This window comes from Marinobacterium rhizophilum DSM 18822, assembly GCF_000378045.1.
Taxonomy (GTDB): Bacteria; Pseudomonadota; Gammaproteobacteria; order Pseudomonadales; family Balneatricaceae; genus Marinobacterium_A; species Marinobacterium_A rhizophilum.
The window spans coordinates 1-57,671 of sequence record NZ_KB899114.1 but is presented as its reverse complement, the minus strand read 5'-3'; the positions used below and the strand labels follow the sequence as shown (position 1 = coordinate 57,671).

51 protein-coding genes, 1 tRNA gene and 1 pseudogene (1 of these 53 running past the window's edge) are annotated in these 57,671 nt (G+C 59.5%); 27 read left to right on the top strand and 26 right to left on the bottom strand.

The genetic code is table 11. From position 1 onward, the window contains the following. The 4 genes in view from purM to F451_RS0121475 are tightly spaced (at most 58 nt apart) and all read left to right on the top strand, a layout consistent with a single transcriptional unit that may run on beyond the window. On the top strand, positions 1-733 hold the 3' portion of the coding sequence (gene purM, locus F451_RS0121490; RefSeq protein WP_020683482.1) for a phosphoribosylformylglycinamidine cyclo-ligase. Its footprint begins 326 nt before the window's first position; only the last 733 of its 1,059 coding nucleotides appear in the window; its start codon lies beyond the left edge, outside the window; the stop codon is at positions 731-733. Between the two features lie 2 nt (positions 734-735). Further along, positions 736-1,377 carry a phosphoribosylglycinamide formyltransferase gene (gene purN / locus F451_RS0121485; RefSeq protein WP_020683481.1) on the top strand — a complete coding sequence of 214 codons (642 nt, stop codon included), beginning with the start codon at positions 736-738 and terminating at the stop codon, positions 1,375-1,377. A 58-nt stretch (positions 1,378-1,435) separates the two neighbouring features. Continuing rightward, entirely contained in the window at positions 1,436-2,203 is a 768-nt protein-coding gene (locus F451_RS0121480; protein ID WP_156826587.1) for a DUF3108 domain-containing protein, read from the top strand. Continuing rightward, the gene (locus tag F451_RS0121475; RefSeq protein ID WP_020683479.1) at positions 2,200-2,466 is read left to right on the top strand and encodes a YfcL family protein; all 267 of its coding nucleotides are present in this window, start codon (positions 2,200-2,202) and stop codon (positions 2,464-2,466) included. Before F451_RS0121480 ends, F451_RS0121475 begins: the two co-directional genes overlap by 4 nt. A 273-nt stretch (positions 2,467-2,739) precedes the next feature. Here the strand turns inward: F451_RS0121475 and F451_RS0121470 are convergent, their stop codons facing one another. Then, complete coding sequence (locus F451_RS0121470) at positions 2,740-3,090, bottom strand: hypothetical protein (protein ID WP_020683477.1); 351 nt, start codon at positions 3,088-3,090, stop codon at positions 2,740-2,742. Between the two features lie 28 nt (positions 3,091-3,118). Between F451_RS0121470 and F451_RS28130 the strand changes: the two genes are divergently transcribed. Then, the gene (locus F451_RS28130) at positions 3,119-3,298 is read left to right on the top strand and encodes a hypothetical protein (RefSeq protein WP_020683476.1); all 180 of its coding nucleotides are present in this window, start codon (positions 3,119-3,121) and stop codon (positions 3,296-3,298) included. Positions 3,299-3,314: 16 nt separating this feature from the next. Here F451_RS28130 and F451_RS0121460 read toward each other — a convergent pair whose 3' ends face one another. The 5 genes and pseudogenes from F451_RS0121460 to F451_RS0121435 all read right to left on the bottom strand — a co-directional run bounded on the left by F451_RS0121460 (position 3,315) and on the right by F451_RS0121435 (position 6,193). After that, positions 3,315-3,719 (bottom strand): hypothetical protein, encoded by a 405-nt coding sequence (locus tag F451_RS0121460; RefSeq protein WP_020683475.1) that lies wholly within the window; start codon positions 3,717-3,719, stop codon positions 3,315-3,317. 77 nt (positions 3,720-3,796) lie between these two features. Beyond that, positions 3,797-4,039: an LEPR-XLL domain-containing protein gene (locus tag F451_RS28875; RefSeq protein ID WP_083928513.1), complete on the bottom strand. Its 243-nt coding sequence runs from the start codon at positions 4,037-4,039 to the stop codon at positions 3,797-3,799. Between the two features lie 276 nt (positions 4,040-4,315). Beyond that, positions 4,316-4,968 (bottom strand): annotated as a pseudogene (locus F451_RS28525) (SapC family protein). A gap of 96 nt (positions 4,969-5,064) precedes the next feature. Further along, entirely contained in the window at positions 5,065-5,856 is a 792-nt protein-coding gene (locus tag F451_RS0121440) for a M90 family metallopeptidase (protein WP_020683472.1), read from the bottom strand. Between the two features lie 82 nt (positions 5,857-5,938). Next, complete coding sequence (locus F451_RS0121435; protein WP_020683471.1) at positions 5,939-6,193, bottom strand: DUF2164 domain-containing protein; 255 nt, start codon at positions 6,191-6,193, stop codon at positions 5,939-5,941. 161 nt (positions 6,194-6,354) lie between these two features. Between F451_RS0121435 and hmuQ the strand changes: the two genes are divergently transcribed. Then, entirely contained in the window at positions 6,355-6,657 is a 303-nt protein-coding gene (hmuQ, locus tag F451_RS0121430) for a heme-degrading protein HmuQ (protein WP_020683470.1), read from the top strand. 201 nt (positions 6,658-6,858) lie between these two features. Here hmuQ and F451_RS0121425 read toward each other — a convergent pair. From F451_RS0121425 to gltX, 3 genes are all read right to left on the bottom strand, one after another. Further along, positions 6,859-6,934 (bottom strand) — tRNA-Ala (locus F451_RS0121425). Positions 6,935-7,216: 282 nt separating this feature from the next. Then, the gene (locus F451_RS0121420) at positions 7,217-8,152 is read right to left on the bottom strand and encodes a carbon-nitrogen hydrolase family protein (RefSeq protein ID WP_020683469.1); all 936 of its coding nucleotides are present in this window, start codon (positions 8,150-8,152) and stop codon (positions 7,217-7,219) included. Positions 8,153-8,310: 158 nt separating this feature from the next. Then, entirely contained in the window at positions 8,311-9,804 is a 1,494-nt protein-coding gene (gene gltX, locus F451_RS0121415) for a glutamate--tRNA ligase (protein ID WP_020683468.1), read from the bottom strand. A gap of 200 nt (positions 9,805-10,004) precedes the next feature. On the opposite strand from gltX, the gene F451_RS0121410 reads away from it, so the two are divergent. The 11 genes from F451_RS0121410 to F451_RS0121360 all read left to right on the top strand — a co-directional run bounded on the left by F451_RS0121410 (position 10,005) and on the right by F451_RS0121360 (position 26,533). Beyond that, the gene (locus tag F451_RS0121410; protein WP_020683467.1) at positions 10,005-10,592 is read left to right on the top strand and encodes an ANTAR domain-containing response regulator; all 588 of its coding nucleotides are present in this window, start codon (positions 10,005-10,007) and stop codon (positions 10,590-10,592) included. Positions 10,593-10,659: 67 nt separating this feature from the next. Beyond that, positions 10,660-11,835: a CmpA/NrtA family ABC transporter substrate-binding protein gene (locus F451_RS26230; RefSeq protein WP_020683466.1), complete on the top strand. Its 1,176-nt coding sequence runs from the start codon at positions 10,660-10,662 to the stop codon at positions 11,833-11,835. 332 nt (positions 11,836-12,167) lie between these two features. Next, positions 12,168-13,484 (top strand): CmpA/NrtA family ABC transporter substrate-binding protein, encoded by a 1,317-nt coding sequence (locus F451_RS0121400; protein ID WP_240476531.1) that lies wholly within the window; start codon positions 12,168-12,170, stop codon positions 13,482-13,484. Positions 13,485-13,595: 111 nt separating this feature from the next. Further along, positions 13,596-14,558, top strand: coding sequence for an ABC transporter permease (locus tag F451_RS0121395; protein WP_026291955.1), 963 nt, complete (start codon positions 13,596-13,598; stop codon positions 14,556-14,558). Between the two features lie 15 nt (positions 14,559-14,573). After that, entirely contained in the window at positions 14,574-15,488 is a 915-nt protein-coding gene (locus F451_RS0121390; RefSeq protein ID WP_020683463.1) for an ABC transporter ATP-binding protein, read from the top strand. A 184-nt stretch (positions 15,489-15,672) separates the two neighbouring features. Further along, positions 15,673-17,142 carry a NarK family nitrate/nitrite MFS transporter gene (locus tag F451_RS0121385; protein ID WP_020683462.1) on the top strand — a complete coding sequence of 490 codons (1,470 nt, stop codon included), beginning with the start codon at positions 15,673-15,675 and terminating at the stop codon, positions 17,140-17,142. A gap of 74 nt (positions 17,143-17,216) precedes the next feature. Next, positions 17,217-18,950: a bifunctional protein-serine/threonine kinase/phosphatase gene (locus tag F451_RS0121380; RefSeq protein WP_020683461.1), complete on the top strand. Its 1,734-nt coding sequence runs from the start codon at positions 17,217-17,219 to the stop codon at positions 18,948-18,950. 356 nt (positions 18,951-19,306) lie between these two features. After that, positions 19,307-20,566: an NAD(P)/FAD-dependent oxidoreductase gene (locus F451_RS0121375; protein ID WP_020683460.1), complete on the top strand. Its 1,260-nt coding sequence runs from the start codon at positions 19,307-19,309 to the stop codon at positions 20,564-20,566. A gap of 79 nt (positions 20,567-20,645) precedes the next feature. Next, on the top strand, positions 20,646-23,201 hold the full coding sequence (nirB, locus tag F451_RS0121370) for a nitrite reductase large subunit NirB (protein WP_020683459.1): 2,556 nt from the start codon (positions 20,646-20,648) through the stop codon (positions 23,199-23,201). 10 nt (positions 23,202-23,211) lie between these two features. Then, positions 23,212-23,556 (top strand): nitrite reductase small subunit NirD, encoded by a 345-nt coding sequence (nirD, locus tag F451_RS0121365; protein ID WP_020683458.1) that lies wholly within the window; start codon positions 23,212-23,214, stop codon positions 23,554-23,556. 328 nt (positions 23,557-23,884) lie between these two features. Then, on the top strand, positions 23,885-26,533 hold the full coding sequence (locus F451_RS0121360; protein WP_020683457.1) for a nitrate reductase: 2,649 nt from the start codon (positions 23,885-23,887) through the stop codon (positions 26,531-26,533). Between the two features lie 12 nt (positions 26,534-26,545). On the opposite strand, the gene F451_RS0121355 is transcribed toward F451_RS0121360, so the two are convergent. Further along, complete coding sequence (locus F451_RS0121355) at positions 26,546-29,194, bottom strand: bifunctional diguanylate cyclase/phosphodiesterase (protein ID WP_169434550.1); 2,649 nt, start codon at positions 29,192-29,194, stop codon at positions 26,546-26,548. Between the two features lie 247 nt (positions 29,195-29,441). Here F451_RS0121355 and F451_RS0121350 point away from each other — a divergent pair, with 247 nt between their 5' ends. The 5 genes from F451_RS0121350 to F451_RS26935 all read left to right on the top strand — a co-directional run bounded on the left by F451_RS0121350 (position 29,442) and on the right by F451_RS26935 (position 33,415). After that, the gene (locus F451_RS0121350; RefSeq protein ID WP_020683455.1) at positions 29,442-30,323 is read left to right on the top strand and encodes a DMT family transporter; all 882 of its coding nucleotides are present in this window, start codon (positions 29,442-29,444) and stop codon (positions 30,321-30,323) included. 60 nt (positions 30,324-30,383) lie between these two features. Then, complete coding sequence (locus F451_RS0121345; RefSeq protein WP_020683454.1) at positions 30,384-31,388, top strand: CobW family GTP-binding protein; 1,005 nt, start codon at positions 30,384-30,386, stop codon at positions 31,386-31,388. A gap of 322 nt (positions 31,389-31,710) precedes the next feature. Continuing rightward, positions 31,711-32,184 (top strand): hypothetical protein, encoded by a 474-nt coding sequence (locus F451_RS0121340; protein WP_020683453.1) that lies wholly within the window; start codon positions 31,711-31,713, stop codon positions 32,182-32,184. Continuing rightward, positions 32,181-32,777, top strand: a complete 597-nt coding sequence (locus F451_RS0121335; protein ID WP_020683452.1) for an SCO family protein — start codon at positions 32,181-32,183, stop codon at positions 32,775-32,777. Before F451_RS0121340 ends, F451_RS0121335 begins: the two co-directional genes overlap by 4 nt. A 20-nt stretch (positions 32,778-32,797) precedes the next feature. Beyond that, positions 32,798-33,415, top strand: coding sequence for a copper chaperone PCu(A)C (locus F451_RS26935; RefSeq protein ID WP_020683451.1), 618 nt, complete (start codon positions 32,798-32,800; stop codon positions 33,413-33,415). A 26-nt stretch (positions 33,416-33,441) separates the two neighbouring features. On the opposite strand, the gene F451_RS26220 is transcribed toward F451_RS26935, so the two are convergent. The 6 genes from F451_RS26220 to recQ all read right to left on the bottom strand — a co-directional run bounded on the left by F451_RS26220 (position 33,442) and on the right by recQ (position 40,055). Next, positions 33,442-34,038 carry an elongation factor P hydroxylase gene (locus F451_RS26220; protein ID WP_240476529.1) on the bottom strand — a complete coding sequence of 199 codons (597 nt, stop codon included), beginning with the start codon at positions 34,036-34,038 and terminating at the stop codon, positions 33,442-33,444. Further along, entirely contained in the window at positions 34,020-34,811 is a 792-nt protein-coding gene (locus tag F451_RS0121320) for a hypothetical protein (RefSeq protein WP_020683449.1), read from the bottom strand. The genes F451_RS26220 and F451_RS0121320 overlap by 19 nt, the downstream gene beginning before the upstream one ends. 141 nt (positions 34,812-34,952) lie before the next feature. Then, positions 34,953-35,705, bottom strand: coding sequence for a hypothetical protein (locus tag F451_RS0121315; RefSeq protein WP_020683448.1), 753 nt, complete (start codon positions 35,703-35,705; stop codon positions 34,953-34,955). Between the two features lie 257 nt (positions 35,706-35,962). Continuing rightward, the gene (ttcA, locus tag F451_RS0121310; RefSeq protein WP_020683447.1) at positions 35,963-36,964 is read right to left on the bottom strand and encodes a tRNA 2-thiocytidine(32) synthetase TtcA; all 1,002 of its coding nucleotides are present in this window, start codon (positions 36,962-36,964) and stop codon (positions 35,963-35,965) included. A 125-nt stretch (positions 36,965-37,089) separates the two neighbouring features. Further along, complete coding sequence (locus F451_RS0121305) at positions 37,090-37,869, bottom strand: hypothetical protein (RefSeq protein ID WP_020683446.1); 780 nt, start codon at positions 37,867-37,869, stop codon at positions 37,090-37,092. 62 nt (positions 37,870-37,931) lie between these two features. After that, positions 37,932-40,055, bottom strand: coding sequence for a DNA helicase RecQ (gene recQ, locus F451_RS0121300; protein WP_020683445.1), 2,124 nt, complete (start codon positions 40,053-40,055; stop codon positions 37,932-37,934). A 158-nt stretch (positions 40,056-40,213) separates the two neighbouring features. Between recQ and F451_RS0121295 the strand changes: the two genes are divergently transcribed. Then, positions 40,214-40,810 (top strand): YecA/YgfB family protein, encoded by a 597-nt coding sequence (locus F451_RS0121295; RefSeq protein ID WP_156826585.1) that lies wholly within the window; start codon positions 40,214-40,216, stop codon positions 40,808-40,810. An 18-nt stretch (positions 40,811-40,828) separates the two neighbouring features. Then, complete coding sequence (locus F451_RS0121290) at positions 40,829-41,014, top strand: hypothetical protein (protein ID WP_020683443.1); 186 nt, start codon at positions 40,829-40,831, stop codon at positions 41,012-41,014. Between the two features lie 275 nt (positions 41,015-41,289). On the opposite strand, the gene F451_RS0121285 is transcribed toward F451_RS0121290, so the two are convergent. The 3 genes from F451_RS0121285 to F451_RS0121275 are packed head-to-tail and all read right to left on the bottom strand — an operon-like array spanning position 41,290 to position 44,697. Further along, positions 41,290-41,757 carry an outer membrane lipoprotein gene (locus tag F451_RS0121285; RefSeq protein ID WP_026291952.1) on the bottom strand — a complete coding sequence of 156 codons (468 nt, stop codon included), beginning with the start codon at positions 41,755-41,757 and terminating at the stop codon, positions 41,290-41,292. Positions 41,758-41,770: 13 nt separating this feature from the next. Further along, positions 41,771-42,892, bottom strand: coding sequence for a phospholipase D-like domain-containing protein (locus tag F451_RS0121280; protein WP_020683441.1), 1,122 nt, complete (start codon positions 42,890-42,892; stop codon positions 41,771-41,773). A gap of 23 nt (positions 42,893-42,915) precedes the next feature. Further along, entirely contained in the window at positions 42,916-44,697 is a 1,782-nt protein-coding gene (locus F451_RS0121275; RefSeq protein WP_020683440.1) for an ABC transporter ATP-binding protein, read from the bottom strand. A gap of 217 nt (positions 44,698-44,914) precedes the next feature. Between F451_RS0121275 and aroA the strand changes: the two genes are divergently transcribed. Continuing rightward, positions 44,915-46,195, top strand: a complete 1,281-nt coding sequence (gene aroA / locus F451_RS0121270) for a 3-phosphoshikimate 1-carboxyvinyltransferase (RefSeq protein WP_020683439.1) — start codon at positions 44,915-44,917, stop codon at positions 46,193-46,195. Positions 46,196-46,339: 144 nt separating this feature from the next. Continuing rightward, positions 46,340-46,687, top strand: coding sequence for a hypothetical protein (locus tag F451_RS0121265; RefSeq protein WP_020683438.1), 348 nt, complete (start codon positions 46,340-46,342; stop codon positions 46,685-46,687). 146 nt (positions 46,688-46,833) lie between these two features. On the opposite strand, the gene F451_RS0121260 is transcribed toward F451_RS0121265, so the two are convergent. The 3 genes from F451_RS0121260 to F451_RS0121250 form a co-directional block, all read right to left on the bottom strand. After that, positions 46,834-47,142: a BolA family protein gene (locus F451_RS0121260; protein WP_020683437.1), complete on the bottom strand. Its 309-nt coding sequence runs from the start codon at positions 47,140-47,142 to the stop codon at positions 46,834-46,836. After that, on the bottom strand, positions 47,142-48,515 hold the full coding sequence (locus tag F451_RS0121255; protein WP_020683436.1) for a DUF3422 family protein: 1,374 nt from the start codon (positions 48,513-48,515) through the stop codon (positions 47,142-47,144). Before F451_RS0121255 ends, F451_RS0121260 begins: the two co-directional genes overlap by 1 nt. 142 nt (positions 48,516-48,657) lie before the next feature. Then, a complete protein-coding gene (locus F451_RS0121250) occupies positions 48,658-49,023 on the bottom strand; it encodes a hypothetical protein (RefSeq protein WP_020683435.1) in 366 nt (121 codons plus the stop codon). A gap of 57 nt (positions 49,024-49,080) precedes the next feature. On the opposite strand from F451_RS0121250, the gene F451_RS26215 reads away from it, so the two are divergent. After that, on the top strand, positions 49,081-49,752 hold the full coding sequence (locus F451_RS26215; RefSeq protein ID WP_020683434.1) for a hypothetical protein: 672 nt from the start codon (positions 49,081-49,083) through the stop codon (positions 49,750-49,752). Positions 49,753-49,786: 34 nt separating this feature from the next. Here F451_RS26215 and F451_RS0121240 read toward each other — a convergent pair whose 3' ends face one another. The 4 genes from F451_RS0121240 to F451_RS0121225 all read right to left on the bottom strand — a co-directional run. Further along, the gene (locus F451_RS0121240) at positions 49,787-53,221 is read right to left on the bottom strand and encodes an SbcC/MukB-like Walker B domain-containing protein (protein ID WP_020683433.1); all 3,435 of its coding nucleotides are present in this window, start codon (positions 53,219-53,221) and stop codon (positions 49,787-49,789) included. Then, positions 53,205-53,840, bottom strand: a complete 636-nt coding sequence (locus F451_RS0121235) for a DUF4194 domain-containing protein (protein WP_020683432.1) — start codon at positions 53,838-53,840, stop codon at positions 53,205-53,207. Before F451_RS0121235 ends, F451_RS0121240 begins: the two co-directional genes overlap by 17 nt. Then, positions 53,841-55,244, bottom strand: a complete 1,404-nt coding sequence (locus F451_RS0121230) for a Wadjet anti-phage system protein JetA family protein (RefSeq protein ID WP_020683431.1) — start codon at positions 55,242-55,244, stop codon at positions 53,841-53,843. Positions 55,245-55,466: 222 nt separating this feature from the next. Further along, positions 55,467-57,671: type I secretion C-terminal target domain-containing protein (locus F451_RS0121225; RefSeq protein WP_020683430.1), on the bottom strand; the 2,205-nt coding region annotated here is incomplete at its 5' end.

Genomic DNA, 57,671 nt, shown 5'->3' with positions numbered 1-57,671 from the left:
CGACTACTACGCCACCGGCAAGCTGAACGTTGAGACTGCCGCCGACGTTGTCACCGGCATTGGCCGTGGCTGTGAACTGGCCGGCGCCGCACTGGTGGGTGGCGAAACCGCCGAAATGCCCGGCATGTACGAAGGCGAAGACTACGACCTGGCCGGTTTCTGCGTGGGTGTGGTCGAAAAGGCCGACATTATCGACGGCAGCCGCGTGCAGGCCGGCGACAGCCTGATTGCACTGGGTGCCTCAGGCCCCCACTCCAACGGTTACTCCCTGATCCGCAAGATCCTCGAAGTCAGCGACGCCGACCTCAACCAGCCCATGGGCGATGTAACTCTGGCCGACGCCCTGATGGCGCCGACCCGCATCTACGTCAAGTCCGTACTGCAGCTGATCAAGGACAGCCAGGTCAACGCCCTGTCCCACATCACCGGCGGCGGCCTGCTTGAAAACATTCCCCGTGTACTGCCCAAATCCAGCAAGGCCGTGATCAACACTGCCTCCTGGGAACTGCCGCCCGTGTTCCAGTGGCTGCAGGCCAATGGCAACGTCGATGCGCGTGAAATGTACCGCACCTTCAACTGCGGCGTCGGTATGGTCATTGCCGTGCCCGCAGCCGAAACCGACAACGCCCTGGCGCTCATGAGTGCTGCCGGCGAGCAGGCCTGGGTCATTGGTCAGATCGAAGCGGCCCAGGATGGCGAGGAGCAGGTCGAACTGCGCAACGCGGAGGCCTGAGCGTGACAAAGAAGCGGATTGTAGTACTGCTTTCAGGCAGCGGCAGTAATCTGCAAGCGCTCATTGATGCGACCCAGGCGGGTCGCATCAAGGGTCGTATCGTCGCCGTGATCAGCAACAAGCCCGGTGTCAAGGGCCTGGAGCGCGCGCGCGACGCCGGTATCGATGCACTGCTGCTCGACCATACCCGGTATGCCTCCCGTGAAGCGTTTGACATCGCACTGCAGGAACTTATCGACCAGCAGGAGCCTGATCTGATCGTGCTGGCGGGGTTCATGCGGATTCTCACCGCAGATTTCGTGCGCCACTACCTGGGCCGGATGTTCAACATCCACCCATCCCTGCTGCCCAAGTACAAGGGGCTGCACACCCATCAGCGGGCAATTGAGGCGGGTGACAGCGAACATGGCTGCACCGTGCACTTCGTGACACCCGAACTCGACGGCGGGCCCCTGATCGTTCAGGCGGTGGTGCCCATCGACCCGGGCACCAGTGAAGAACAGTTGCAGCAGCAGGTGCAAATACGCGAACACCACATCTACCCGTTGGCGGTCGAGTGGTTCTGCGAAGGGCGCCTTGCACTGGGGGAAACCGGCGTGACGCTGGATGGCGTTCAGTTGCCGGCAAGCGGACAGAGGGTATAAATTCAGCGCTTAAGCAACGACCCGGTGCACGATCCCGATCAGGCGCCGGGAGAATGCGATGCCCCGACCCAAGGCCTCTGCACTGCGCAATCCATACGGAGTTTCAATGATGTACCGCCGGATAAAACAGATCCTGTGCTGCACCCTGCTGCTGGCAAGCAGTATCAGCGCCCAGGCCCTGAGCCCTCCCACTGAGCTGAAACCCTTTCGCGCTCTGTATGAGTCCCAACTCGATGTAGGGGTTGAGCTTGCACTCGACGCCGTGCGCGAGCTACGCAAGGACGCCAACGGCCACTGGATACTGACCAGCACCGCCGAAGCGGTTATTGCAGGCATCGAGGAAAGCAGTCGCTTTACCCTGAATGACCTGCAGGTGATCCCGCAGCAATACCAGTACCACCGCCAGGTATTCGGCAAGCGTCGCGACGCCGTTCTCGATTTCGACTGGCCCAATTCCCGCGTGACCAACAATGTCGAAGACAAGCCCTGGCACATGGACATTCCCGCCGGCACTCTGGACAAGCTGGGCTACCAGATGCAGATTCGCCTCGACCTTCCCGGCGGACAGACAAAACTCAGCTACCCGGTCGCCGATGGCGGCAGCCTCAAGCAGTATGATTTTGAAGTACTGGGCACCGAATCCGTTGAAACCCCGGCGGGCACCTTCAAGGCCATCAAGGTACAGCGTGACCGCGGCGACGATGCCAAACGGGAAACCTACATCTGGTTTGCACCGGAACTGGATTACATGATCGTCAAGCTTTACCAGATCGAAAGCGACGGCAAGAAAGCACAATTGCTACTGAAGAAGGTAGAGTCTCCATGACCCCCAACGACTACAGCGACAGCCTCCACGACTACCTGCTGGCACAGGAGCAGACCACCGACGACAACGACCGTCTGTTTTACTGCAGTTACCTGCTGGGCCATCTGAGCCTGGCCGCAGCCGCCGAGCCCGAATCTGCACAGCAGCTGCAAAGCCACGTCAGTGACAGTCTGGACAGCGCCTTTGCCGTCGACCGGCTGACCGATACGGACAAGACCGGCATCCAGGCACTTTGGCAGGAAACACTGAGCGTCGCTGCCTGATCGCCTCCCCTCGCGGCATCTAACAGACGCCGCACGTGCAGGAATTCGCCACGGGGCACCGATAGCGCCCCGGCTACAGCGCCCCGACTTCATAATAGAAGGTGAAAAAGCAGCGCCCCCGGCGGTCGCTACCGCCAGAAATATGCCCCAGGGGGGCATCGGCATAACGCTGCAACACCTCGCGCAATGCGTCTGGATCGCAGTTCAACCGTTCGGCGATCAGCGCCAGTTGTGAGGCCGCATCGGCCAGGCGCCGGTTACAGGGGTAAAGCTTTATATCATACGAGTGACGCCCCCCCCTGTCGCGTCATCGACCTCCAGATACACCAACGAACCATCCGCGACCGTTTCACTCGCCCACTCCACCAGCGCGACCACCTGTTCACTCAGTTGCCCCTGACAGGCACTGAGGCGTTCGATGATGCTGCGGTGTCGCAACTTCGGGTGGCAGATATAGCGCTCCTGCACCATCTCCCGGGGTCGCCCGGCGGGCCACTTGAACCCCAGGTTGAGCAGCGCAGGACCGGTCTCGCCACGGCCGAGCCGCTCAACTAGTCGATCCCAGTACTCGAGATAGACCTTGCACAGAGTCCGGTCGCCGTCCTGCTCCAGCGCAAACTGCACCTCGCTGCCCCCCCCCCCCCCCCGGAAAATGCTGTCGAAAAAGCGCAAGGCCCGTCGCATCCATGCCAAATTCGGCCAGCAGCTCAAGAAAGGCCGCCAAGGGCAGCTCCGAGACAGGAATACCGAGCAGAAAGCGCTCGGTGAGCAGCTCACCGTCGCGCATCTTGCACGAGCGCTCGCCCACGGGATTCAAGCCACGCCCACGTAACGCGGCCAGGAGCCGATCACCGGCGCCAGCACGGCCGCGCTGCTGCAGGCTTCGACAACCAGGTCGCCGTCGCTTTCATCGACCGTAACCCGCAGCTGTCCAGATAGGCCTCGGTCAGGCCCAGAATCTCGCTGTAGACGAAAGCGCCGACCGCGGTGATATTGCTGCTGCCGAACAGCAGCGAACTCGCATTGCCGAAGACACCGCCACTACTGCCGCCCCGGCTCAGCGCCCGTACCTTGACGAGCCCGGTATCGCCGCCCCTCAGCCCGCCCAGCCAGCCACTGAACCATGCGCCGTCGACAAGGATGAACCTGTCATCGCCCTCGCCGCCCTGTAGATGCTCGATACCAGAGAAATCAATGCCCTGGACAGAACCTGCATCCAGAGCACTGAGGGCCCAGTCGACCTGAGGCCCCACAACACTCAGGCCGTCCTTGTCCTTGCTGGATTCGTCGAGGATGGTGACAGAGAGTTCGGCAGTTTCGTCCAGCCCCGTCAGGTCAACGGTAAAATGATCGGACTGTCTGAGCCTGTGATGGTGCAGCTGCTGGTCTGGGCCAGTTCCTGGCTGCTGATGATCGTCTCGCCGCCCTGTGCTGCCGTATCGGCCAACACTATCTGTACATGCTGTACCTGGTCGACAACCTGTAACCTGAGCGTTAAGTCACTCGCGGTCAACGCGGTAAAGGACAGGTCTGCAGACAGCAGCAATCGAGGCTCAAGTGGCTCGAACAGCACTCGGCGGGGCTGTGGTGCAGGTCTGGGCTTTCGCCTGGGCCTGTATGCGCTTGCAGCCCTGAAGCCCTGAAGCCCTGAAGCCCTGGTACATTTTGCGCATTAGTGCGCCGATCTGTGGGAAAGCCTTTTCCGCTGCAGGGCTGTGCTCCCTGCCATGGAACGGGAAAGCCATGATATTCCCCCTGTTGCATTCGTCTGCGCCGAATCGCCTTGCGCAAATTACTGCCGGCCCAATGTATGGGTTACTGCCTTCGCAATTGATCGATGCGGACCGCACTAGGCGTTACCGCGGGGCTCCACGTCCGCCAGCGATACGTTTTGCTCCCTGGCCATGGACTTCGCCACGCGCTCCATCATGTCGGCAAAATGGGTCATCGAAAACAGGTGCATGTAAATCAGCTCCAGGGCCCCGGTTCGCGCCAACTCAGACAAGGTGTCAGGGGGCAGCGCGTTGAGTTTTTCCCGGCTGACCGATTGAAATCCAGTGAGCGAGAGCTGCTTGCCGGACTTCAGTTTTATCTGCGCCTGCATCGGTTCCAGCAACTCAAGCTCCACCAGCTTGTCGCACAACAACCGCGTGCGGTTGTACTCGGCCTGGTACTCCTTGAGAAAATTCAGCACCCCGTTAAGGTATTCGCTGCGCTCGCCATCCTCGGCAAAAGTCGATTGCCGCGCGCTTCCTGATTCACACCCGCGCAGTCCTCGTCGATACAGAGCGCAAAGGTCTTTCCACTGTGTGCGCTGGAGGACACACACGGATAACGCCTGACAAAGGCCGGAATGTAACGGGACGTCCAGCGGCCCTCCTCATCGACGTACAGGTTGGAGTCGTTCTGGATACCCAGGACAGCGGCCGGCATTACCCTCTTGTCGTCACCGGCGAAAATGACCGCGTACTCCCCGGCTGCCTTGGCAAATTCCACCGCCATCAGAGGCACAGCCGGGAAATACCTGCCTGCGCATAAGCCAAACTGCGCACGCTGTTTACGCCATTCGACAAGACACGGGTTGTAACGGCGTCCCGATCAGGTGTCAGATGGTACACAGGGAATACCCTGGAACCTTTGGCCCGGATCCTGGCGGTAAAACAGCACGAGCTGTGCATAGACGTCCGGGTATGCGGCGTTGAGCACCTGTGGAATCTCGTAGAATGCCTCGCTCATAACCGCGAAGCATTCGGCAGGGTTTTCGGTCGCGTACGCGTCAATCGGCAGCGTTTCGCCGCGCGCGGCACGTGTGCACAAATCCTCGAACGCAGCCTCGAACGCAGCCGCCCAGGCAGCGACCGACATTCCCGAATGCAACGGCGGCAAGCCATTTGCCGACCCGTTCAGCATATCCAGCTTGTGGGCGAATTCATGAATAACCAGATTGGTGCCATCGTTGGCGTTTTCCGCCAGCACATCATCCGCCGACAGGATAACGGGGCCGCGCTCCCAGGCCTCGCCGGACAGCCCCGCCACCACTGAGTGCACGACCCCCGCTTCGTCCGCGAATTCATGGCGCACAATGAAGCCGGACGGATAGACCAGCACCGTCTGGACGTCGCGGTAGCTGTCGAGCCCCAACTCCAGTATCGGCAGGCAGGCCTGGGCCGCGATGCGCAGGCGCATCTCGTCGCTCACGATTACGCCCTGAACACTATGGATCGCCTTCTCGTACAGGAAAAGCCACGCCAGCTCGCCCAGCCGGCGCCGCTCAGCCCGGTTCAGACCCGACATCACCGGCAGCGCCGCCAGCGTGTTGCGCCACTGCGCCCCGGGCAGCCCGCCCGTTCTCAGCAGCCGCCTGCGCCACCAGTCCCTCAGACTCCACATCGATTGCGCCACCTTTTGTTCACAGGGCACCTGCACTGTACGAATTTCCAACGAAACCGGCCGATCCCGTTACAGCGCTGACTCAGCGCATAAAGTCGGTCGGCTTCTCGATCTCGCAGATTGCCTCACGAATACTGTCCAGGCGCTGCTCCAGCACCGCCTGGGCATCGTAAAGCCCCCGGTTGTAAAAGTAAGTCCCGATCTCTGTTGCAAAGAAATCAAGCAGAAACTCGGCGTCGAACTGACCGATGTCCTGCTCCAGCTCGGCGTGAAAATAGCGCTGAATCTTGCGCACGATCAGCGCCTTCTCTTCTTTTGAAAACTCAACACTCGCCATGGCATCCCCACTCAGAGTCCGTAATCCCACACGATGCGCGCATGCGCACCCGCCGCTGGACAGAGTATAAAGACTGGACATCCCTGCGGTCATGGCCCATGACCCCGGCGGCACGAAAAGGTTAAGATGACCCCACCGTTAACCCACCAAGGATCAGCACGATGTACGTGGCCATGAACCGCTTCAGAATTGCCCCGGGCAAGGAAGACGCCTTTATAGAGATCTGGAAGAATCGCGACAGCCATCTGGAAGGCGTGCCCGGATTTCGCAGTTTTAACCTGCTGCAGGGGCCGAGCAACGATGAATGCACGCTGTTTGCCTCCCATAGCCTGTGGGATTCCGAGGAGGCGTTCAGAGACTGGACCCGCTCCGAGGCCTTTCGCAAGGCCCACGCCAATGCCAAACCGGCCACGGATATTTACCTGGGGCCGCCCCAGTTCGAGGGTTTCAGCGCGGTATTATAAGGCGCAGCAGTGATAAGCAGTGAGCGGCGAGCAACAGGGGGCGCCGTTCGCTGCGCTCAAGGCCGCGTACAGGCAAAATCATGCCACTGAGGTGGGTGTTAAAGCGAAGTACAGTAGTTATCTGCGCAATCAGCCAGCAACGTGCAAATGCTTGCCTTGCACAGTGCAGCGAGAAAACAGCGATTTACAGAATCTTTGAAGTGGTGGAGCCTGGGGGGATCGAACCCCCGACCTCGACGCTGCCAGCGTCGCGCTCTCCCAGCTGAGCTAAGGCCCCCTTCAGAAGACGAGCGGTATAGTAAAGTCCGGCCTGCGTACTGTCAAGCAACATTTCCGGAATAATTTAAAAAAAGTCCTTTAATATTCAACTGGTTAAAGAATACCCATATTTGTCGCCAGCCGTTCTGATCCGTAACCTACTCAGCCCCCGGCAGGAACATCCAGCATGGGCCGCAGTCATCACCTCGTTAAGCTGATCGCCCCTACCAGCGACACGCTCATGGGCTGGCGGCGCCCCTTTGAGCGAGCCGCAAGCGCGGGACGCCTGGCAGCGCTTCGACTACTTGAATGTCAGTGGTGCTTTGACGCCACGATCCACCTCAAGGCTAAAGATATCGGGACGGCCGTAATGCCCCGCCACATCCAGGGATTTGCGGGCCTCGCGAGCAGCAGCTGGATCGATCTGCGCATACAGAATGCCTTTTTCTCGGTGCAGCGGACCGGCCACGACACCCCCAAAGGGCTTGATAACCACGGCATCCCCAGGATTGATCCACTCCTCGGCGCTATACAGCACGTCCCGATCGGGGAAGGATTCCGGAATGTCACTGGCCTGCATGGCGGTTGCAGTACCGAGTACCCAGCAGCCGCCCTCGCGGGCGATATGATTCAGCGTCGCCAGCCAGGTATCACCACTGTCCCAGGTCGGGGCCATATAAATGTCGATGTTCTGCGCATAGAGTGCGAAACGGGCAAGTGGCATGTAGTTTTCCCAGCAGATCAGGCAGCCAATACGTCCCAGGGGCGTTTCAACCACATTCAGGCCGGACCCGTCGCCGGCGCCCCAAACCATGCGTTCCGGATTGGTGGGCATGAGCTTTCTGTGCCGGTTAAGAATCTTTCCATCAGGGCCAATCACCACCACCGTATTGAACAGCGTGGAGCCACTGTATCGGCTATCCAGTTCGTTTAGCCCCATCACCAGCACGATATTGTGCCGTGCCGCCGCTTCGCACAGGCCGTCAAGATCGCCGGCCTCGAGGTCGACTGCGTTGGCAACAAGCTGGGCATGGAGGCGATTTCCCAGTGCCATGTCACCGCCGGGCCGCAACCGCCATATCCAGGTCGGATAACCCGGTAGATAGGCCTCGGGGAACAGTACAAGTTCAGCCCCCTGCACTGCCGCTTCCTCAATGCTTTCCAGAGCGCGTTCCAGTGTCGCTTTGAGGTCCAGCAGTACCGGAGGCTTCTGAATGATGGCAGCCTTTATACTCATAGTGATGATTCCGTCAGGTAAGAGAGTCTATTGAGACTAGCCCACCACGGACACCAGTCCAGCTTGAACACACCGGGCGTCACGCCCGGCCCAAACGGCAAAAACCCCGCCTTAGCGGGGTTTTGACTGACTTGAGTAGCAGGCCATGGCCTCGCTAATCAGGCGCTCGCCTGCAGCGCGGCAAATTCCTTCTCCCAGCGCTTGCCTTCTTTCTTCGAGGGGCCGCCGATGACATTGAGTGCATGGCGCACGCGGGCGCGGCTCATGTCGGGGCCCAGAATCGCCATGGCATCCATCACGGACACGGTCTGGCTGGTGCCGGCGATAGCAATAAACAGCGGGAACAGGAAGTCCCGAATCTTGTAGCCCATGCCATCGGCCAGTGCCTTGAGCCGGGTGAAAAGATTGTCCTTGGTCCAGACAGATTCGTTGTCGATCTGCCAGGAGGCGAACTGCAGGATCTTGCGGATATCGTCCAGCTGCAACGTTTTATGCGCGAACTTCGATTCGTCCAGGTCGATCATGCCCGACAGGAAGAAGCCGGCCAGCGGTGCCACATCGGACAGTTTTTCAACGCGCTGCTGAATCAGTGGCAGAATCTGCATCAGGTACTCTGGATTCAGCGCCCACTCCTGAAAGCGTTCGGCGAACGCCTCGGGACTCAGGTCTTCACGTAGCCACAGGCCGTTCAGCCAGCTCAGCTTTTCCTGGTCGAACACAGGCCCACCCAGGGAGATACGCTGAATGTCGAAGTTGGCGAACATCTCGCTACGGGAGAACTTCTCCCGCTCATCCGGCATGGACCACCCCATGCGCCCCAGATAGTTGAGCAACGCTTCCGGCAGGAAGCCCATGCGCTGGTAATACAGAATACTGGTCGGATTCTTGCGTTTTGACAGCTTGGACTTGTCGGGATTGCGCAGCAACGGCATATGGCACAGCACCGGCATGTCCCAGCCGAAGTACTGGTAAAGCAGCTTGTGCTTGGGCGCAGAGTTGATCCACTCTTCACCACGAATCACGTGGGTGATCTCCATCAGGTGATCATCGACCACGTTGGCCAGGTGATAGGTCGGCATGCCGTCGGACTTGAGCAGAATCTGGGCATCCACCATGCCCCAGTCCAGCTCGATGGTACCGCGCAGCAGGTCGTCGATCTCGCAGGCACCCTCCTGCTCCGGCACCACCATGCGAATCACGTAGGGCATGCCCTGGGCACGGCGACGCTCAACCTCGTCGGCCGGCAGGGCCAGATCACTCTGCTTCAGTGCCGTATGGCCACCGGCGGCACGGCGCACTTCGCGCAGCGCATCCAGCTCTTCCGGCGTGCGATAGCACAGAAAGGCTTTGCCTTTCTCGACCAGTTCGAGCGCGTAGTTCTTGTAGATGTCACCACGCTCGCTCTGGCGGTAAGGGCCGTGCGGGCCACCGACATCGGGACCCTCGTCCCAGTCCAGCCCCAGCCAGCGCAGGGAGTCCAGAATCATCTGTTCGGATTCGGGCGTACTGCGCGCCTGATCCGTATCCTCGATGCGCAGAATAAACTGCCCGCCGTGCTGGCGTGCGAAGGCCAGGTTAAACAGGGCTATATAGGCGGTGCCGACATGGGGGTCGCCCGTCGGGGACGGGGCTACACGGGTACGAACTGTCATCGTCATCCTGAAAGCTATGGTCAAATTAGCGAAATGACGCGCATTATAACGCCGCACCCACACTTCGGACAGTCGGCTACTCGCAGTACGTTCAACTGCAGTGCAAAACTTTTGCTCAACAATGCCCGGTTACATGCGTATATTTTTAAGCACAGGATATTGTTTCACCTGACTGATTGCCCCCAGGAGCCCCCGTTAGAATGAAAAGCCCTCCATCGATAAAAGTATTGGTGATTGACGAGGATCGCGGCCGCGCCGCGCTGCTTGAACAGTCGCTACGCGACCAGGGATACGAGGTGCTGGCTCGGCTGGACAATACCGATTTGCTGGCCGAGCGGGTGGAAGAGCTGCATCCCGACATGATCATTATCGACCTGGACTCCCCAAGCCGGGATGTACTGGAGAACATGGCGCTGCTGAACGACCGCTCACCGCGCCCGGTGGTCATGTTTGCCGAACAGGGCGACAGCGACACCATTACCCAGGCGATCCGCTCCGGTGTCAGCGCCTACGTCGTGGACGGGCTGGAATATAGCCGTATCACCTCGATTCTGGATGCGGCCGCGGCGCGCTTTCGCGAATTCCAGGCCCTGCGCCGCGAGCTGGTCGAGGCCCGCACGGAGCTGGCCGACCGCAAATTGATCGAGAAGGCCAAGGGCCTGGTGATGAAACGCCACAAGTGCCCCGAAGACGAGGCTTTCAAAGCCATGCGGCGCATGGCGATGGACCAGCAAAAACCACTGGCCGAAATCGCCCGTAACATCATTGCCGTCATGGAAATAATCTGACCGGGAATTCAACGCCTGCCCTGTTCGCGGCGCCTGATTTGAATCCGACTCAAAATGGATACCTGCTATGTCCGACCTTACACTTCCCAGCCGCCTTCCGGCGCCTGAGAAACCGCACCTGACACTGGGTTTCGTGCCCCTTATCGATGCTTGCCCGCTGATCGTGGCGCGGGAGCTGGGCTATTTCGAAGCCTGCGGCCTTGACGTCAGCCTGAGCAAGGAAGCCTCCTGGGCCAGCATTCGCGACAAGGTCCAACTGGGCATGCTCGATGCGGCCCAGATGCCCGCCGGCATTCCGCTGGCTACGGCCCTGGGACTGGGTTATGGCCATAACCCGATGGTGTGCACCATGGGGCTCGGCCTCAACGGCAATGCCATCACGCTAAGCGGCGCGCTGTACGAAGCCCTGCAGCAGGCGCCCCAATTCGGCACCGATCCCGCCTCGGCAGGCGCGGCCCTGTCCTGGTATCTGCGCAAAAATCCGCAGGCACGCCCCACCTTTGCCACCGTCTATGCCCATTCAATGCACAGTTTCCTGCTGCGTTACTGGCTCAACGCCTGCGGCATTGACCCGCAGCGCATCCGCCAGGTGGTGGTCCCGCCGCCCCAAATGGTCGATGCCCTCAAGCGCGGTCTGATTGATGCGTTCTGCGCCGGCGAGCCCTGGAACAGCGTTGCCCAGCAACAGCAGGTGGGACGCGTCCTGATCAGCGGGCACCAGATCTGGCATAACGCCCCGGACAAGGTATTGGGCACCACCGCCGACTGGGCAAACCAGAACCCGGCCAGTCTGCAACTGCTGATCATGGCGCTGCTGAAAGCCTGCGCCTGGATTGACGAACCGGCCAACCGCACATCCATGCTTGAGATCCTGAGCCAGCCGCAGTACCTGGGTAGCGACCTGATCACCCCGGACCCCGATATCGGCCGACACCAGTTTTTCGGCAGCGCCGCCAACTTCCCGTGGCAGTCCCAGGCGCGCTGGCTGCTGGAACAGATACAACAGAGCCAGCCCGTCTCCCGCTCCAGTGCAGAGCTGGATGCACTGGCGCGCAAGACCTACGTCAGCGACAGCTTTCGCCAGGCCAGTGCCGCGCTGCAGCTGAACCTGCCCATCGACGACAGCAAACCCGAAGGCATGCACGACAGTGACTGGGAGGTTGCCGGCCAGCAGGGGCCTCTGCTCCTGCCCAAGGACCGCCGCTTCGATACGCCCGCCAAAGCCACGCTAACTGAGCAATAACAGTGCACAGCGGCTCAGGCGCGGTATTACCGCAGTGCACAACCCCGGGTACAATGCTGAGACATGAAAGAATAGTTATTATATTTCAATAACTTAAAAAACTGGCACACATCATGCTGTTTACTATTCAGATTTGATAAACAGCAGTTTCAGGCAAAGGCGCCTGTAGCGGGACGAAAATTTCATCCCGTTGCAGGCGCCTTTTTGTTTGTAATTTGAGGAGCCAGACCATGTCATCCAGGAAAACCGTCAGCACTGCACCCGTTGGGGCCCGCCGCACCCTGCTCAAGCGCGCGATGACCCTCGCCAGCGCCCTGTCACTGTCATCGCTGATGACCTTCAGCCTCGCTCAGGCCGAGATTGGCCCGCCGGAAAAGGAAGACCTTAAATTCGGCTTCATCAAGCTGACCGACATGGCCCCGCTGGCCATCGCCTATGAAAAAGGCTACTTCGAAGACGAAGGCCTCTTCGTGCAGATCGAGGCCCAGGCCAACTGGAAAGTCCTGCTGGATCGTGTCATTGACGGCCAGCTCGACGGTGCACACATGCTGGCGGGCCAGCCCCTGGGTGCAACCATCGGCTTTGGCACCCAGGCCCATATCATTACCGCCTTCAGCATGGATCTCAATGGCAACGGCATTACCGTTTCCAACGACATCTGGGAACGCATGAAACCGCTCATTCCCAAGGATGCCGACGGCAGACCGGTACATCCCATCAAGGCGGACTACCTGAAACCGGTGATTGACGAGTTCAAGGCCGAGGGTAAACCCTTCAAGATGGGCATGGTATTCCCGGTATCAACCCACAACTACGAACTGCGCTACTGGCTGGCTGCCGGCGGCATCCACCCCGGCTACTATGCCCCGCACAAGGGCGACATCAGTGGTCAGCTGAATGCCGACGCCCTGCTGTCGGTAACCCCGCCGCCGCAGATGCCCGCCACACTGGAAGCCGGCACCATCCACGGCTACTGTGTTGGCGAACCCTGGAACCAGCAGGCCGTCTTCAAGGGTATCGGCGTGCCCATCATCACCGACTACGAAATCTGGAAAGACAACCCGGAGAAGGTGTTCGGCGTATCCAAAGCCTGGGCTGACGCCAACCCCAATACGCACCTGCGCGTCGTCAAGGCCATGATCCGCGCAGCCAAGTGGCTGGATGACAACGACAACGGCAACCGTCCGGAAGCGGTCGAAATCCTGTCGCGCCCCGAGTATGTCGGCGCCGATTACGATGTAATCGCCAACTCCATGACCGGCACCTTTGAATATGAAAAAGGCGACAAGCGGGATGTGCCCGACTTCAACGTTTTCTTCCGTCATAACGCCACCTATCCTTACTATTCCGATGCCATCTGGTACCTGACCCAGATGCGTCGCTGGGGCCAGATCGAAGAAGCCAAGCCGGACAGCTGGTTCATGGATATCGCCAAGAAGGTTTATCGCCCGGACATCTATGCCCAGGCTGCCCAGTCGCTGATCGAGGAAGGCACGATGCCGGCCTCCGACTTCCCTGACTTCGGCACCGAAGATGGCTACCGCGCACCCCAGACGCATTTCATCGACGGTATCACCTACGATGGCCATGCCCCCAATGAGTACCTGAAGAAATTCGGCATCGGCCTCAAGGGCGACGACAAAATCTGAGGCTAACCTGCGCAGGCGTCACGCCTGCGCACCTGTCGTGGAGCACACACCGTGAGCACCCTAAGTACCGCAAGCACCGAAAGCACTAAGAACAAACTGACGCTCGGCCGACTGCAGCTCGCGCTACGCACGCCCAGCGCCGACACTGTAAGCCGTATCGCCCGCGCCCTGATGCTGCCGCTGATCGGCTTGCTGGTCTTCCTGTTCGCCTGGCACATTGCCGCGCGCAATATTGACACCTCCCTCGGACAGTTTCCGGGACCGGCGCAGGTATATGAACAGACCTTTGGCCTGATCGCCGACCATAACCGCGAGCGCGGCCGCGAAGCCGCCTTTATGGAACGCCAGGAAAAGCGCAATGCCGCCATCCTGGCGAAGGACCCTGGCGCCGAGGTCCGTATGCGTGATTACACCGGCAAGCCGACGTTTATCGACCAGATCGGCACCAGCCTGATCACCGTACTGGCAGGCTTTGCGCTGGCGACCCTGATCGCCATTCCGCTGGGCATTCTGATCGGGCTCAACGGCACGCTGTACGCCGCCCTCAATCCCCTGATCCAGCTTTTCAAACCGGTCTCGCCACTGGCCTGGCTGCCCCTGGTCACCATGGTGGTCAGCGCACTGTACGTGTCAGATGAGCCCATGTTCGCAAAATCCTTTATCACCTCGCTGATCACCGTATCGCTGTGCAGCCTGTGGCCCACCCTGATCAATACTGCCGTGGGGGTCTCGAGCATCAGCCAGGACCTGAAAAACGTCAGCAAGGTACTGCGGCTGCCGTTCATGACCCACGTTATCAAAATCGCCATACCGGCATCGATTCCGGCCATGTTTACCGGCCTGCGACTGTCACTGGGCATTGCCTGGATGGTTCTGATCGCCGCCGAAATGCTGGCGCAGAACCCGGGCCTGGGAAAATTCGTCTGGGACGAGTTCCAAAACGGCAGCTCCGATTCGCTCGGCCGCATCATGGTCGCCGTACTGGTGATCGGCATCATCGGCTTTATGCTCGATCGTGCCATGCAGCTGCTGCAGAGCCGCATTTCCTGGGACAAGAACGCCGTTGTGCGCTAATTGAGGAGATACTCCATGACACATCTGGAACTTACCGGCGTGGCAATCGATTTTCCGACCTCGCGCGGCCCTTTCCGTGCATTGGACGGCGTTAACCTGAAAATAAACCAGGGCGAATTCGTCTCCCTGATCGGCCACTCCGGCTGCGGCAAGTCCACGGTGCTCAACCTGGTTGCCGGCCTCTACGAGGCCACCGAAGGCGGCGTGGTTCTGGAGGGCAAAGAGGTACGCGAACCCGGCCCGGAGCGCGCCGTCGTGTTCCAGAACCACTCGCTGCTGCCCTGGCTCAGTGCATACGAGAACGTCGAGCTGGCAGTCAAGCAGGTCTTTCGCAACACCAAAAGCCGCGCCGAAATGAAGGAATGGATCGAGCACAACCTCGAACTGGTCCACATGAGTCACGCCCTGCACAAGCGCCCGGATGAAATATCCGGCGGCATGAAGCAGCGTGTCGGTATTGCCCGGGCGCTGGCCATGCAGCCCAAGATCTTGCTGATGGACGAACCGTTCGGCGCACTGGATGCCCTGACCCGGGCTCACCTGCAAGACTCCCTGATGGAGATCCAGGCGCGACTCAACAACACTGTGATCATGATCACCCATGATGTCGACGAAGCGGTACTGCTGTCGGACCGCATCGTCATGATGACCAACGGCCCTGCCGCAACCGTCGGGGAAATACTCGACATTGATCTGGAGCGGCCGCGCAACCGCATCGAACTGGCTGATGATGTCCGCTACAACCACTATCGCCATGAAGTGCTGAGTTTCCTCTACGAGAAGCAGCACAAACCGGTCGAAGGCGACAGCCAAAGCGCAGCACCCGCACAGAAAGCCGCCAAAACAGCCGCTGATGCGCCGCAGTTGGCACAGGACATGCATATAGTTAAGTCAACACCAGGAGAAACGACAGCCTCCACTGCCGCCTGACCCATAACAAAGGCGTTATGGGCTCAGAATAGGCTAAAAAGGCACTTCCTGACGCACCGAAACAAAGCCCAGAAACGGGTAATTGCACCAAATTTGAACAATGGCGTTCAAGCTTTCCCGGCAACGGGACCGTTTGAACGCCATTTTTTTTGCACTTGCTGGCCCAGGAATGGAAATAAAAACTATGACTGATCACACCAAGCTCAACCTGTTTGCCTTTACCGGCAAAATGAAGATCCTGCACATGAGCTGGATCGCCTTCTTCCTGACATTCTTTGTCTGGTTCAACTTCGCGCCGCTACTGGGCGTGATCAAGACATCCCTGGGACTGACCACTGACCAGATCAAGACCCTGCTGATTCTCAACGTCGCCCTGACCATTCCGGCCCGAGTGCTGATCGGCATGCTGACTGACAAATACGGCCCGCGTCATGTGTACGCTGCACTGCTGTTCTTCTGCAGCCTGCCGTGCTTCATGTTCGCCCTGGCCCAGGACTTCACCCAGGCTGCCATCGCCCGTTTCCTGCTCGGCTTTATCGGTGCAGGCTTCGTGGTGGGCATTCGCATGGTGAGCGAATGGTTCCCGGCCAACGAACTGGGTACGGCCGAAGGCATCTACGGTGGCTGGGGCAACTTTGGTTCCGCTGCCGCCGCCATGCTGCTGCCAACCCTGGCGCTGATCTTCGGCGGTGAAGACGGCTGGCGCTATGCCGTGGGCATCACCGGCCTGCTGTGCCTGGTGTTCAGTGTGATCTGGTATTTCAATGTTTCCGACACTCCCAAGGGCTCGACCTACTTCAAGCCCAAGCGTATCGGCGGCATGGAAGTTACCAGCAAGGGCGACTTCGTCTTCCTGCTGATCATGAAAATCCCCCTGTATGCCGCACTGGCCCTGCTGTGCTGGAAACTCTCCCCCAATGGCGTTTCGATCCTGAGCAGCACCACCGCGTTCTTTATCTACGTCGGTCTGGCAGTCTTCTTTGTCTACGACTGCTACGGCGCCTACCGTGTTAACCGGGAAATATTCACCCAGCCCGTACCGGAGATGCACCGCTACAAATTCAAGCAGGTTGCTGTACTGAATGTGCTCTATTTCGCCACCTTTGGCTCGGAGCTGGCCGTGGTATCGATGCTGCCGCTGTTCTTCGCCGACGTTTTCGAACTGGACATGGTCTATGCCGGCCTGCTCGCCTCGGGCTATGCTTTCATGAACCTGATGTCGCGCCCGGCGGGCGGCCTGATCAGTGACCGCTGCGGACGCAAATCCACCCTGCTGGTACTGACCGCAGGCCTGGCCGTCGGCTATGGTGTGATGTCGGTTATCGACAGCAGCTGGCCTCTGGCCCTGGCCGTGATCGCCGCCATGGCCTGTTCGTTCTTTGTCCAGGCAGGTGAAGGGGCCGTCTTCGCGGTGGTACCGCTGATCAAGCGTCGCCTCACCGGCCAGGTTGCCGGCATGACGGGCGCCTACGGTAACGTTGGCGCGGTGTTCTATCTCACCGTGCTGTCACTGGTCAGCTACCAGACGTTCTTCATGGTCATCGCAGCGACTGCAGTGCTCGGATTTGTCGCCCTGCTGCTGCTCGAAGAGCCCCGCGGCCACATGGCTGAAGTGAATGCAGATGGCAGTGTCGAGCTGATCAACGTCTCCTGATCTGCACGCTGACGGGATCTAACCAGGGGGCGCGGCCGTAAGGCTTCGCCCCCTTTTGAGGTGTTGAAACCACAATGATAAACCCGCCCAAGAGCGCCGCCGCCAAGCTGAAAGTCCGCTTCGGTGGCCAGTCGATCGCCGGTGTCAAGCCGCAAAACCAGGATGCCTTTGCCGCCCATGCCCCGGACGACCAGGCACTGCTGCTCAAAGGTGCAGCGGCGGTCATCGCGGACGGTGTCAGCAGCTGCGCCGACTCCCATATCGCCAGTCAAACGGCGGTAACCAGCTTCATTAACGACTATTTCAGCACGCCAGACAGCTGGAGCACCCGTCATGCAGCCGCTCGCGTGGTATCGAGCCTCAACAGCTGGCTGCATCAGCAGAATGCTAGCCGGCTGGGCCACGACGACAGCATGATGTGCACCTTTTCGGCGGTCATCTTCAAATCCAATACGCTGCACTGCTTTCATGTCGGTGACAGTCGAATCTGGCACTGCCGCGGCGCCGAGATGGAACAGCTGACGCGCGATCATGTACACGTTGAACACGGCCGCAATTATTTATCCCGGGCCTTTGGCGCCGACCAGCATCTGGAGCTGGACTACCGTACCCAGACCCTGGAACCCGGAGACCGTATTCTGCTCACCACCGACGGTGTACATGAGCACCTGACGCGGACTCAGATCAGCCAGCTGCTCGCCCGCCACCCCAGCGACCCCGTCGCCGCCAGTGCCCTGCTGATCGAGCAGGCCATGGAAGCCGGCAGTGACGACAACCTCACGGCCCTGCTGATTGAGGTTGATCAGCTGCCGCTGGAAACCCTGGATGAAAACTTTCAGCGCCTCAGTGCGCTGCCCATTCCGCCCGTGCTGAGTGTCGGCAACCGCATCGACGGCTACGAGGTGCTGGATATCATTTTCAGCGGTACCCGCAGCCACATGTACCGCGTCAAGGATCTGGAAAGTGGCCAGGTCTATGTACTCAAGGCCCCCTCGGAGAATTTCAGCGAGGATAACCTCTACCTGGACGGCTTCATGCGCGAGGAGTGGGTCGGGCGCAGGCTGGATCATCCCAATGTGATGAAAACCTTTGCCCCGCCGCACCCCAAGCGCCTGATGTATTACCTGGGCGAGTATATAGAGGGCCAGAACCTGCGCCAGTGGATGCAGGACAACCCCCAGCCACCGCTCGACAAGGTCCGTGACCTGATGCGACAGATTATCGCGGGCTTGCGCGCCTTTCAGCGGGCAGAAATGGTGCACCAGGACCTCAAGCCCGAAAACATCATGATCGATCACGATGGCCGAGTCCGCATTCTGGATTTCGGCACGGTACGTATCGCCGGCATCGAGGAAATGGTTTCACCGCTGGACAAATCCATTCCCCAGGGCTCGGTAAACTATGTGGCACCGGAATACCTGATGGGCCAGCAAGGCAGTTTTCGTGCCGACCTGTTTTCGCTTGCCGTGATCTGCTACGAAATGATCACCGGCCAGCTGCCCTATGCGGAGCCGTCCGTCAAACGCTGTCGCATCGAGCACTATGGCGAACTGCACTACATTCCGGCACTCAAGCACCGCAAGGACCTGCCTTTCTGGATGGAAGGCTGTCTGCGCAAGGCGTTGCAACCCAATCCGATTCATCGCTATAACGCCTACTCGGAGTTCCTGCATGATCTGACCACCCCCAACAGTCAACTCGAGGCCCGAGTACGCGACCAACCCCTGATGACGCGTAACCCCCTGCTCGGCTGGCAGCTCATTGCCGGCGTTCTGCTGCTGACCAACCTGCTGCAGGCGCTACTTTAAAGCCGTGCAGCGGGTGAGTAACGCATGCCGCACTACGGCCCGCACGCGGTGCCATACCGGGGAGCAATGCCGCAAAGGCCCGTCACACACAGGGCGCTTTCGCACCAAAACATGGCACCAAGCCGGGGCTTGCACCCTATTCGGTGCATTACACATCCTGCCGCGGCACCTGAAACCGGCGCTATCACCTTGTAATACAAGTATTTTCAATACTTGGCACGGTCTCTGCTTAATATAAAACAACAAAGCGACGGACTCACAAGAGTCCACTGAACAAAGGCGTTCATCCCCGTGTCATTGCGCACGGCTGATGAACGCCTTTTTTTGTTGATTTTTTATGACGGAGCCGGCAACGGATGGAACAACAGAAACTGGTCATTATTGGTAACGGCATGGCAACCAGCCGCCTGCTCGACGAGCTGTTGAGCCGCGGCGCCAGTAGCTACCAGATCACTGTGTTCGGCGAAGAGCCCGGTGGTGCCTATAACCGCATTCAGCTGTCGCCCCTGCTGGCCGGCGAAACCGATCGCAAATCCATTCAGCTGAAAACCACCGCCTGGTACAAAAGCCACGCCATTACGCTGCATAGCGGCGATGCCGTGGTGCAGATCGACCGGGCACAGCGCCGCGTCATCAGCCAGAACGGCCGGGTATGCGACTACGACCAGCTGATTCTGGCCACCGGCTCGCGCCCGGCCAGCATCGAGGCTGCAAATCAGTCGCTGCCGGGCATCTACGACTTTCGCACCGAGCAGGATGTCGAACAGATCATCGCGCAAAGCGCCTGCAGCCGGGATGCGCTGGTCGTTGGCGGCGGCCTGCTGGGGCTGGAAGCGGCCCACGCCCTGGCCAAGAAAGGCCTGAAAGTCACCCTGATCCATCGCGGCGACTGGCTGATGAATCGCCAGCTCGACCCCCTGGCCGGTGAACTGCTGCGCGCAGAGCTGGCCACGCGCGGCATCCGGTTTGTGCTGGGCGATGAAATCAGTCATTTCGAGGGCGAGCGAGTCCTGCAGGCGGCGGTGCTCAAAAGCGGCACCCGCCTGAACGCCCAGCTGGCCGTTATCGCCACGGGCATTACCCCCAACAGCACCCTGGCACGCGCTGCCGGACTCGACTGCGGCCGCGGCCTGCAGGTCGACGACCTGCTGCGCAGCAGCGATACCGCTATCAGCGCGCTGGGGGAATGTATCGAGCACCGTGGACGGACCTTCGGACTGGTCGCACCGATCTGGGAGCAGGCTCGCCTGCTGGCAGATCGACTGGTCCGGGGTCTGGCCACTCCCTATCGCGATGCACCGGTGCCCACCAAGCTCAAGGTCTCCGGCATCAACCTGTTCAGCGCCGGCGAATACCTGGATGCCCCTGATCTGGACAGCCTGACCTTCAGCGATCCGCACAGCGGCGTTTATCGCAAGCTGCTGCTGCGCAACAACCGCCTGGTGGGCGCGGTGCTCTACGGCGATGCACAGGACGGACAGTGGTACTTCGAACTGATGCAGCGCCAGGCCGACCTCAGCGACCTGAAACCGGCGCTGCTGTTTGGCCGCCCCCCGTGCACCGACGACAACCCGAGCGTGCCCGCCACGCTCGCCATTCAAGAAATCGCCGTATGAACACTGAACACACACTTGCAGATCGATCCAGCTGTACTCGGTCCGTTCCAGCCACAGAATCCGTAACGGGAGTAACCCCATGAACAAAACTAAACTGATCCTGATCGGCAATGGCATGGTCGGTCACCAATTCCTCGCCAGCCTTGCTGAAAGTGGCGCAGCCGACCGCTTTGACGTCACCGTATTCTGCGAAGAACCGCGTCTGGCCTATGACCGCGTCCAGCTGAGCGCTTACTTCTCCGGCAAGACGGCCGAAGACCTGGCCATGGGCCAGCCGGCTCAGTATGCCGAATGGGGCTACAACGTTCGCCTGAACGAAAAGGTCGTGAGCATCGATCGCGAAAACCAGACCGTCACCAGCGACAGCGGTGTGGAACTGGCCTACGACCAGATCATTATGGCCACAGGCTCATTCCCCTTCGTGCCGCCGGTACCCGGCCATGATCGTGAGCACTGCCTGGTCTACCGCACCATCGAGGATCTCGAAGCCATTACCGCCAGCGCCGCCAAGGGCCGCAGCGGTGTAGTCGTGGGCGGTGGCCTGCTGGGCCTGGAAGCCGCCAAGGCACTGCGCGATCTGGGACTGGAAACCCACGTGGTTGAATTTGCGCCCCGCCTGATGGCCGTGCAGCTCGATGATGCCGGCGGCAAGGTGCTGCGCGACAAGATTGAAGACCTGGGCGTGCGGGTACACACCGGCAAGAACACCCAGCAGATCGTGGATGGCGAGAACGCCGTGCACCGCATGGAATTTGCCGATGGCGAAGTGCTGGAAACCGATGTCATCCTGTTCTCGGCCGGCATCCGCCCCCGCGACGAACTGGCCCGCAGCTGTGGCCTGGAAGTGGGCGAGCGCGGCGGTATCGTGATCGACAACGACTGCCTCACATCAGACAAGAACATCTTCGCCATCGGTGAATGTGCGCTCTGGAACGGTCGCATCTTCGGCCTGGTAGCACCCGGTTACAACATGGCCAAGGTCGCTGTTGCCAAGCTGCTGGGCGAAGACAAGCAGTTCCTTGGTGCCGACATGAGCACCAAACTCAAGCTCATGGGCGTGGATGTTGCCAGCATCGGCGACGCCCATGGTCATACGCCGGGCGCGCGCAACTACACCTACCTGGATGAAGCCTGCGGCGTTTACAAGAAAATCGTCGTCAATGAAAGTGGCAGCACGCTGCTGGGCGCGATCCTGGTGGGTGACGCTGAAGATTACGGCACCCTGCTGCAGTACGCCCTGAACGGCATTGAGCTGCCGGAATTCCCGGACAGCCTGATCCTGCCCCAGCGCGGCGGTGACGGCAAACCGGCCGGCCTTGGCGTTGCCGCGCTGCCTGAAGCAGCGCAGATCTGCTCCTGCCACGACGTATCCAAGGGTGATATCTGCCAGGCGATCGATAACGGCGCGACGAATCTTGGCGACGTGAAATCCTGCACCAAGGCGGCCACCGGCTGCGGCGGCTGCGCAGCCCTGCTGACCAACCTGGTAAACCATGAACTGGAAAGCCGCGGCGTGGAAGTCAACCGCAACCTCTGCGAGCATTTCGACTACACCCGCCAGGAACTCTACCATCTGGTGCGCGTAGACCAGATCAAGTCCTTTGACGAGCTGCTGCACAAACACGGCCAGGGCAAGGGTTGTGAAATATGCAAGCCGACCGCCGCCTCCATCCTGGCCTCGTGCTGGAACGAATTCGTGCTGAAAAAGCCACATGTCGGTCTGCAGGACACCAACGATACCTTCCTGGCCAACATGCAAAAAGACGGCACCTACTCCGTCGTGCCCCGTGTCGCTGGCGGTGAGATCACCCCCGACAAGCTGATCGTGCTGGGCCAGGTGGCCAAACAGTTTAACCTCTACACCAAGGTTACCGGCGGCCAGCGTATCGACCTGTTCGGCGCCCGCCTTGAGCAGCTGCCCGAGATCTGGCGCATTCTGGTGGATGCGGGCTTTGAAACCGGCCATGCCTACGGTAAGTCGCTGCGTACCGTGAAATCCTGTGTCGGCAGCACCTGGTGCCGCTACGGCGTCGACGACAGCGTTGGCCTGGCCATCGAGGTGGAGAACCGCTACAAGGGCCTGCGTTCGCCCCACAAGATCAAGTTTGCCGTTTCGGGCTGCACCCGCGAGTGCGCCGAGGCACAGAGCAAGGACGTGGGCATCATTGCCACCGAGAACGGCTGGAACCTCTACCTGTGCGGCAACGGCGGCATGAAACCACGCCACGCCGACCTGTTTGCCACGGATCTCGACAAAGCAACGCTGATCAAATACATCGACCGTTTCCTGATGTTCTACGTCAAGACGGCTGATCGCCTGCAGCGCACGTCCGTCTGGATGGATAACCTCGAAGGCGGCCTGGACTACCTGCGTCAGGTCATCATTGAGGACTCCCTCGGCCTTGGGGCGGAACTTGAAGAACAGATGCAGCAGGTCATCGGTACCTACGAATGCGAGTGGAAGAAAACCATTGAGGACCCTGAAGCCCTCAAGCGTTTCCGTCCCTTCGTCAACTCCGAAGAGACCGACAGTAACGTGGTGTTTGTGATGGAGCGTGACCAGATCCGCCCCGCCACCGCCGAGGAAAAAGCCGCCAATACACCGGCCGTCCCCGTAAAAATGATGGCCAGCTGAGGATTCGACAATGACGACTGACACCCACTTGATTTCTCTGTGCAGCAAAGACGACCTGGTTCCCAACAGCGGCGTCTGTGCGTTGGTGAATGGCCGCCAGGTGGCACTGTTCTACCTGCCGGAAGACGAACAGGTCTACGCCATCGATAATCACGACCCTTTCGGTCAGGCCAATGTGCTGTCCCGCGGCATTGTCGGCTCCATTGCCGATGTGCCGGTGGTGGCGTCACCGCTGTACAAGCAGCGCTTTAGCCTCGTCGATGGCCAGTGCTTCGAAGATGAAGCCGTGAAGCTCGCCACCTGGCAGGTCGAGCTGAAGGATGATGTGCTGCTGATTGACCCGACGCCCCGTTAAGGGGCACTCGGAATCCTGCACGCACTCAAACGGCACCTTTTGCACCGAGGCGGGCCGTCCACCGCCCCGGTCAACACTCGAAAACGCCAATGCCATGGGCATTTCGGGAAAAATAACAAACTGGCATAGTCTTCGCATAACCAATAACAATATATCGAAGAGTGCCGTGCCACCGAGATCTGATTCTCACCGGCCGGCCACTAACGTGGAAGTTGGCAATGGCGCCATCTCCTGCCACCTGGCGGGAGATGGCGTTTTTTTATGCGTGAAACATAATCCACGAGCCCATACACCCAGGTCTAAACGACACGGCTAGCGGAACACCAACATGACAAACATTACCGAGTCCACCGCCCTGACCACCTGCCCATACTGCGGCGTAGGCTGCGGTGTCGAGGCCCGCATTCGCGACGACCGTCTCATCGCGGTGAGCGGCGACACTACGCACCCGGCCAACAATGGCCGCCTCTGCGTCAAGGGCTCGGCACTGCACGAAACCACCGGCCATCAGGGTCGCCTGCTGCACCCCCAGATTCAGGGCCAGCGCGTCAGCTGGGATACGGCACTGGACAAGGTGGCCGACACCTTCGCCCGGCTGATCGATCAGCACGGTCCGGACTCGGTGGCCTTTTACCTGTCGGGCCAGATCCTGACCGAAGATTATTATGTCGCCAACAAGCTCATGAAAGGCTTTATCGGCAGCGCCAACGTCGATACCAATTCCCGCCTGTGCATGTCCTCTGCGGTCGCCGGGCAGAAACGCGCCTTCGGCAGCGATACAGTACCGGCCTGTTACGACGACCTCGACGAGGCCGATTTTGTCCTGCTGGTGGGTTCCAATGCCGCCTGGGCCCACCCCATCCTGTATCAGCGACTGGTGCGCGCCAAGCAGGCACGCCCGCAGATGCAGGTTGTGGTACTGGACCCAAGACGCACCGCCACCTGCGACCTGGCCGACCGCCACCTGGCCCTGAAACCCGGCAGCGATGCCTTTCTGTTCAACGGCCTGCTGAGTTACCTGGCACAGGAAGACGCACTGGATCACACCTATATCGCACAGCACTGCGAAGGCTTTGATGCCGCCCTGGCCCAGGCGCAACGCCAGTGCCCGGACCTGGCCACCACCGCGGCCCACTGCGGCCTCGACCCTGCCGACGTGCAATGGCTGTTCGAACTTTTTGCGCGTACCGAGCGCAGCCTGACGTTTTACTCCCAGGGCATTAACCAGTCATCCTCCGGTACTGACAAGGCCAACGCCATCATCAACTGCCACCTGGCCACCGGCCGCGTCGGCAAGCCCGGCGCCAGCCCGTTTTCCATCACCGGTCAGCCCAATGCCATGGGCGGACGCGAGGTCGGTGGCCTGGCCAACCAGCTGGCAGCCCACATGGACCTGGAGAACCCGAGCCATCTCGAGACCGTCGCCGAGTTCTGGCAGGCGCCGCGCATGGCGAACAAGCCCGGCCTCAAGGCCGTGGACCTGTTTCAGGCGATCGAGCGGGGCGACGTCAAGGCCGTCTGGATCATTGGCACCAATCCGGCCGTGAGCCTGCCGGATTCAGCCCAGGTTCGCCGCGCGCTGCAAAAGTGCGAGCTCGTTGTGGTCAGCGACTGCGTCGAGCAGACCGATACCACAGCCCTGGCCGATGTACTGCTGCCGGCCACCACCTGGGCCGAAAAGAATGGCACCGTCACCAATTCAGAGCGCCGCATATCGCGCCAGCGCGGCTTTCTGAAAGCCCCGGGCGAGGCACGCAACGACTGGCAGATTATTTGCGATGTCGCCGCACGGCTCGGCTTTGGCGAGGCCTTTGCCTATGAGCATCCGGCGGACGTATTTCGCGAGCACGCCCGCCTTTCGGGCTATCAGAATGCGGGCAGCCGCGACTTCGATATTTCTGCCCTGGCCGATCTCTCCCGCACCCAGTACGACGCACTTGCACCAATCCAGTGGCCCGTGACCGAAGCGAGCCCCGAAGGCACGGCGCGCATGTTCGCGGACGGACATTTTTTCACGCCATCTGGCCGTGCCCGTCTGCTTGCGATCGAGGCACGCATGCCAGCCGGTCGCCGCAGCGAAGGCGACTTCGTGTTCAATACCGGACGCAGCCGGGATCAGTGGCACACCATGACCCGCACCGCGCGCAGCCCTCGCCTGCTGGATCACTGCGACGAGCCCTACGTTGAAATCAGCAGCCAGGATGCGCAACAGCATCGTATTCGCAACGGTGACCTGGTCAGCCTTGGCGCGCAGGACGCCACGTTTATCGGCCGCGCCCGTATCAGCCCGAATCAGCAGATGGGATCGCTGTTTGCACCCATTCACTGGAATGACCGTTACGCCTCACACGGCTGCGTCGATGCCCTGGTGGCCGCCGTGACCGACCCGGTGTCGGGGCAACCGGAACTGAAACAGAGCCCGGTGCGCCTGCAGGGGCTGCGCCCGCGCTGGCAGGGCATGCTGCTGAGTCTCGACGCCATCAAGACCCCGGCCAGCGAATACTGGAGCCGCGTTACGCTGGAAAAGGGCGAACGCTATGCCCTGGCGGGCTTCAGTGAAAGACCCGACTGGTCCGCCTGGGTCAAAAGCTGGCTGCCCGCCAGCAGCGACATGATTGAACTGCTCGACAGCCGTGCCAATCACTATCGCGCCGCGGCCTTTCGGGACGGGCGCCTGCTGTGGGTATTTATTGCCAGCTGCGACGCTGAACTGCCACCACCGGCCTGGCTGTCGACCCAACTGGGCCTGCGGCTCAATAGCAAGGAGCGCATGCAAGTACTCTCTGGCCGGGCCAGCGAGGGGGCACCGGATCAGGGCGCAATCATCTGCTCCTGTTTCCAGGTGGGGGAAAAACGCATTCGTCAGGCGATGAAAGAAGGCGCCAACTCGGTGGAGTCCCTCGGCGAAGCTCTGTGCTGCGGTACCAACTGCGGCTCCTGCATTCCAGAGCTCAAGGCGCTGCTGGCGCACGCCTGAGGCAAGGCTGTGTCAGCGGTCTTCCCCCATGGGATGCAGCAGAGGAATCTTGGCAGTGGTTTTCAGCAGCCGCTCGGCCTGCGTCAGGTCGAGCGGCTTTGAAAACAGAAACCCCTGCCCGATATCGCAACCGAACTGGCGCAACAGACGCCACTGGGATTCGACCTCCAGCCCCTCTGCCACAACCTTCATGCCAAGTGCATGACCCATCTGAATAATGGTGCGGACCACCATCGCATCGTTGGCATGCTTTTCGATCTCATCGATAAAGCACTTGTCGATTTTCAGCGTCGCGACCGGAAAACGGGTCAGATAACTGAGGGAACTGTAGCCGGTACCAAAGTCATCAATCGTCAGCGACAAGCCCAGCGACCGCAGCTGTTCCAGCCGCGGCATCACCAGCGTCAGGCTTTCCGCCAGCAATGACTCGGTGATCTCGAGCTCCAGGGTGGAGGGGTCAATACCGCTTTTATCGATCATTTGCCGCGTGTAGCTGACAATGGACTCATCCACCAGCTGACGTACCGAAACGTTTATCGCCATGGTCAGGGAACGACCTGCAATGGCCTGAAAGCGGGCCAGATCCTCGCACCCTTTCCTGAGGGCAAAACGCCCCAGATCCTCAATCAGCCCGGTTTCTTCAGCTACCTTGATAAACTCGCTGGGGCCGACCGCGCCGAGCGCGCGACAGTCCAGGCGCATGAGGGCTTCAAAGCCCAGCACCTCCCCGCTTTCAAGCGAGTTTTTGCTCTGGTACACCATATAGAGGTCGCCGTTCTGCAGTGCCAACGGCAGCTGATGCTCGATCTCAAGCCTGCGTTTCATGCGCTTGTCGAGCTCGGCATCAAAAAAGGTATAACGACAGCGGCCACAACGCTTGGACTCGTACAGCGCAAGGTCGGCATCACGAATCAGGCCCTGAGCATCAGGACTGTCGATCGGATAGCGGGAGATACCGATGCTCACCGACATGCTCAGATTCTTGCCCTGCAACGGCATGGGGCAGCGAAAAGCAGCCAGGATACTGTCTGCCACCTGCTCGATCTGCTCACGGTGCTCATAACTGAAATGAATCAGGAATTCGTCGCCGCTCATGTGCGCCAGGTGTCCCCGTCCTTCCAATACCTGCTGCAATCGCTGTGCGACCTTGACCAGCACCTGATCACCGAACAAATGTCCAAAGGTATCGTTGATCTGCTTGAAGTTATCCAGGTCCAGGTACAGCAGCGCCACCTTATCATGGCTGCTCCAGGCGTGCTCCAGCGCCTGCGTTATCTCTTCGCTGGCCCGGCGCCGGTTCGGCAACTGCGTCAGCGAATCGAAATTGGCCTGCTGATAAAGCAACGCCTCGGCGGCTTTTCGTTCGGAGATGTCCTGACCGATCAGGATAAAACTGACGCTGTCCGAATCGGGCATTTCAACCAGCGAAATCGAGAACTCATACCATTGTTCAGTGCCGGCCCGTTTGCGCTCGCCGTACCAGCTGCCCGTATCCAGCACCTTGTTCTGTATCTGCTCCAGGTCATCACAGAGCATATCGTGGGGCGAAAAATTCGTCACCGCCACACCTTTGAGGCGCGACTCGTCCTGCTTGACGTCGCCCTCAAATCGGCGATTGGCATATTCGATACACCAGTTGCTGTCGGTCACAACAACACTGTCCTGGCTCTGTTCAATCGCCTGGGACAGCTTGAGCAGATTTCCCTCGGCGGCGACACGTTCATTCACCAGCCGCGTACCCGCCAGCCAGATCAGGCGGTAAACCAGCATGGCAACCAGCAGGAAAATGGCCACGACGATGCCGACCGACTGAACCTCGCCCAGCCACAGCCAGAACAGCTGGCTCAGGGGCAGAAATGCAGCGGATATAAACTGATACTCGGGCAGCAGTTGTGACTGCACGACAACCGATTCACCATCGAGGGTGAGTGAAAATGCATTGCCACTCATACCATAGCCCGCGCGCAGGCGGAGCTCGTCCAGGGTCTGGGTATCAACCTTCGTGTTGTCCAGCTCACGCAGCAGGCCGCCCGTCATGGGGTGGGCATAGCGCAACTTGCCATCATCCGCCAGCAGCCATAGCCGTGTATCGTTGCGACGCTGCAGACTGTGCCAGATGGAATCTGGGCCATTGATACTGTAGAGCGCCACCGCCAGCGCCAGCACATTACCGTCCTTGTCGGGCAAGGCCAAAAATGCAGGCAGCAGCGCATCCGAATCGGCATTCAGGCGAAAGGAGGCTCCCAGCTTCAGGCGTTCGGTATAACGAGCCTGGGTAATGGCATCACTTGAGTTCAAACTCAGATCCGGCGCAATATCAGCGCCAACACCCAGCAACAGCTCACCGCTGCGATCGAGCACTGCGAGTCCACGGATTTGCGGCACGGTACCGGACAGGCTATCCAGGGCAGCCTGCAGCTCTGAACGGCGTAGCCTGTTGTCCCGCACCAGCGGTGCGCCAACGGACATAAGCAGCTGTTCCTGCACGCGAAAAAACGCTTCTGTGTGTTCGATAAAGGTTGCGTTCTGCTGATGCAGTTCCGTTGTCACGCTACGCTGGACGCTCTTCCAGCTGAACCAGCCATAGGAAACGACCGACAACAGCACAAGCAGTGACAAGATCAACATCGTTAGGCGCATTGGCCTGAAATTATCAGTCATAACTGCGTTCCAGCCCCCAGCTTGGGGTGTTCTGCCTGACAGCATCGAGTTGTAACGATACAGGCTTCGCCATCAATGGCGCCGAGTGCACCGGGAAGAATCTCCTAAAACACTATAAGTGGTTAATCCATATACTGCATCCCCGGGCAAGTGATGGGGGGGGGGTAATTGTTGCAATAACCAGTTTACCGATGCACAACTCAGGGATACCCTAGCGCACTTTCACGGATCGAGAGACAGCGGCCCCATGTACAACCTGCGCCTGAAAGCCAACCTGCTGCTACTCCTGGTCGCGGCGATCTGGGGACTTGCCTTTGTTGCCCAGCGCGTGGGCATGGACCATCTGGGTCCCTTTGGCTTCAATGCCGCCCGGTTTTTACTCGGCGCCCTGTCGCTGCTGCCGCTGACACTCCTGTTCCGCGCCCGACCCCATCAGGCCGAGCTGGGTCCACTGCTGCGTGGCGGCCTCGCGGCAGGCAGCCTGCTGTTCTGTGGTGCCTCGCTGCAACAGGCCGGCCTGCTTTACACCACCGCCGGCAACGCCGGCTTTATCACCGGCCTCTACATCGTTCTGGTACCACTGGCCGCCCGCATGCTGGGACAACCCGTTAATCGCAGCATCTGGGCCGGCGCATCGCTGGCTCTGGTGGGTCTCTATTTCCTCAGTATCAATGAAGCCATGATCATTAACCGGGGCGACCTGCTGGAACTGGCCGGTGCGGCTTTCTGGGCGGCCCATGTGCTGATTATCGGCCGCCTCGCGCCCCACCTGGACGGTTTGCGTTTGTCGATTACTCAGTTCCTGGTGTGCGCGCTGCTCTGCCTTGCCGTGGCCCTGATATACGAGCAGGACAGCTTTACGCCCGCCAACCTGATTGCCGCCTGGCAGCCCATCGCCTATGCCGGGTTGCTGTCGGTGGGGGTCGCCTATACGCTGCAGGTCTATGCGCAAAAGCACTCGCCCGCCGCGCATGCGGCTATCATCATGAGCCTGGAGGCTGTCTTCGCCGCGCTTGGCGGCTGGCTGCTCCTCAGCGAAGCCCTGACCGACCGCGCCATGGCCGGCTGTGCCCTGATGCTGGCGGGCATGCTGCTGGCACAGCTGCCCTCACGTCGCGCCAGAACCTGACCTTACGCCACTGGCCGCGGCCGGTGATGAAGCAAACACTGAGTACCAAGGAGTATCGGAATGCCTGAGAAAATCCCCGTGAATATCATTACCGGATTCCTTGGGGTCGGCAAAACGACGGCCATCAACGCGCTGCTGGCGCAGAAGCCCGCCGATGAGCGCTGGGCCGTGCTGGTGAACGAGTTTGGCCAGATCGGTGTCGACCAGGCGGCCATGCCCGATGCCGACGGTCTGCATATAAAGGAACTGGCGGGCGGTTGCATCTGCTGCGCACTGGGACCGGCGCTGCGGGCAGGACTTGCCACCCTGATCCGTACCGCAAAGCCGCAGCGGCTGATTATCGAACCCACCGGCCTCGGCCATCCCGAGGGTATTATCGACACCCTGCAAAGCGGCAGCTTTAAGGATGCGCTGGATCTGCGTGCCATCATTTGCCTGCTGGATCCACAGCTACTGGAGGACCCGCGGGTGATGGCCCACGAAACCTTCCAGGATCAGCTCAATCTGGCAGACATCGTCGTACTCAACAAACTGGATCTTGCGTCCGAGGCCCTGGTCGACAAGGCGCTACAGGGCCTGCAGGGGCTATTCCCGCCCAAGCAACGCGTTGAACAGGCTCGCCACGGCCATTTTGACATCGAGCTGCTGGACCTGATCCGCGACGACACCCTGGCGGCCCAGTTTCCCGACAGCCACAGCAAACAGCAGGATCAAGCGCCCGCGATGTCCCCGCTGCAGCCGCTGGTGCTGCCCACCGTCGGTGCGCCCATACGGCGTATCGGCCAGGGTGTAGACTTTGTCAGCTGCGGCTGGGTATTCCACCGCGATGAGGTGTTCGACTATGACCGGCTGGAGGCAGTACTCAACAGCCTCGAAGGCGCCCTGCGTATCAAGGGCGCCTTCAGAATCGGCTATGTCTGGGTGTTTTATAACCGCGTGCTCGAGCACCACGACATCGACAAAATCGCCTGGCGACGAGATTCACGTATTGAAATTATCGCCCCAGAAGCGCTGGACTGGGACCACATCGAACAACAGCTGCAGGGCTGTATCGAATCTCGCTAGCAGCCTGTCGGGCTTGGCCGTTCGTAGCGAGGGAAAGTCCGTTTTGAGGCAGTTTTTGGACTCTTTTGAGGCGAATAGTGGTTCTATTTAACACTTGGAACGAAGTGGAAAGAACCGCTTTAGCGGGGTCGCAGGCCGAGGAGCCTGCGACGAGTAATAAAGAGTACGAAAAATGACCCCTCTTTACCGGAGAGAAGCGGCTGTTCCGCAGTAGAACAGTGTTAAGTCCGACAGGCTGCCAGGGCGGCGCTGCGACATTCAACCACAGGGACATCGCAGCGTCGCCAAGCTACACTGTGCCCCTGCAATGAACGAGCCTGCTATGTTTCCAGTGTCCCGCCAGCAGCGCGCCCTGCTGATCATACTGCTGACCGGCGCCTGCCTCCTGGCCAGCGTCATTCTGCTGCCGCGCATGATGGCGTCGCCGCAGGCCCCCAGCCTGAGCACGGCGCCTGGCTGCGACCTGTCAGCCGGCCCCTGCACGAGCCTGGGCACAGAACGGTCCATGACACTGACACTGGCTTCAGGACCTGCGCGGGCGGGTGAGACTGTGCTGTTCAGCCTGCAGCTGAAAGGTATACGGCCAAGGTCCGTCACGCTGCAGCTGGAAGGCCGGGATATGTACATGGGCATCAATCGTCTGCAGCTTGAAGAATCCGCCGACCAGCCTGGCCTCTGGCTGGGCTCAACCGAACTTGCCATCTGCACCACACGCCTGATGCAGTGGCGGGCACGTATCGAAGCCCAGACGGCCACAGCCCCCATCACCGCCCACTATGAGTTCAGCGCCCAATGAATAACAACCTGAAAACATTGCGTACCCTGCTGATCATGAGCGCACTGCTGCTGGCAGGCATTGCCAGTGCGCTTCTGCTGCGACCGTCACCTGCAGGGCAGGCCCTGGGCACACGCCTGGGTGGGGACTTCAACCTGATGTCTGCCGAGGGGCCGACGACACTGGCAAACTTTCGCGGTTATCCCAGCATCCTCTATTTCGGCTATACCGCCTGCCCCGATGTCTGCCCCACATCCCTGGCCATCATGGCGCAGGGGTTTCGCAGCCTCAGTCCGGATGAGCAGTCGCGGGTACGCGGCATCTTTGTCAGCGTCGACCCGAAACGTGACACGCCCGAATCCCTGGCAGCCTACAGCGCCTTCTTCCACCCCAGCCTGGTGGGGCTGACCGGCAGCGAGGCTCAAATCGATACGATTACCAAGCGCTACGGCGCCTACTATCACATCAGCGAACAAACCGACTCGGCGCTGGGCTACACGGTTGATCACAGCTCGCGACTGTACCTGATCGACAGCGACGGTCAGCTGCTTGAGGTCCTGAGCGACTCAATAAATCCGGACGAGCTCGCCGCCAAGCTGCGCGCACTGCTTTAACCCCCGACAGGAGATCCGCCATGCCCCCTTCACTGCCACGCCTCGCATCCCGTTTGGGCCTGCTGGCAGGCTTGCTGTGTGTACCCACCGCCTTCGCAGACGTCGAGGTGGCTCACGGCTACGTGCGGGCGGTGCCGCCCGGGCAGAGCATCAGTGCCGCCTACCTGGTGCTGAAAAACACGGCCGACCGCCCGGTACAGCTGCAAAGCGCTCACTCAAAGGGGGCGCAGACGGTCGAGCTGCATCAGAGCATGGAGCAGGATGGCGTCATGCGCATGCGCGCGATCAAGCAGGTGGAAATACCGCCGGGGGGCGAGTATCGATTGCAGCCTGGCGGCAATCATCTGATGCTGATGGGTCTCAAGCAACCGCTTAATGCCGGCGACAGCCTGGACATAAACCTGTCATTCAGTGACGGGCAGCAGTTGCAGCTGCTGTTGCCTGTGCGCTCCCCAATGGACGCGTCCCCAGCACGCACCGGTGCAGCCAGGCGGGATGGAATGTCGCATGACATGCACACCGGAATGGATCACGCCATGCCCCATGAACAGGGCGATAGCATGCATGAGGAAATGGGCGAGGATTCGCCTCACGGCATGCAGCATTCCCACACTGACGAGACACACCACACCCACTGATTGCCGCCGCCTGCTGCGGCCACGGCTCAGCCAGTCGCCCGCTCGGGCTGAGCCTCACAGTCAGCTTCACTTTCGTGTTGCAGTCTAAAAGACTCCGGCCGCAGTGGGTCCGTGTTATAGAAAGCGCGCAGCGCATCGACCAGCATCCCGGCCCGCTCGGGCAGTCCTGTGTCGAGATACTGCAGCACCTGACGCTGAACCCGCCGCTCAAAATCACGGCTGGCGCCGATTTCTGCCGACAGGTTGTCGGCGCTGAAATGAAAGCGCAGACCACAGGCGACGGAAAACATCCATTCCAGGGCCTGGGGCTTCACTTCCACACTCTCGAACAGCGCCTGCTCCTGCGCCGTGCGGCCATCAGGCTTGTACCAATAGCCGAAGTCGACCAGGGTGCGCCGCTTCGCACCCGCCACGCACCAGTGGGAAATTTCATGCAGGGCGCTGGAAAAAAAGCCGTGGGCAAAAATAATCCGGTGCTGTCCGCAGGCATCATCCGCCGGCAGGTACAGGGGCTCATCATCGCCGCGCACCAGAATGGTATTGAGACTGCGCTCAAACAAACCGTTAAACAGCCGGATCAGATCCGGGTATTGATGCTCGCCCATCACTCGAATTTCTGCCATGTATCCTGTTTCAGCCACCAGCTGTCGCCATTGCGCCGATCCAGCCGCGCAGCCACATAACCCTTGATATCATTGTCAGCCCGGGTGAGCTGAACTTCGTATTCGGAACGCTCAAGCGGCACGGTTTCAAGCAGCGGCTGCCAGGCGCCCTGGTCGGCCAGCCATGACTCGCCGTTAAAGCGGTCATAACGAATCAGTATCCATTGCCCTGCGCCTGTATAGTCAGCGGCAATACGATATCGATCCCCCACACCGCTCAAGGACAGCTCATTGGCGATCTGGCTCAACTGGTCGATCAGCCCGGCCAGCTGTTCAGGCGCCGCACTCACGGAGGGTGCATCGGAAGCGCCACCGTCCTCAGCGCCTGCCTGGCTGGCGTCGCTGCTCAACATCTGCAAGCGCGCCAAAGCGGTATTGGACTGCTCCGACAGCTCGGCGCCCTGTGCCTTGATCTGGATAAGTTGCTCTTGCACCAGGGTCAGCCGGTTGGCCAGGGTATCGAGATTGCGCTGCAAAGCCTCGTCGCCTGGCGTAGCGGAGGCACCCGCCGCTGAGTTTTCGGCGCTGGACTGCCCCGACCGCACCGGAGCAGCGGACGCCGGCGCCGACTCTTCAGGCGCCGACTCACCGGCCTGCTGCCCGGTAGCGGTATCGCCAGCACCGGGGGTTGCAGCGACAGACGACGGGGCTCCCCCGGGCGCAGTGGCATTAGCCACGCAACCACCAAGCAATAATGACGCCAGCAGCATCCAGCTGATCTGTTTCACATTCATCCCCATTTTGCTGAACGCTCGTGCATGGTCGGTATCCCAATGGGAAACCGACGCACAAAGTTGTCAAGAAGGCGCACATTATTACCGCCCCGACAGATCTTGTCACCACATGCAGGGGGACACAAAAGTGAGGCGAACGCCTCAGGGCTTGATGGTCAAGGACTGCAGCATGTACCAGCAGCTCAGCAAGGACATAACGGCGGACAAAATGCTGTCAACGCCCGTGCGGGCCATCTGAAGGCGGGCCTGCTCATTCGGCGCCGCTAACCCGATGGCCTCCTGCAGCGCCTCGAACGACTTAAACAACGCCTGGGCACCGGCCACGATATCGGCGACGATCAACTGCTTGTCGGTGTCTGCACTGCAGGCAAAAAGCACATCTGTCGTCATGCTGAACACCTCGGCCAAATCTTCATTGCCACCGCGGATTTCGCCGGAGTCGTAATGTGCATCGATAATGGAGCTGCACACCTGCACGGCGATTTTATGCGCCGTGCCCAGCAGCCGACGCGGCTCCATGTCGTCCTGACTGAGCCGGTACCACCCCTTGAACAGCTTTTCCAGCGCGATGGCTTCATGGTGGGCTGGCACATCCGCAGGTGCACCGCTGAGGTCTCTGGCCAAGTCGTCAAACTGCTTGCGGATCAATTCCTGCCGCTCGACCTTGCTTGGCGACGTGTCCTTCAGAAACTGCCACAGATCATTCAGGTTTTCATGCTCAAGCACCAGCGCCGGCACATGATTACTCAGCACCTTCTCGGCCATCAGGCTATCGCGCAACACCTTGTATCGAGCCGCCCGGGTAGGACCACCGGCGATAAAATCCAGTAGCAGTCCGCGCAACTCCTTTACCATCTCGAGCAAAGCGCCCGGACGACCTTGATTGTCACTCATGTATGAATGCCTCTTCCAATCCCTGTATGAAGACGCGCGTGCAACGCAGGCACCGAAGGCTCCGCGAGCATTCGACACTTCCGGTGCCACGCCAGCGCAAAGTGTAGCACGACACTATCACCATGGTCGCAGCTGTAAACTCTTGCGCGCACACCGCGCCAAAACCTGCAAAATGAGATTCAGTTATGCAGCATAGCTGAACGCCAAAGACATCAGGCTGCGTTCAGCTGCAAAGCCCCGAAAACGGCAATAAAACTTTACAGTGACAGTATGTCGATGCGCCCGCCCGGCGTGGCAGCGGTATCATCTGACGCTGCGATACCGTGGGCAAAGCCCAGCTGCAGGTTGGCAAAATCGAACAGCTGCGTATCCGCCAGGTGGCTGGGCACCACATTCTGCAAGGACCGGAACATGGTCTCGATACGGCCAGGATGACTGCGATCCCAGCCTTGCAGCATCTCCTTTATCACCTGGCGCTGCAGGTTTTCCTGGGAGCCACATAGATTGCACGGAATGATGGGGAACTGCTTAAGGCCGCTATAGGCCTCAATATCCTTTTCCCGCGAGTAGGCCAGCGGCCGAATAACCATGTTCTTGCCATCATCGGACACGAGCTTCGGCGGCATGGACTTGAGCTTGCCACCAAAGAACATGTTCAGGAAAAAGGTTTCCAGAATGTCGTCACGATGATGCCCCAGCGCGATCTTGTTCGCGCCGATTTCATCGGCAAAACCGTACAGGGTACCGCGGCGCAGACGCGAACAGAGACCGCACGTAGTCTTGCCCTCGGGCACCAGCTCCTTGACGATCGAGTAGGTATCACGCTCAACGATATGGTAGGGCACGCCGACCGAGTCAAGATAGGCTGGCAGTATATGCTCGGGAAAACCCGGCTGCTTCTGATCGAGGTTGACCGCAATCAGCTCAAAACTGACAGGCGCACTTTTCTGCAGATTCAGCAGAATATCCAGCATGGTGTAGGAGTCTTTACCGCCGGACAGGCAGACCATCACGCGGTCACCGTCCTCGATCATCCTGAAATCCTCGATCGCCCGCCCCATCTCGCGACGCAACCGCTTCTGCAGCTTGTTCAAGCGGAGTTTCGTTTTGCGCTCGGCACTGCTCGCTGCCTGCGGCTCAGCGGACAACGCAGCATCTGACTGCAGCGACTCTGAAGAAAGGCCCTCAGACGCCAGTTCAGCAGGGATGGCAGGGGATGTCGGATCGCTCGGGACCTCGTGGTACAGGATATCGCTCATGGGTTGGCATCGGTCGGAATTTGAAGAGGCGCAGATTATAACGAACTCGCGGCCAATGCGCAGCCATCCAGACCCACCGTGAACCTGCAGCCCTCTCGACGCCGGCGCCCTGCGCAGCGGTCACCCTACTGCCAGTTGATTTCGACGGCAGTCCGCGGCCCCAGCACCACCTCGTCCAGCGATTGCGGCATCACCGCCTGACGCTCCGACAGTGCCAGCCGGCCGGCCATGATTTCGGCCTGCAGCTGCGGATAGCGCGGTACTTGATTGGGCTGTGCAAACCCGTCTGGCCAGAGCGGATAACCGCTGGCGAGGTCATATTTGTCCATGGCCCCAAGGGTATGCAGGAGTTCATGCACCACCACCATGGCATTCTGCCCGTCAAAGCGGGGGTCCGCGAACGCATTGACCAACCCGATAAGGCCTTTTTGCAACCCCAGGGAATGCGCCAGAACATCCCGGTTTTGCGGCGAATGGTAGCGCACAAAAATACGAATGTCGGGCTCGGGCCCGGTCCAGTTATCATGCCGCCAGGCCCACCAGCGCATTGAAAGGCTCCAGCGAACGCTGTCCAGTAACGACGGACTCTGCCCCAGCTCAGGCGGCTGCGCCTGCACCTGGTCCGCCAGCTGCACGATGACAGGCTCATCCAGCAAGACCCCGTAACGCACAGCTTCACGCTCGAAAAACTGGCCGATACTGGAGAACTGCTCCGCCACCAGGGTATCGACGTAGTGCTGAGTATCCGCACGACCATCGCCGTTAAGTGGATAAATGACCACCCAAAGGGATTCCTGCCAGTCGGTGGTTCGAACGCGGGATAACCAGGTGTTCGTCGCGACCACCAGCAAGATCAGCAGCAAGATCGAAATACGCAACCGTCGAAAAGTACGCGCGCTCAGCATAGTCACATCCTTATGATTTATCCCCGGCAGCGGTGCCTGCTCCAACCATCACCCAGATGGGCTCAGTGATCAAGCCTGAGACCCACCCGCACGCAACGCAGCAGCCCCATGTCATAGGCACCGCCGAGTGCTTCATGCACGGGCTTGAGCGCGGCACCGAAGTCGCGTTCACACTCAAGCATCACCTGCTGAATGTGGCGGACTTCAGCCTCCGGCAGCTCGACCACCTCGGCCATTTCAAGCAGTCCCTGCTGAATAGCCCGCGCCAGCTGACCGAAGATGGCATTCGTCGACAGCTTAAGCTGCAGCGCCACCTGCTCCACTGTCATGCCGCTACGAAACAGCAGCAGCGCTTCGTCGGAGGCCGCAGGCTCGGTCTGGCCGGCGCTTTCATGCTGTTCAATCACCGCCAGGAACTGGCGCCCATACATTTCAAGCTTGCGCTCGCCGATACCATTGAGCCTGCGCAACTGAACGTCGTTCAGCGGCCTGTGCATCACCATTTCCATCAGGGTGGCATCGTGGAAAATCACATAAGGCGGCACATCCTGCGCTTCGGCCAGCGCCTTGCGCGCCGCTCGCAAATCGTTCCAGAGCGCGTAGTCACTGGCCTCGAGTTTGGACTGCGGCACCGAGCTGCGAGTAAAGCGACTCTGCGTGCGGGATTCGCGTCTCAGTTCGAGCTTTTGCTCGCTGCGCAACACCGCACGGCAGGCCTCGGTCAGGTGCAGCACACCATGGCCCTGGGCATCCACTCCCAGGTAGCCCCGCGCTACCAGCTGACGAAACACCGAACGCCACTGGTTTCGATCCAGGTCCTTGCCGATGCCAAAGGTCGACAGGCGATCATGCCCCCGCTCTCGCAGCTTTTCACTGGCACTGCCCAGCAGGATATCGATGACGTGATTTACACCAAAGCGCTGGCCCGAGCGATAGACCGCCGACAGCGCCTTGCGGGCCGCCTCGGTGCCATCCCATACCGGCACCGGCTCCAGGCAGGTATCGCAATTGCCACAGGGCGCATGATCCTGCTCACCAAAGTACGCCAGCAGCGTCTGGCGCCGGCAACTGGTGATTTCACACAGCCCCAGCACCGCTTCAAGCTTCTGCCGCTCGATCTGCTTTTGCTGCTCGGGCGCCTGGGAGCCCTCCAGCATCTGGCGCAGAAAGATAACGTCCTGCAGGCCATACACCATCCAGGCGTCAGCCGGCATGCCGTCACGCCCGGCACGCCCCGTCTCCTGGTAATAGGCTTCAATACTTTTCGGCAGATCCAGATGCGCCACAAAGCGCACATTGGGCTTATCGATCCCCATGCCAAACGCAATGGTGGCCACCATGACCAGCCCTTCCTCGGTCAGGAAGCGGTGCTGATTATGCGCCCGCAGCTCCGTCGATAACCCGGCATGGTAAGGCAGCGCATTGAACCCGCGCTCGCACAGCCAGGCCGCGGTATCCTCCACTTTCTTGCGTGACAGGCAATACACCACGCCGGCATCCTGCGGGTGTTCGTCACGCATAAAACGCAGCAGCTGGTCTTTTGCCTTGTCCTTCTGGCCGATGCGGTAGCGAATATTGGGCCGATCAAATCCCTGAATAAAGCGCGCGGCCTGATCCAGCTCCAGACGCTCGACAATTTCCTGCTGTGTTCGCCCGTCTGCGGTTGCCGTCAGGGCAATGCGCGGCACACCGGGAAAGCGCTGGCGCAATTGGCTGAGCTGCATATACTCGGGCCGGAAATCGTGCCCCCACTGCGACACGCAGTGCGCCTCGTCGATGGCAAAGAGCGCCAGGGTGCAGTGCGACAACAGATCAAGCGTGCGTGGCTGCAGCAGCCGCTCGGGCGCGATATAAAGCAGGTCCAGTTCGCCACTGCGCAGTGCCTGTTCGGTACGGCTGCGCTCGTCAAAGCTGACCGCCGAGTTCAGACAACCGGCGCGGATTCCCCACTGAGACAGTGCGCTGACCTGATCCTGCATCAGGGCAATCAGTGGCGACACGACCACCGCAGTCCCCTCGCGCAGCAAGGCTGGCAATTGATAGCAGAGGGACTTGCCCCCGCCGGTCGGCATGACCACCAGCAAATCCTGACCGCCCACCAGGCGGCTGATTACGTCCTCCTGTGGAGAGCGAAACTGGTCATAGCCAAAAACGTCTTGCAGTACCCGAAGTGCGTGTTCCATCATGGGCCGGCATTATCCGGCAAGCTCAGCGCCCTGTCACTTGAATTTCCCCGCAGGCGGTTGCCGGGGTGAATCAGGTGGACGGATTTTAATTTATTCTTACCTCTTTAAGTCCTTAGGCGGTAGAATCGCTGCAACCAAACCGGAATCTGGACAACCCCATGTCAATGCCCCCTATTGCCCAGCCACTGAATGACGAAGAGCTGGACCGACTCGAGGAATTCCTGTTCTCCGACGCTGTATCCGAAGAGTCCCTCGACCTGATCGGAATTCATGGACTGTTCTGTGCCTTGAGCATCAGCCCCGAGCCCGTACCCGAGTCCGAGTGGCTCGCGCTGCTGCTCGACGGAGAGCCCAAGTGGAAATCCGACGCCGAACGCACCGAAATCGCAGGACTGCTGCGCCAGTGGTATCAGTCTATTGGCAATGACCTTTACAGCGATGAAGAAGTCGACCTGCCGTGCGATATCACGCTGGAGCTCGACGAAGAAGACAAGGAATCCGGCGTCGCACCGCTGACGCTCTGGGCCGAAGCCTTTATGGAAGGTGTCTTCCTGCATGAAGAGCTCTGGTTCAGCCCCGAGCGCGAAGAGCAGGTTGCCGAACTGCTGCTGCCGATCATGGTCGCCTCTGACCTGTTTGAAGAAGATGACTTCAAGCAGATCCGCCGCGACAAGCGCCTGAGCGAAGAAATGGTGCGCCAGATTCCGGAGCTGCTGGTTGATCTCTACCTGGTCTTCCACGCCCCCGAAAAGTGACCGCCAGGGAGGGTGGAAATGCTGATTTTGTCGGGAACAAAAATCAGTGAACTGCCAGGGAGGGTGGAAATGCTGTCGTTGCCGGGAGCTAACGACAGTGAACCGCCAGAGAGGGTGGGAATGCTGATTTTGTCGGGAACAAAAATCAGTGACCCGATGCTGCTTCGCGCATTACAAAAAAGCCTCATCCAGTTGAACGGATGAGGCTTTTTTATATCGGATCGAGCAATAAATCAGTGAATCAGCCCAGAATGCAAAAAGGCAGGGCCTGAGTTACAGGGCCTGCCTGGGGAAGTACTGAAGCACTACTGCTAATGCCTGATGGTCTGAAGACCATTTGGAGATCGAACTGTGATTGTAGATGACACTCAGTTAAGCCCTCCCTTCCGATAAAGTTAGATTCAACATATCACAGTAAAACCCACCTGTCCCATAAAAATTACATGCCCTGAAACGCCCCGAAGCAGCAACCGTGATATCTAGTAGGCTACGCGGGTAACGCCGGCAGACTCCAGCAGCCGTACACGCTCACCCGGGCGAAAAAACTGTCCGCCGTCCACTTCCTGCACCAGCGAGATGGTTTCGCCGCTATCCAGACGTACCGTGACTTCCTGCCCCTGCTTGCGTGTCGCGGCGGATTCAATCTTGTTGCCCAGCACACCGCCGGCGACGGCACCGATCACGGCACCCACGGCCCGACCACTGCCACCACCGACATTGCTGCCGGCGATACCGCCGACAATGGCACCGGCGCCGGTGCCTACGGCGCCATCAGTGCGCCCTTCAATGACGACCGGTGTTACCGAATCCACAACGCCATAGCGAACGTAGTGAACCTGGCGCGCCTCTGAGCGCGAATAGCTGGTGCCTGTCAGACTGGGTCCTGCACAGCCTGACAGCATCACAGCACCAAGCACTACAGTCGCCCAACCTGAAATATATTTCATTGCCACTCCCTCATCATCGGATTCTCAACACTATCTGACTGATCAACGACCAAATATACTCACGAATTTTGCGATGCCAGGGACGCGCATGCCAGGCTTTTTCAGTTATTTCAGTGCATTGGTGCAAATCCGCCTCGAGCATGCGCGTCACCTGGTCGATAAACAGTGGCTCACGAACCTCAATGTTGGCTTCCAGGTTCCAGCGCAGATTCCAGTGATCCAGATTGCAGGAGCCAATCGAACTCCAGTCATCCACAACACCGACCTTGACGTGCAGAAACCGGGGCTGATACTCGAAAATTTTCACCCCGGCACCCAGCAACCGCTGATAGTAGCGCTTTGAGGCGTGGAACACCCAGGGCTGGTCGGTGTACGGGCCGGCAAGAATCAGACGGACATCCACCCCCCGCAACGCAGCCCGGCGCAGGGCCCTTCGCAGCGAACGTGAAGGCATAAAATAGGCGGTGGCCAGCCAGATGCGCTCGCGAGACCGATTCACCTGCTGCAAGAAATTCAGCTTGATCCCCTGCTGGTAAAGACCTTCGCTGGTACACACCTTCATCAGTGCAGGCCCGACCTCGACCCCCTGGCTGCCGGGCGGCAAGCGCGTCGCCGTACAGCGCCGCCAAAGCCCATTGTACAACTCGACCAGGTCGCAGACCGCGGGACCCCGTAGCGACAGCATGACTTCATGCCAGGGGCACCCCGCATGCTCGGACAGCCAATACTCGTCCGTCAGGCCGGTACCGCCAATAAAGGCCAGGGACTGATCCACAATCATCAGCTTGCGATGATCGCGGGCGAAATTGCGCGTCAGCTTGTTCCACTTCAGCGGGTTATACACCAGGATCACGACACCCGCGGCTTCAAGGCGCAAACGATCCGGCTCCGACAGCCTGCGGCTGCCAAAACCGTCGATGATCAGGCGGACCATCAGCCCGCGTTGCGCGGCGGCTATCATTTCAACCATGAACTGGTTCATTATCTGGCCGGACGACACCAGATAGAACTCCATCAACACGCTGTGACTGGCCTGCCTGATCGCATTGATCATCACAGGAAAAAACTGCTCACCGTCGATTATCAGCTCAACCGAATTACCCGCACGCCACTTGAAACGCCTGCGATACTGCATTCACCCCCCGGGGTCAGTTCCCTTTACTGATAATGTCCATAGAGCCGCGCATAGAGCCCGTTTCTATCCAGCAGCTCCTCGTGGGGCCCCTCTTCGGCAATACGGCCATCCTCAAATACATACACATGATCGGCCTGGCGCACAGCGCTCAAACGATGCGCGACGATAAGTGTCGTGCGTCCCGCCAGGAAGCCGCTCAACGCGAGATGTAGCCTCGCCTCGGTCTCGGCGTCCAGTGCCGACGTGGCCTCATCCAGAATAACGACGCTGGGATCAGCCAGTACCATGCGCGCAATCGCCAGACGCTGTCGCTGACCACCGGAGAGCCGGACCCCCTGGCGTCCGACACGGGTGTCCAGCGCCTGCTCCATGTCGGCGACGAAATCGCTTAGCTGCGCCACCTCCAGTGCCTGCCACAGCTGCGCGTCACTGAACTCCCGCCCCATGGTCAGATTGCTGCGCACCGTGCCATTAAACAATGCCGGTTGTTGCAAAACGGTGGCAACCCGTTCGCGCACCCGATCCAGGCCGATATCCTCAAGCGGCACACCGTCATAGAGGATGCGGCCACTGCGGGCCGGATAGAGGCCCAGCAGCACCTGCACCAGCGTCGACTTGCCACCGCCACTGGCGCCCACCAGGGCGATTTTCTGGCCCGCCGGAACCGTAAGACTGATGCCCTTAAGGACATCCTGTCCGGCCCCATAAGCGAAGTACACGTCTTCCAGCGCAACAGACACCGTCCGGTGCCCGGCGAACGGATCACGGCGATGCGGGTAGCGGGGTTCCTGCTCAAGCGTTAACAGCCCGTTGATACGTGACAATGCCGCTTTCGCCGCATAGAAGGCATACTGCACGCCCAGCACTTCCTGTACTGGCCCCATCATGAACCAGAGATAGCCAAACACCGCAATCATCTGCCCCACACTGAGATCCGAAAACACCACCATCAGCATGGATACGGCACGAAACAGATCGAAGCCCACCAGAAACAGCATCATGCTGAACCGTGAGGCAGCATCGCTGCGCCACTCGAATGCCGCCGAATAATCCCGTACCCGGCGCGCCTCATCCACCATGCGGGACAGGTAATGACGCTCCCGGTTGGCAGCACGGATCTGCTGAATGGCATCGAGGGTTTCGACCAGCGCATTCTGAAACACTTCAAAGGCGGCATTTTCATGCCGTTTCAGCTGCTTGACCTGCTTGCCAACTGCCATGGTCATCGCAATCACCAGCGGATTCAGAAAAAGGATAAACAGCGCCAGCTGCCAGTGCATCCAAAGCAGAATCACCGCGGTGCCAAGGATCGACAACAGCGCGATCAACAACTTGCTGACCGAGCCGCCAATGAACGTGTCCAGCGTATCGAGATCGGTCACGAAGTGGGACGTAACGGCGCCGCTGCCCCGGGTTTCATATTCTGCCATGGAGATGCGCTGCAAGCGCTTGAGCATGTCACTGCGGATGCGAAAAATAATGTCCTTGGATACCAGGGTAAACTGGCGCGCCTGCCAAACTCCCAGCACGAGCGCCAGGGCACGCAGCACAACGGTAACCAGCAGAATGGCCAGGATATACAGTACGGGACCATGCCAGCTCTGCGGTACCAGCGGATTGATCAGACCAATAAGCGGACCCGGCTTGTCGAGCAGAACCTCATCGACCAGCAGCGGCATCAGCAACGGCAACGGCACCGACACAAGCGTAGCCAGCAATGCGATCAGGTTGGCCAGCACCAGCTCAGGGCGGTGCTCCAGTGCAATGCGCGCTATGCGCTCCCATTCATAAGTCACGGTATGCATGCAGGATGTCTGCCTCATCGTTTGCCAATGGCATCATAGACAATTCAGCCCCGGCCAGACACCGAAAACAACCCGGGGGACACTTACAGGCTTCGCCCGCGCCCTGATTTCCCCTCTCTTGTCGTGCATCATGCCGCGCACGCGCACGCGGGGCTCGACGTAACGCCGGCAAGACAGTAACGTATATGCCCTGCGCAAACCTGTACAAGAGAATTCAATGGAAAGCATCACCCTGCAACCTGTCACCCGCGTCGATGGCGAAGTCCAGATTCCCGGTTCCAAAAGCCTGTCCAACCGCATTTTGCTGCTGGCGGCACTGGCCGAGGGCAGCACCCGCATTACCAATCTGCTGGACAGCGACGACGTGCGCCACATGCTCAATGCACTCAAGCAGCTGGGGGTTACGTATCAGTTGTCGGACGATCGCCACAGCTGCACTGTCGAAGGCATTGGCGGCAGCTTCACAAGCCAGGCGGCAGAACTGTTTCTGGGCAACGCGGGCACCGCCATGCGCCCGCTGACAGCAGCGCTATGCCTGGGCCAGGGTGAGTTCGTGCTGACCGGCGAGCCGCGCATGTATGAACGTCCGATTCGGGATCTGGTCGACGCGCTGCGCACGCTGGGCGCTGATATCACTTATATGAAGGATGAGGGCTACCCGCCGCTGAAGATCAATGCCAGCGGCCTGCAGGGCGGACAGGTCAAGATTCGTGGCAATATTTCCAGCCAGTTCCTGACCGCACTGCTGATGGTCGCGCCGATGGCCGCGGACGACCTGGTCATCGAAATGGACGGCGAGCTGGTCTCCAAGCCCTATATCGATATCACCCTGCACACCATGCGCAGCTTCGGTATCGAAGTCGAAAACGACAACTACCAGCGCTTTTCTATCAAGGGACAGCAGCGCTACCGCTCGCCCGGTGAGATCATGGTCGAAGGCGATGCGTCGTCAGCGTCCTATTTTCTCGCCGCAGCCGCCATTGCCGGCGGCACCGTTCGCGTTCATGGCGTAGGGGCCGACAGCGTTCAGGGCGACAAGCACTTCGCCGACGTGCTTGAAAAGATGGGCGCCCGCGTGACCTGGGGGCCGACCTGGATTGAAGTGACCCGCGGCACACTCAAGGGCGTGGATCTGGACTTGAACCACATTCCCGATGCCGCCATGACCATCGCGACCACCGCCCTGTTTGCACAGGGGCCCACCGCCATTCGCAATATCTACAACTGGCGCGTAAAGGAAACCGATCGCCTCAGCGCCATGGCCACCGAACTGCGCAAGGTGGGCGCAAGCGTCGTGGAAGGCGAAGACTTCATCGAAATCACGCCACCTGCGCAACTGACACACGCTGCAATCGACACCTACGACGACCATCGCATGGCAATGTGCTTCTCGCTGGTCGCACTGAGTGATACGCCGGTCACCATCAACGATCCGGGCTGTACCGCCAAGACATTTCCGGAATACTTTTCGCTGCTCAAGACTCTCTGCCAGTACTGAGTCGTGCACGCGTAACAATCGAGACGACTGCGGGCTTCCATGCCCGCAGCACCACTAGCGGCCCCTCGCGCGCACTCCACTGAAACATTCCCAGACGGATAGACTCCAAAAGGCATAATCACTGCCGGCCTGAGCCACTGTCCAATGATCTGCCCTGCGCCCCTGCCCACCCTTGCATTGAGCCTGCTCCTGCTGCTGACAAGCAGCCAGGCGGGTGCCGATCAGCTGTATATCAAGGGGGTGCTGTTTCGCGATGGAGACTCGGTAGTACGGCTGCTGCAGCATGCCGGGCCGCCGTTATGGGTCAGTCAGCTGGGTTATCGCTGCGACGAGCGCTATTACCGATACTGGCGCCACCGGCATGACAGCTGCCGTTACCGGCGCCTGGTCGAGCGCTGGACCTACATCGACGACGGCAAGGAGATTCGCGTTACCGTGGTGGATGACACCATCGATGCTATCGACTGGAAGTTCGAAGGCCACCGCTGGTGACTGCAGGATGGGTGGAACCGCCGTCGGTGATAGCACCCCATGCAGTCGCCCGCCAAACTGATGGGTTACGCGACGTCCTGATTCGGTGGATTACCAGATAACCCAACAGACTGCACCGCTTCACCCATCCTGTGACCTCCTGCAGGCTACTTAGAGCCACCCATGCAATCGGGGGACGCTGGCACCTGCTGCTGACGCGCCTGCCACTCGTCTGTCGTATACAGATGCATCGACAGGGCATGAATCGGGTTGCTCATCTCGTTGCTGAGCAGACCAAAAATCAGCTGATGGCGCTGCACCAGGCGCTTGCCGATAAAATCATCCGATACCAGCACCAGCTTGAAATGGCTCTCCGTGGCCGGTCCCGAGTGCATGTGGCTTTCGTTTTCGATCTCCAGCTGCACAATGTTCAGTCCCTGGGTGAGCTTCTGTTCAATAATCGCCTGTACGCTCATTACTTCTCTGCCTTTTCGCCCTTTGCGCGCTGCGATTCCACGCTGCGCTCTTCACGGGCAAGTTCATGAAAATGTTTATGGATACGCCGGGTAACAAACCAGACGCTGAACAGTACCAGCGGTACCGACACGCCCACCGCCAGATCCTTGTCGACCGGCACACCGGCATCGTAGGCCGCGGTAATAATATGCTTGAGCAAACCAACGCTGTAATAACTGATCGCCGCGACCGAGAGCCCCTCGACGGTGTGCTGCATCAGCAGCTGAATGCGCGAGCGCCGATCCATGGAAGCCAGCAGCGCCCGGTTCTGCCCCTGTATCGCCAGCTCAACCCGAGTGCGCATCATATCCGACACCCGGTCAATGCGCCGGGACAGATCTTCCAGCCTGCGATCCACCGTCTCGCAGGTTCGCACCGCCGGTGTAACCCGGCGGGTGACAAATTCGGTCAGGGTCAAATGACCCGAGACCTCGTCTTCATTTAGCTCCTCCAGACGCTTGAGCACCAGCTCATGGTACGCCCGGGTCGCGCTGAAACGAAAGGTCGAACGGGCCCGAAAATCTTCGACACGCGCCGCCATGGCCGTCAGTTCGGCCAGGATAACCGCCTCATCAAGATTCGAATTGCCGGCAAGGCGCTGGGTAATATCCGCCAGGCCTCCATCCATGACCGTCAGGTCCGGTCCTATACTGCGCGCCAGCGGTATGCCTAGCAGCATCAGCAGACGGTAAGTCTCGATTTCCAGCAGGCGCTGCATGAGTCGCCCGAGCTGACTCGGCGTCATGCCCCTGTCGTACACAAGGAAGCGCCCGAAACCATCGCTGTGCAGTCGAAAGCTCGTCCATATAAGGGCATCACCCTGCTGCGGACTACTGCCAATCAGACGCATGCCCTCGAAATTAAGCTTGGCCTGGGGCAACAGTTGCTCAGCATCCAGTTCACTGTATTTGAAGGCAATGTGGAACGCCCCCACCACAGTGCCGTGCAGCTGATCCAGCCAGCCCGGTGGCAGCAAAGACAACGCCGGGCGGGTAAAAGGGGCGTCACTGTCTGGCGCAGCAGGATTCGACTCTTCCAGCTGAATGAAGGTATAGGCAACGAACTCCATATGGGTTTCGCGCCGTACCCGCAGGGCACCGAAGTCCTGCTGAAAGCAGCTGCTGTCCTGCTCGGGTACGGGGGCCTCAAACAGCTCGCACAATGCCTGCAAATGGCGAAACTGCTGTGCGCGTTCTGACTCGGGGCAGAGTACCGCCAGATGCGTGACACGGGCCGGCGCCTGAATCTGCTGAAACGGACGCGAATGCAGCTCTTCGTATAACGACTCCCGCAGCGGGTGCATATTCAACCCGTGGTGGGCTAGATCGGTCATGCCATGGCTCCCTTCTCACTGAGCGACTATTCATACCCTGCAACAGCCCGTGACTCAATGCTCCCAAGGTACCTGCGACGAATGCACCATGAACAGTGGCCCAGAGGTCTATCGCAGCAATAATGATGTAATACGGTCGCACTTACTCCTGCAGCGGCGCCAGCAGCAGCGGGTTGGACGACAGATCAATGGCCATCAGTTGCGGCTGCAGCTCAAACCAGGTATTAAACAGCTCAATGCTGAGATCGGCCGGCCAGTGATCGGCAAACTCATCCCAGGCCGACAGTTCGTTTTCAAACATCTGCCGCCAGTGCCGCTGCGTCGCAGCGGCGAAATCCGCTTCACTGAAAACCTCGTCGATCAGGTACAGCGTTCCCTCGGCCCGCAATGCCTCAAGGCTTTGATCCTGGTCCTGATCGTGCTCGCTATCGGCGGGCAGCCCGTTGACCCATTCGGCAAACGGCTGGCGTGGCAGCAGCGCAAAGGCTGCGCGGTTTAACAGTTTCATGGTTGCCTCTCTCGCTTTTCTATATACTTTTCGATCCATTTTGCGACCCCGAGCCCCATGCTGATTCGAGTCCTGCCCGCCCTCAACCACCGTGATGACTGGATCAGCCTGTGCCAGCGTGAGTCGCCGTACTGTTTCGTCGAGACGCCGGAAAGCCTGGTGGACTTTCAGTCGGGTTTTCTGCAGATCACGCTGCTTGACGGGACTGTGCGCGACGGGCGCGAAGCCGTGAAATTCAGTCTTGGGTCACGTTATTCGCTGGAGCCTGCCTGGGCCCTGATCAAGGCCTGCGGCTGGCGACTGGATACGCTGCTCAAGGGACTGGAGACGCTGGATTTTCGCAGCAACGTGCGGGACAACTCCCTGCTCGGCGTACACACCGACCTGAGCGTGCGGCGCTACTTCGCCCGTGAACGGCACATCAGCTCACCCTCCATGCTGGGGCTACTGAAGCCGCTGCAACAGACTCCGGCACTCTGGGACGGCCACAACCTGTGCTGTCTGCTGGCCAACGATCAGTGGCAGGATCTGCAGAGCGCCAGGGCCTCTGCCAGCGCAGCGCCCGCAGACGGCAACAGCCTGCTGCTGCAGATACTGGAACAGCCTGAACACTGGCTGGGCCTGGCCCGCCACGGGCGCCTGTACCTGCTGCACCAGCGCAACGCCATCGCCAGCCTGGTAACAGACCTGCGGCCACCACAACCGAGGTTGCAGCAGCCACATCTTTAGCACCCGGCGGCCCGTAACCAAGCCCGACAGGCTGCTACGCCGGTTCAAGCACCTCGTTCAACGGGTCTTCGGCCATGGCCGCCAGCAGCGTGCGCGGATGATCCGAATTCAGCAACTCCTTGCCCTTTTCAGTAGGGAACTCCACATCGATATCCACCACACGGCCGTCTCGACAAACGTTGATGATGGTATCCATGCAGGAGCTGAGCAGCGAATACTTCTCGTCCGGTGCGGCAATGATGGTCTGCAGCCCCAGGTCATTCATGAACGCCAGTGAGGTAATGGTGTTCTCGGAGTCCAGCTTGTTGAACGCCTCGTCAAACACTGACAGGCTCATGCCCCCCAGCGGCAAGCCATCGGCGCCTTCACGCAAGCGGTAGGTTGCCCCCATCGCAGCGGCCATGGCCACATAGAACGGCACCTGGTGCTCGCCACCGGAGCCGGTCTTGATGCGCTGCGTCAGTGTTGTCTTGCGGTTGCCTTCCAGGTCCTTGACCACCAACTCAAAGTTGTAGAAGTTGCGGTAATCCTGCAGCAGACTGCTCTCGCCTTCATCCTTCAGCACATCATGGATCTTTTCCAGCGCCTGATGGTGCGGCTTGTCGCCATCATTCTTCAGATCGAACAGGGAACCGACATTGGCCTGATCCATGCGAGTGTAGGCCTCAACCAGCTCCAGAATATCCTTGAGCTCGGGATTGGGCATCATTTCAAAACTGTACATTTCCTTGTGGAACGGACGGTTTTTCAGGTGTGAATTGAGCTCGCGGATCAACTCCTTGATCTTGTCGATCTGGTCATTCAGGTGCGCCACAAAGTCGGACCGGAAAGCGGTCTCGGCTTCCAGACGGGCCCGCTCCGCTTTTTTGGCATATTCGGCCAACTCCGAATCGATGAGCGCCGCAACGGTCTTGTCGACAAAGGCCTCGAGGTCTTCATGGGTCGAGTCGGCACTGATCATGTCCAGCGCCTGGTGGCTCAGACCGCCGCCGTGATAGCGCGCCTTGTACTGGGCCACGGCATCACGCACGCCATTTTTCTTCTTCTCGTGCAGCTGCAGTTCGGCCTGGGCCTTCTTTGCCGCCTCGAAGATAACGCGCTCAAGCTCGCCCACACAGGTTTCATCAAGGTAATCGCGTTTTTCCTGTGCCGCCTGGGCATCAAAAACCGGATTCTCTTCGCAGCGGGCACGGGCCGCGCTGTGTTCAACCAGCTCCTGCTCCAGCACCTCAACGGCCGCGTTATCCTTGATCATGGCCGTGCGGGCCTTTTGCAGCCGATCCATCAGCTGCTTCTGCTCGTCACCGGCATTTTTCTGTGCGTTCACCAGATCGGCAATCGTCTGCTGAATACCGCTGTCATCCTGGTTGCGCAGGTCTTCAATGGCCTGGCGCTGGCCTTCTATCTCGGCGTTCAGCTGCTCGCGCTGGGTAACCAGGTCAAATGCCCGTTCGTTCACCCCCAGCAGGGCGTTGGCCAGGCTGATGAGGTTGTCACGCAGCTTTTCCAGCGCAGTGTGCTGTTTGCCCAGGGTGGCAAATTCATTGACCATCTGGTCGACCTGGCGCCCCTGCACTTCCAGCTGGCTGGCACGGCGGCGAATGCCCATGATGGGCTGCAATTCGTTGATCGAGGTGGTAGAACCCTCGGACTGCAGCATGCAGTCGTAGGTCAGGGCGCGCTCATGGCGCAGCAGCTCGGTTTCGGTTTCCACCGCCATGACCGAACCCAGCGCCCGGTTCATGTAGGCCCTGGCATGGTCGTTATCGGTATCGATAAAGTGCGCCAGGGAGCCGGCCTTGTAACGTCCCAGCCAGTCATCACTCTTGGTGGTGTTTACAATACGGCTGCCCTTGAGATGCCGGCCCTTGCGGCGGTAAATCGTAATGGCTTCCTTGACCCGATCCGGCTCCACGATCAACGCTTCACGCCGCGCGCCCAGGAAGGACTCGATGGCCACGCGCCACTTGTCGTCGTTGATATCGACCAGCTCGCAAATGGGCGTCGACTCGATGCCATACTCGGCCAGCAGCTCCATCAGCTCCTGGGTATTGCGGCGCACCGGCGCCCGCCCCTGCTTGAGCTGTTCCACCGCACCTTTCTGGTTCTGGATTTCAGAGCGCAGTTCGTTCAGGCGAATAACAGAGCGCTCGAACTGGCGGGCGATCTCACGCCGCACCCCATCCACATGTTTTTTCAGCGCATCAAGGTTGTTATCGACCTCAACCGGCGACTCGGGCCAGAGATCGGCCATCATGTCGCCCCCCTCGCGCCACAGGCCGACAGACTGCTGCACTACGGGGCGGAAACTTTCCGGCATCAGCTGCTCGAAGCTGGCAAACCCGACGGTCGTGCGCAGCACGCCGTGAATATGCTGAATGCGGTCTTTCACGCCGCCCAGCTCGTGCTGGCGTGCGGTGACCGCCGACTCCAGTGCCTTGATCTGGTGGGCACTGTCGGTGTTGTTCAGGCGGGCGCGGGCTTCGGCCAGCTCCTGCATGATCTGGTTGAGCTGATCGGATTTTTGCTCCAGGGACAGCTGATACTTGCCCTCTTTTTCCTGGTTTTCTTCCAGGCGCTCGGCAGCCGCCTCTTTTTTCAGGTCTGTGTTCTCGAAACGGGACTCATGCACCACCCATTCGTACTCGACGGCGTTGCGCACGTTACGCGCGATGCCCTTGCACAGCTCCTGTACCTTCTCAAGCTCTTCGATACGCCGGGACACTTCCTGCGTCTTGTGCTCCATGGCACGGTATTCGTCGAGCGACTTTCGAAAGGCCCCCACGTGCACAATGCTCTCGTCCAGCACGAACTCGCGAATAAAGCGTGTCGGGCTGTCAATGGGCAGGAATTTCAGCGCATTACGGAAGTTTTTAACGAATTTCTCGTCATCGTTGGGCATCTGCGGATCATAGCTGAGGTGCGTCACCATCTCGCGAATAAAGCGATTGGCGCGTTTTTCAAGCACCATGTCCGGACAGGCCTTGAGCAGATTGGCCCGCACCTCATTCCACGCCTTGGGAATACGTCCCTCGCCATCACGACGCGTAAAGTCATCCAGTGATACGGAAAAATCCTGCAGAATAAAACGTCCCAGAATATCCTCATCGGCCGAGGCCGTGGAGGCACTGATGGCGATGCCGACACAGCTTTCACGCGCCGTTTCGGTATCGAAAAAGCTCAGCGCCATGTAGCTGATGGCATCTTCACGGGCGTTACCCTTCTTACCGCTGTCATCCATCATCCCCAGGCAATAGGTGCGCAGACTGCGCTCACTCTTTTCCCCCGCCGAGGCGTTGAAACTCAGGTAGCGCTTGTGACCGCCCATCAATACCGTCTGAATGGCATCCAGCAGCGAAGACTTGCCCGACCCGTTGGGGCCAACGATAGCGACATTACCCTTGATCGGAATCTCGATGGCGCCGAGCACATACCAGTTAACCAGAACAATTCTATTGAGCTGCTTCATCAGCGGCCTCCTCGGCGGGTGCCATTTCATCGCGGCTATCCGCGTCACACAGGGCTTCCAGCTGACCGACGAAGTCCTCAACCACCACCTGACGAATGGTGGGATTAATTCCCAGCGGAAGGTTTTTCGGTTCTGTTTCCAGCGGTTTGCCGCGCTCGATCAGGCCATGGCGCGAAAACAGCGACAGGATCTCCTTGAGACGCGTTTCGTTGGGGATCTCCTTGGCCGTAAGGTTCTCGTACAGCCCCAGCAACTCATCGGTGCTGGTATAGGCCTTACCGCCTTCAACCTCGAAGTTTTCCAGTTTCTGCTCATACTGCTGGCGCAGGCAGAGCAGCAGCAGCGATTCATCCAGGCGCAGACGCATGACCCGCTCCTCACCCTTGGGCAAAACGCCCAGGTACGCCTCGTCCGGCTGATAGATCAGTGACCAGCCGATGGCCTCGAACAGGTTGGTGAAATAATCGATATGGGACGCCACCAAAAAGTAGCTGTCTCTGTGGCCCGGTCGCTCGGCGTAGAGAAACTGACTGACCAGCAACAGGTTCGCCGCACGAGCAAAGTCGTCAGCCTTGTACTGGTCACTTCGACCAATGATTTTCTGCAGATCACCCAGCATTTATAGTTTCCTTTGAATCACAAAATCTCGACACTCAACCATGTCGGCCACATTGACATAGCTGTCTTTGAAGCGGATCGAGTAGGCCTGCATGGTGCCCTTGCCCTTTTTGCCAAGGGAGGCCAGATGGCGCACATAACTGAAACAGATGTAGTCTTCGATGCTCTGAATGCGAAAACCGCCGGCTTCGAGGCTGCTGCGCGAGCCCAGGTTACTTTCCAGGTAGGCATCGATACGTTCCGGGGTTACTTCCCGGCGCTCCTTGTATTCCTTGAACAGGCGCCGCAACTCCAGTACCTGCGGATCGATCTCGGCCTGATGAATCACCCGCGGCTGTGCCTCGATACGCCGACGCACTGGCGAGCGCACACTGGAGGGCGACAGGAAGCCTATGGACTCCAGCGTATCAATACGGGGAATCGTATCATCCGGCCTGCGCGCGATCTCGCTGATCACGCGGGATAGCCGCGCGGCCATGCCCGGCGTGGTCTTGTCCATGTAGCGCACGGTGTCGGCTACGCGCTTTTCCAGCCGGTAGCGGAAATCATCGATGGTCGCCAAGCGCTTATCCACCGAATCAAAGATGCGGATAATACGGTTAATGTGCTGATGCACCCTGGCTTCCGCCTCGTCGTGACTGACCTCAAACTGCATCTGGTAATGCACTGTCAGCTTTTCCAGGCGCAGGCTGTCGAACTGCAACTCGCGCAGCAGAGCCAGAATCTGGCGCCGGAAACGGAACGGGTTGTTCTTGGTCTTAAGTGTCTTGTAGTCGGACACCAGAATATGTTCGACAAAACGGTCAAAGAAACGCCGCACGATTTCCTGCGCATTATTGGTTGCGGCCAGGCTGATCTTGAGTTCACGCAGTCCCAGCAGCATGTCGGTCAGATGGGCGCTGAAATCCGCTGCCGTCTGGGCCGCTTCTGCCAGCGTGATGCCTCGGCCGACGGGATCGTTAATGGCTGATTCCAGCGAGCTGAGTACGTTCAGTACCGCCCCCCCGTAGGAGCGCTTCTCCAGATTGGCAATCGACACCAGGGAGCGCAGCAGATAGCTGATGGATGGCGACAACAGCACGAAGGTGCGATAAATGCGCTGCTCTTCCTCCAGCCAGCCGGTTTGCACCAGACGGCGATACACTCGACTGGCATATTCTGCCGCCGAGCGCGGCGGCTCGCTGCCCTCAGTTTCGTCGTCCTCTTCCGGCTCCCAGCGACGCACACCCAGGCGCACCACCGAATCTTCGATCGCCGAGCGCACCAGATCCTTGGGAATAAAGGGGTCGATCAGGTCTTCGTCGAAGAAGAGATCCGCCAAAGAGAGCATAACCGCCTGATAAATATGGCGATTCTGACCCGACAGCGGCAGAAATAAGTCATCTGGCAGCTTGTTGAACAGCATTCGTTCCGGTTCCCCTGCCGCCCCTGAGGGGCAAAGCCCGTTGCAATGGAAAACAGAGGATTCTAACGGAAAACAGACCTATTAATAACCCTGCCAAGCGAGAAGAACGCAGCTCCGCCAATCTTACCGGACAGGGATGACAGCACTGCGAATCACACACATAAAAAAAGAGCTGACACTTTAGGTCAGCCCTTTATCAAGCAACACTCAACTGTTATCGGATTACTGATCCGTGAGCAGATTGTTACCTGCAATCAACGAGTCGATTATATCCTGATCGCTCAGGGTATTGTTGGACGTCAGATCGACACCCTCCAGTACAATCTTCTGCGTCACGTCGCTACTGTTAATCGCATCAGGCGCAACTTCAACCGTGGTATTGGCTCCATCCCAGCTAAAGCTCAGGAACTGATCCAGGTTGGCTGCATCCACCCCTGTACCATCATGCTCACCGACCAGCAAATCGGCCAGATCAAGGGTATCGTTACCGCTGACATTGAAGTCGGTGATGGTATCGACGGCTGGCGTGGCCAGGGTGCCTTCATCACCTGCATTCCAGAGGAAAACATCATTGTCGTCACCGCCGGTGAGGATCTGATTGCCCGGACCGCTGGCCAGCACATCGGAATCCACCGAACCATCCAGAGTACCGTCACCTTCAGCCGTGACCAAAATCGTGCCGGAGACCGAATCACCATCCGCATCGGTACCGGTAATGCCGAACTCGAGCTCGGCGGTGCCGGTATTGGTAAAGGCGCCGACAGAGGTCACCACGATGCCGGTATTGGCACCCACATCGCCGAAAATGGCGACGTAACTGATCACGCCGCCGTCATCGGCCTCGATCACAATCGATTCATTCTTGACCGTTGTCAACGAATCCGAACCGAGAACCGAACCGTCATCAGCATAGGCAACCCAGGTGATTGCACTGCCGCCCTTGTCGGCCTGAACCGTAATCGAGTTCACTTGCGGGCCATCAAAGCTATTGGTCAAATCGATGCCAAAGTTGTCGGAATCAAAATCCAGCAACAAGACCTCGTCATTATTGACCAGCGGATTTGCGACCCCATAGGCATTGGCGTTGAGGTTAACCTCTGCTTGCGTCAAGCTTGCTTCAATGGTGTTGAAGTTGTCGGTGGTATTGAAGACACCCGAGCCGCCGGTATAGCCGGAGATCAACACGAGGTCAGCATTCGGGTCGGTAGCATCCGGAATGATATACCCGGTACCAGGACCTGAGCCAAACGAAGACCCCTGCCCGGCCAGCACCTCTTCCGGTGTCGCGATCAGCTGCGGACCGAAGATCTCGAACTCGTAGGTCTTGGTGTCCGGATCCAGGCGCAACTGGAAGATATCGTGCTCGGTGCCATCATCGAAGTAGGCACGCACCTGATTCTCGACACTGGTGTCGTACTGGATCGGGAGCCCTTCCGGGAAGGTCACCAAATTTTGCGCCTGCAGTGCCGACAGGTCGAAGGTAATCGCACCCACGGCGTTCGCGCCATCGGCACCGAAGGAGAAATCGAAGGCACCTTCAGCGATATTGCCGATGGTATTGGCCAGAATCAGGTGCTGGGCACCGTTGAATTCCGGTGAGTCATCTTCGATGGTCACGCTGATATTAGCGGGCAGCGAATCGTTGACGCCATCCGACGCCACCACGGTCAAGCCGATGGTCAGGTCATCTTCCTGACTGTCGTCCAGGTGGTCGATCGGTCCCTGCAGATCGGCCGACCAGGCACCGGTCGCCGCAGTCATGGTCAGCACCAGGATCGTCGTGCCGCCTGCCGAACCGGTAAGGACAGTATCACCGTTCGAGAAGGTCCAGTTGATATCCACATTGTTCGACGTAAAAGCCCCGTCCGCCGGCTTGCTGGCGAAGCGGTAGCTCAGCGTGTCGCCATCCGCATCAGCCGCGGTCACGGTACCGGTGTTGTCGGTTGCGCTGTTGGTGGTGTCGGCACTGCCGACCGAATCCGGCACAGCACCGCTGAGCCCTTCCTCGGACACCACGGTATTGGTCACCGCCGATACCACCGGAATAGTGTCACCGTCGAGAATGATCGCCGTTCCCGTATCATCAACCAGTGTTCCGTTGCTGGTCAGCTCGGCTTTGAGAGTAAATGTCTCATCTGGCTCGACCTCTTGATCGTTGATTGTGTCGGTGCGCACCTGCACCGTCTGATCACCGCTGCTCAGAGTAATCGCCCCGGCAACGTTCTGCCAGGTGGCGCCGCCGTCCAGGCTATACTGGTACACCGCCTCGTTGTAGTCCGCATCCAGCGCCGTACCGTCGGCCAGCGCCAGGGACAGGCTGCTGCCCGCCGCCGCGTTGGAAACATCGACCGTAAACACGGCGTTGTCACCTTCCGCAACCTCAACATTACCGACACTGATCGCCGGCACATCGCCGTCGATGATGGT

What these genes read in the sequence shown, in the direction of transcription:
- F451_RS0121480 (WP_156826587.1), top strand. Translation starts at nt 1,436, where the DNA reads ATGCCCCGACCCAAGGCCTCTGCACTGCGCAATCCATACGGAGTTTCA.
- F451_RS0121475 (WP_020683479.1), top strand. Translation starts at nt 2,200, where the DNA reads ATGACCCCCAACGACTACAGCGACAGCCTCCACGACTACCTGCTGGCA.
- F451_RS28130 (WP_020683476.1), top strand. Translation starts at nt 3,119, where the DNA reads ATGCTGTCGAAAAAGCGCAAGGCCCGTCGCATCCATGCCAAATTCGGC.
- F451_RS0121440 (WP_020683472.1), bottom strand. Translation starts at nt 5,856, where the DNA reads ATGTGGAGTCTGAGGGACTGGTGGCGCAGGCGGCTGCTGAGAACGGGC.
- F451_RS0121435 (WP_020683471.1), bottom strand. Translation starts at nt 6,193, where the DNA reads ATGGCGAGTGTTGAGTTTTCAAAAGAAGAGAAGGCGCTGATCGTGCGC.
- hmuQ (WP_020683470.1), top strand. Translation starts at nt 6,355, where the DNA reads ATGTACGTGGCCATGAACCGCTTCAGAATTGCCCCGGGCAAGGAAGAC.
- F451_RS0121420 (WP_020683469.1), bottom strand. Translation starts at nt 8,152, where the DNA reads ATGAGTATAAAGGCTGCCATCATTCAGAAGCCTCCGGTACTGCTGGAC.
- gltX (WP_020683468.1), bottom strand. Translation starts at nt 9,804, where the DNA reads ATGACAGTTCGTACCCGTGTAGCCCCGTCCCCGACGGGCGACCCCCAT.
- F451_RS0121410 (WP_020683467.1), top strand. Translation starts at nt 10,005, where the DNA reads ATGAAAAGCCCTCCATCGATAAAAGTATTGGTGATTGACGAGGATCGC.
- F451_RS26230 (WP_020683466.1), top strand. Translation starts at nt 10,660, where the DNA reads ATGTCCGACCTTACACTTCCCAGCCGCCTTCCGGCGCCTGAGAAACCG.
- F451_RS0121400 (WP_240476531.1), top strand. Translation starts at nt 12,168, where the DNA reads ATGACCTTCAGCCTCGCTCAGGCCGAGATTGGCCCGCCGGAAAAGGAA.
- F451_RS0121390 (WP_020683463.1), top strand. Translation starts at nt 14,574, where the DNA reads ATGACACATCTGGAACTTACCGGCGTGGCAATCGATTTTCCGACCTCG.
- F451_RS0121385 (WP_020683462.1), top strand. Translation starts at nt 15,673, where the DNA reads ATGACTGATCACACCAAGCTCAACCTGTTTGCCTTTACCGGCAAAATG.
- F451_RS0121380 (WP_020683461.1), top strand. Translation starts at nt 17,217, where the DNA reads ATGATAAACCCGCCCAAGAGCGCCGCCGCCAAGCTGAAAGTCCGCTTC.
- F451_RS0121375 (WP_020683460.1), top strand. Translation starts at nt 19,307, where the DNA reads ATGGAACAACAGAAACTGGTCATTATTGGTAACGGCATGGCAACCAGC.
- nirB (WP_020683459.1), top strand. Translation starts at nt 20,646, where the DNA reads ATGAACAAAACTAAACTGATCCTGATCGGCAATGGCATGGTCGGTCAC.
- nirD (WP_020683458.1), top strand. Translation starts at nt 23,212, where the DNA reads ATGACGACTGACACCCACTTGATTTCTCTGTGCAGCAAAGACGACCTG.
- F451_RS0121360 (WP_020683457.1), top strand. Translation starts at nt 23,885, where the DNA reads ATGACAAACATTACCGAGTCCACCGCCCTGACCACCTGCCCATACTGC.
- F451_RS0121355 (WP_169434550.1), bottom strand. Translation starts at nt 29,194, where the DNA reads ATGACTGATAATTTCAGGCCAATGCGCCTAACGATGTTGATCTTGTCA.
- F451_RS0121350 (WP_020683455.1), top strand. Translation starts at nt 29,442, where the DNA reads ATGTACAACCTGCGCCTGAAAGCCAACCTGCTGCTACTCCTGGTCGCG.
- F451_RS0121345 (WP_020683454.1), top strand. Translation starts at nt 30,384, where the DNA reads ATGCCTGAGAAAATCCCCGTGAATATCATTACCGGATTCCTTGGGGTC.
- F451_RS0121340 (WP_020683453.1), top strand. Translation starts at nt 31,711, where the DNA reads ATGTTTCCAGTGTCCCGCCAGCAGCGCGCCCTGCTGATCATACTGCTG.
- F451_RS0121335 (WP_020683452.1), top strand. Translation starts at nt 32,181, where the DNA reads ATGAATAACAACCTGAAAACATTGCGTACCCTGCTGATCATGAGCGCA.
- F451_RS26935 (WP_020683451.1), top strand. Translation starts at nt 32,798, where the DNA reads ATGCCCCCTTCACTGCCACGCCTCGCATCCCGTTTGGGCCTGCTGGCA.
- F451_RS26220 (WP_240476529.1), bottom strand. Translation starts at nt 34,038, where the DNA reads ATGGCAGAAATTCGAGTGATGGGCGAGCATCAATACCCGGATCTGATC.
- F451_RS0121320 (WP_020683449.1), bottom strand. Translation starts at nt 34,811, where the DNA reads ATGAATGTGAAACAGATCAGCTGGATGCTGCTGGCGTCATTATTGCTT.
- F451_RS0121315 (WP_020683448.1), bottom strand. Translation starts at nt 35,705, where the DNA reads ATGAGTGACAATCAAGGTCGTCCGGGCGCTTTGCTCGAGATGGTAAAG.
- ttcA (WP_020683447.1), bottom strand. Translation starts at nt 36,964, where the DNA reads ATGAGCGATATCCTGTACCACGAGGTCCCGAGCGATCCGACATCCCCT.
- F451_RS0121305 (WP_020683446.1), bottom strand. Translation starts at nt 37,869, where the DNA reads ATGCTGAGCGCGCGTACTTTTCGACGGTTGCGTATTTCGATCTTGCTG.
- recQ (WP_020683445.1), bottom strand. Translation starts at nt 40,055, where the DNA reads ATGATGGAACACGCACTTCGGGTACTGCAAGACGTTTTTGGCTATGAC.
- F451_RS0121295 (WP_156826585.1), top strand. Translation starts at nt 40,214, where the DNA reads ATGTCAATGCCCCCTATTGCCCAGCCACTGAATGACGAAGAGCTGGAC.
- F451_RS0121290 (WP_020683443.1), top strand. Translation starts at nt 40,829, where the DNA reads ATGCTGATTTTGTCGGGAACAAAAATCAGTGAACTGCCAGGGAGGGTG.
- F451_RS0121285 (WP_026291952.1), bottom strand. Translation starts at nt 41,757, where the DNA reads ATGAAATATATTTCAGGTTGGGCGACTGTAGTGCTTGGTGCTGTGATG.
- F451_RS0121280 (WP_020683441.1), bottom strand. Translation starts at nt 42,892, where the DNA reads ATGCAGTATCGCAGGCGTTTCAAGTGGCGTGCGGGTAATTCGGTTGAG.
- F451_RS0121275 (WP_020683440.1), bottom strand. Translation starts at nt 44,697, where the DNA reads ATGCATACCGTGACTTATGAATGGGAGCGCATAGCGCGCATTGCACTG.
- aroA (WP_020683439.1), top strand. Translation starts at nt 44,915, where the DNA reads ATGGAAAGCATCACCCTGCAACCTGTCACCCGCGTCGATGGCGAAGTC.
- F451_RS0121265 (WP_020683438.1), top strand. Translation starts at nt 46,340, where the DNA reads ATGATCTGCCCTGCGCCCCTGCCCACCCTTGCATTGAGCCTGCTCCTG.
- F451_RS0121260 (WP_020683437.1), bottom strand. Translation starts at nt 47,142, where the DNA reads ATGAGCGTACAGGCGATTATTGAACAGAAGCTCACCCAGGGACTGAAC.
- F451_RS0121255 (WP_020683436.1), bottom strand. Translation starts at nt 48,515, where the DNA reads ATGACCGATCTAGCCCACCACGGGTTGAATATGCACCCGCTGCGGGAG.
- F451_RS0121250 (WP_020683435.1), bottom strand. Translation starts at nt 49,023, where the DNA reads ATGAAACTGTTAAACCGCGCAGCCTTTGCGCTGCTGCCACGCCAGCCG.
- F451_RS26215 (WP_020683434.1), top strand. Translation starts at nt 49,081, where the DNA reads ATGCTGATTCGAGTCCTGCCCGCCCTCAACCACCGTGATGACTGGATC.
- F451_RS0121240 (WP_020683433.1), bottom strand. Translation starts at nt 53,221, where the DNA reads ATGAAGCAGCTCAATAGAATTGTTCTGGTTAACTGGTATGTGCTCGGC.
- F451_RS0121235 (WP_020683432.1), bottom strand. Translation starts at nt 53,840, where the DNA reads ATGCTGGGTGATCTGCAGAAAATCATTGGTCGAAGTGACCAGTACAAG.
- F451_RS0121230 (WP_020683431.1), bottom strand. Translation starts at nt 55,244, where the DNA reads ATGCTGTTCAACAAGCTGCCAGATGACTTATTTCTGCCGCTGTCGGGT.